Source organism: Christiangramia sp. (genome assembly GCF_029937855.1).
GTDB lineage: Bacteria > Bacteroidota > Bacteroidia > Flavobacteriales > Flavobacteriaceae > Christiangramia.
The window spans coordinates 1-57,671 of record NZ_JAPYPC010000022.1; the positions used below are offsets into that span (position 1 = coordinate 1).

Annotated in this window: 44 protein-coding genes and 2 pseudogenes (1 of these 46 running past the window's edge); 25 read left to right on the top strand and 21 right to left on the bottom strand. The window is 37.2% G+C overall.

From position 1 onward, the window contains the following. The 4 genes and pseudogenes from Q1K34_RS11955 to Q1K34_RS11970 form a co-directional block, all read left to right on the top strand. Positions 1 to 230: response regulator (locus tag Q1K34_RS11955; RefSeq protein WP_300439026.1), on the top strand; the 230-nt coding region annotated here is incomplete at its 5' end. A gap of 984 nt (positions 231 to 1,214) precedes the next feature. Further along, positions 1,215 to 1,575: pseudogene (locus tag Q1K34_RS11960) on the top strand (single-stranded DNA-binding protein). A 69-nt stretch (positions 1,576 to 1,644) separates the two neighbouring features. Next, complete coding sequence (locus tag Q1K34_RS11965; protein WP_300439029.1) at positions 1,645 to 2,094, top strand: JAB domain-containing protein; 450 nt, start codon at positions 1,645 to 1,647, stop codon at positions 2,092 to 2,094. Between the two features lie 435 nt (positions 2,095 to 2,529). Then, positions 2,530 to 2,904, top strand: coding sequence for a response regulator (locus tag Q1K34_RS11970; RefSeq protein ID WP_300439032.1), 375 nt, complete (start codon positions 2,530 to 2,532; stop codon positions 2,902 to 2,904). Here the strand turns inward: Q1K34_RS11970 and Q1K34_RS11975 are convergent. Continuing rightward, a complete protein-coding gene (locus Q1K34_RS11975; RefSeq protein ID WP_300439034.1) occupies positions 2,896 to 4,095 on the bottom strand; it encodes a GAF domain-containing protein in 1,200 nt (399 codons plus the stop codon). The two genes, Q1K34_RS11970 and Q1K34_RS11975, sit on opposite strands and share 9 nt — an antisense overlap. 631 nt (positions 4,096 to 4,726) lie before the next feature. Here Q1K34_RS11975 and Q1K34_RS11980 point away from each other — a divergent pair. Beyond that, a complete protein-coding gene (locus tag Q1K34_RS11980) occupies positions 4,727 to 6,244 on the top strand; it encodes an ATP-binding protein (RefSeq protein ID WP_300439037.1) in 1,518 nt (505 codons plus the stop codon). A gap of 373 nt (positions 6,245 to 6,617) precedes the next feature. Here the strand turns inward: Q1K34_RS11980 and Q1K34_RS11985 are convergent, their stop codons facing one another. Then, entirely contained in the window at positions 6,618 to 8,432 is a 1,815-nt protein-coding gene (locus Q1K34_RS11985) for a hypothetical protein (RefSeq protein WP_300439040.1), read from the bottom strand. Between the two features lie 84 nt (positions 8,433 to 8,516). Beyond that, entirely contained in the window at positions 8,517 to 8,681 is a 165-nt protein-coding gene (locus Q1K34_RS11990) for a hypothetical protein (protein WP_300439043.1), read from the bottom strand. 460 nt (positions 8,682 to 9,141) lie between these two features. Here Q1K34_RS11990 and Q1K34_RS11995 point away from each other — a divergent pair. The 5 genes and pseudogenes from Q1K34_RS11995 to Q1K34_RS12015 all read left to right on the top strand — a co-directional run bounded on the left by Q1K34_RS11995 (position 9,142) and on the right by Q1K34_RS12015 (position 13,523). Continuing rightward, a pseudogene (locus Q1K34_RS11995) lies at positions 9,142 to 9,502 on the top strand (single-stranded DNA-binding protein). Between the two features lie 75 nt (positions 9,503 to 9,577). After that, positions 9,578 to 10,027 carry a JAB domain-containing protein gene (locus tag Q1K34_RS12000; RefSeq protein WP_300439046.1) on the top strand — a complete coding sequence of 150 codons (450 nt, stop codon included), beginning with the start codon at positions 9,578 to 9,580 and terminating at the stop codon, positions 10,025 to 10,027. Positions 10,028 to 10,394: 367 nt separating this feature from the next. Continuing rightward, on the top strand, positions 10,395 to 10,931 hold the full coding sequence (locus tag Q1K34_RS12005; RefSeq protein WP_300439049.1) for a BfmA/BtgA family mobilization protein: 537 nt from the start codon (positions 10,395 to 10,397) through the stop codon (positions 10,929 to 10,931). Then, positions 10,915 to 11,934, top strand: a complete 1,020-nt coding sequence (mobB, locus tag Q1K34_RS12010; protein WP_300439051.1) for a MobB family relaxase — start codon at positions 10,915 to 10,917, stop codon at positions 11,932 to 11,934. The genes Q1K34_RS12005 and mobB overlap by 17 nt, the downstream gene beginning before the upstream one ends. 11 nt (positions 11,935 to 11,945) lie before the next feature. Then, positions 11,946 to 13,523: a type IV secretory system conjugative DNA transfer family protein gene (locus Q1K34_RS12015; RefSeq protein ID WP_300439054.1), complete on the top strand. Its 1,578-nt coding sequence runs from the start codon at positions 11,946 to 11,948 to the stop codon at positions 13,521 to 13,523. Between the two features lie 286 nt (positions 13,524 to 13,809). Here Q1K34_RS12015 and Q1K34_RS12020 read toward each other — a convergent pair whose 3' ends face one another. Further along, on the bottom strand, positions 13,810 to 16,512 hold the full coding sequence (locus tag Q1K34_RS12020) for a carboxypeptidase-like regulatory domain-containing protein (protein WP_300439057.1): 2,703 nt from the start codon (positions 16,510 to 16,512) through the stop codon (positions 13,810 to 13,812). Between the two features lie 56 nt (positions 16,513 to 16,568). Further along, positions 16,569 to 17,390, bottom strand: coding sequence for a GLPGLI family protein (locus Q1K34_RS12025; RefSeq protein WP_300439059.1), 822 nt, complete (start codon positions 17,388 to 17,390; stop codon positions 16,569 to 16,571). A gap of 122 nt (positions 17,391 to 17,512) precedes the next feature. Between Q1K34_RS12025 and Q1K34_RS12030 the strand changes: the two genes are divergently transcribed. The 3 genes from Q1K34_RS12030 (at position 17,513) to Q1K34_RS12040 (ending at position 21,306) form a co-directional block, all read left to right on the top strand. Further along, on the top strand, positions 17,513 to 19,015 hold the full coding sequence (locus Q1K34_RS12030; RefSeq protein WP_300439171.1) for a HAMP domain-containing sensor histidine kinase: 1,503 nt from the start codon (positions 17,513 to 17,515) through the stop codon (positions 19,013 to 19,015). Further along, a complete protein-coding gene (locus tag Q1K34_RS12035) occupies positions 19,008 to 19,694 on the top strand; it encodes a response regulator transcription factor (RefSeq protein WP_300439062.1) in 687 nt (228 codons plus the stop codon). The genes Q1K34_RS12030 and Q1K34_RS12035 overlap by 8 nt, the downstream gene beginning before the upstream one ends. A 232-nt stretch (positions 19,695 to 19,926) precedes the next feature. Beyond that, positions 19,927 to 21,306, top strand: coding sequence for an alpha-amylase (locus Q1K34_RS12040; protein WP_300439065.1), 1,380 nt, complete (start codon positions 19,927 to 19,929; stop codon positions 21,304 to 21,306). Positions 21,307 to 21,428: 122 nt separating this feature from the next. Here the strand turns inward: Q1K34_RS12040 and Q1K34_RS12045 are convergent, their stop codons facing one another. From Q1K34_RS12045 to Q1K34_RS12090, 10 genes are all read right to left on the bottom strand, one after another. Then, the gene (locus Q1K34_RS12045) at positions 21,429 to 22,229 is read right to left on the bottom strand and encodes a DUF4138 domain-containing protein (protein ID WP_300439068.1); all 801 of its coding nucleotides are present in this window, start codon (positions 22,227 to 22,229) and stop codon (positions 21,429 to 21,431) included. Next, positions 22,226 to 23,140: a conjugative transposon protein TraM gene (gene traM / locus Q1K34_RS12050; RefSeq protein ID WP_300439071.1), complete on the bottom strand. Its 915-nt coding sequence runs from the start codon at positions 23,138 to 23,140 to the stop codon at positions 22,226 to 22,228. The genes Q1K34_RS12045 and traM overlap by 4 nt, the downstream gene beginning before the upstream one ends. Next, entirely contained in the window at positions 23,124 to 23,741 is a 618-nt protein-coding gene (locus Q1K34_RS12055; protein ID WP_300439074.1) for a conjugal transfer protein TraK, read from the bottom strand. Before Q1K34_RS12055 ends, traM begins: the two co-directional genes overlap by 17 nt. Before the next feature lie 47 nt (positions 23,742 to 23,788). After that, positions 23,789 to 24,613, bottom strand: coding sequence for a hypothetical protein (locus Q1K34_RS12060; protein ID WP_300439077.1), 825 nt, complete (start codon positions 24,611 to 24,613; stop codon positions 23,789 to 23,791). A 5-nt stretch (positions 24,614 to 24,618) separates the two neighbouring features. Next, on the bottom strand, positions 24,619 to 25,188 hold the full coding sequence (locus Q1K34_RS12065; protein ID WP_300439080.1) for a conjugal transfer protein: 570 nt from the start codon (positions 25,186 to 25,188) through the stop codon (positions 24,619 to 24,621). Then, on the bottom strand, positions 25,185 to 27,593 hold the full coding sequence (locus Q1K34_RS12070) for a TraG family conjugative transposon ATPase (RefSeq protein WP_300439083.1): 2,409 nt from the start codon (positions 27,591 to 27,593) through the stop codon (positions 25,185 to 25,187). The genes Q1K34_RS12065 and Q1K34_RS12070 overlap by 4 nt, the downstream gene beginning before the upstream one ends. Then, the gene (locus Q1K34_RS12075) at positions 27,577 to 27,855 is read right to left on the bottom strand and encodes a hypothetical protein (protein ID WP_300439084.1); all 279 of its coding nucleotides are present in this window, start codon (positions 27,853 to 27,855) and stop codon (positions 27,577 to 27,579) included. Before Q1K34_RS12075 ends, Q1K34_RS12070 begins: the two co-directional genes overlap by 17 nt. Continuing rightward, on the bottom strand, positions 27,855 to 28,142 hold the full coding sequence (locus tag Q1K34_RS12080; RefSeq protein WP_300439086.1) for a hypothetical protein: 288 nt from the start codon (positions 28,140 to 28,142) through the stop codon (positions 27,855 to 27,857). The genes Q1K34_RS12075 and Q1K34_RS12080 overlap by 1 nt, the downstream gene beginning before the upstream one ends. A gap of 439 nt (positions 28,143 to 28,581) precedes the next feature. After that, positions 28,582 to 29,967 (bottom strand): PAS domain-containing sensor histidine kinase, encoded by a 1,386-nt coding sequence (locus Q1K34_RS12085; RefSeq protein ID WP_367183328.1) that lies wholly within the window; start codon positions 29,965 to 29,967, stop codon positions 28,582 to 28,584. Then, positions 29,915 to 31,261, bottom strand: a complete 1,347-nt coding sequence (locus Q1K34_RS12090; RefSeq protein ID WP_300439089.1) for a sigma-54 dependent transcriptional regulator — start codon at positions 31,259 to 31,261, stop codon at positions 29,915 to 29,917. Before Q1K34_RS12090 ends, Q1K34_RS12085 begins: the two co-directional genes overlap by 53 nt. 205 nt (positions 31,262 to 31,466) lie before the next feature. Here Q1K34_RS12090 and Q1K34_RS12095 point away from each other — a divergent pair, with 205 nt between their 5' ends. Genes Q1K34_RS12095 through Q1K34_RS12150 form a run of 12 tightly spaced genes read left to right on the top strand, consistent with a single transcriptional unit; the run spans position 31,467 to position 53,331 of the window. Next, the gene (locus Q1K34_RS12095) at positions 31,467 to 32,720 is read left to right on the top strand and encodes an HlyD family efflux transporter periplasmic adaptor subunit (RefSeq protein ID WP_300439092.1); all 1,254 of its coding nucleotides are present in this window, start codon (positions 31,467 to 31,469) and stop codon (positions 32,718 to 32,720) included. Positions 32,721 to 32,764: 44 nt separating this feature from the next. Beyond that, the gene (locus Q1K34_RS12100; protein ID WP_300439094.1) at positions 32,765 to 33,454 is read left to right on the top strand and encodes an ABC transporter ATP-binding protein; all 690 of its coding nucleotides are present in this window, start codon (positions 32,765 to 32,767) and stop codon (positions 33,452 to 33,454) included. Positions 33,455 to 33,485: 31 nt separating this feature from the next. After that, complete coding sequence (locus Q1K34_RS12105; RefSeq protein WP_300439097.1) at positions 33,486 to 35,867, top strand: ABC transporter permease; 2,382 nt, start codon at positions 33,486 to 33,488, stop codon at positions 35,865 to 35,867. A gap of 14 nt (positions 35,868 to 35,881) precedes the next feature. After that, positions 35,882 to 38,299 carry an ABC transporter permease gene (locus tag Q1K34_RS12110; protein WP_300439100.1) on the top strand — a complete coding sequence of 806 codons (2,418 nt, stop codon included), beginning with the start codon at positions 35,882 to 35,884 and terminating at the stop codon, positions 38,297 to 38,299. Between the two features lie 24 nt (positions 38,300 to 38,323). Beyond that, positions 38,324 to 40,708, top strand: coding sequence for an ABC transporter permease (locus Q1K34_RS12115; RefSeq protein WP_300439103.1), 2,385 nt, complete (start codon positions 38,324 to 38,326; stop codon positions 40,706 to 40,708). Positions 40,709 to 40,761: 53 nt separating this feature from the next. After that, entirely contained in the window at positions 40,762 to 43,137 is a 2,376-nt protein-coding gene (locus tag Q1K34_RS12120) for an ABC transporter permease (RefSeq protein ID WP_300439105.1), read from the top strand. A 22-nt stretch (positions 43,138 to 43,159) separates the two neighbouring features. Next, positions 43,160 to 45,598: an FtsX-like permease family protein gene (locus Q1K34_RS12125; RefSeq protein WP_300439108.1), complete on the top strand. Its 2,439-nt coding sequence runs from the start codon at positions 43,160 to 43,162 to the stop codon at positions 45,596 to 45,598. Between the two features lie 51 nt (positions 45,599 to 45,649). After that, the gene (locus Q1K34_RS12130; protein ID WP_300439111.1) at positions 45,650 to 48,055 is read left to right on the top strand and encodes an ABC transporter permease; all 2,406 of its coding nucleotides are present in this window, start codon (positions 45,650 to 45,652) and stop codon (positions 48,053 to 48,055) included. Positions 48,056 to 48,065: 10 nt separating this feature from the next. Then, positions 48,066 to 48,830: a head GIN domain-containing protein gene (locus Q1K34_RS12135; RefSeq protein ID WP_300439114.1), complete on the top strand. Its 765-nt coding sequence runs from the start codon at positions 48,066 to 48,068 to the stop codon at positions 48,828 to 48,830. A gap of 19 nt (positions 48,831 to 48,849) precedes the next feature. Further along, the gene (locus Q1K34_RS12140; RefSeq protein WP_300439117.1) at positions 48,850 to 51,234 is read left to right on the top strand and encodes an ABC transporter permease; all 2,385 of its coding nucleotides are present in this window, start codon (positions 48,850 to 48,852) and stop codon (positions 51,232 to 51,234) included. Positions 51,235 to 51,248: 14 nt separating this feature from the next. Beyond that, a complete protein-coding gene (locus tag Q1K34_RS12145) occupies positions 51,249 to 51,914 on the top strand; it encodes an ABC transporter ATP-binding protein (protein ID WP_300439120.1) in 666 nt (221 codons plus the stop codon). A gap of 10 nt (positions 51,915 to 51,924) precedes the next feature. Then, positions 51,925 to 53,331 carry a TolC family protein gene (locus Q1K34_RS12150; RefSeq protein WP_300439123.1) on the top strand — a complete coding sequence of 469 codons (1,407 nt, stop codon included), beginning with the start codon at positions 51,925 to 51,927 and terminating at the stop codon, positions 53,329 to 53,331. Here the strand turns inward: Q1K34_RS12150 and Q1K34_RS12155 are convergent. The 6 genes from Q1K34_RS12155 to Q1K34_RS12180 form a co-directional block, all read right to left on the bottom strand. Continuing rightward, complete coding sequence (locus Q1K34_RS12155) at positions 53,328 to 54,350, bottom strand: hypothetical protein (RefSeq protein WP_300439126.1); 1,023 nt, start codon at positions 54,348 to 54,350, stop codon at positions 53,328 to 53,330. The two genes, Q1K34_RS12150 and Q1K34_RS12155, sit on opposite strands and share 4 nt — an antisense overlap. 100 nt (positions 54,351 to 54,450) lie before the next feature. Continuing rightward, positions 54,451 to 55,107: an ATPase gene (locus Q1K34_RS12160; RefSeq protein ID WP_300439129.1), complete on the bottom strand. Its 657-nt coding sequence runs from the start codon at positions 55,105 to 55,107 to the stop codon at positions 54,451 to 54,453. Continuing rightward, positions 55,091 to 55,855 (bottom strand): hypothetical protein, encoded by a 765-nt coding sequence (locus Q1K34_RS12165; protein WP_300439132.1) that lies wholly within the window; start codon positions 55,853 to 55,855, stop codon positions 55,091 to 55,093. Before Q1K34_RS12165 ends, Q1K34_RS12160 begins: the two co-directional genes overlap by 17 nt. Positions 55,856 to 55,858: 3 nt before the next feature. Next, positions 55,859 to 56,140: a helix-turn-helix domain-containing protein gene (locus Q1K34_RS12170; protein ID WP_300439134.1), complete on the bottom strand. Its 282-nt coding sequence runs from the start codon at positions 56,138 to 56,140 to the stop codon at positions 55,859 to 55,861. Between the two features lie 867 nt (positions 56,141 to 57,007). Further along, positions 57,008 to 57,184, bottom strand: coding sequence for a hypothetical protein (locus Q1K34_RS12175; RefSeq protein WP_300439135.1), 177 nt, complete (start codon positions 57,182 to 57,184; stop codon positions 57,008 to 57,010). A gap of 270 nt (positions 57,185 to 57,454) precedes the next feature. Beyond that, positions 57,455 to 57,671: the end of an RteC domain-containing protein gene (locus Q1K34_RS12180; RefSeq protein WP_300439137.1), read on the bottom strand. Its footprint extends 617 nt past the window's final position; the window shows 217 of its 834 coding nt (coding positions 618–834); the start codon falls outside the window, past its right edge; its stop codon occupies positions 57,455 to 57,457.

Below are 57,671 nucleotides of genomic sequence, written 5' to 3' on the forward strand. Positions count from 1 at the left end.
TAATGGACAAATTATTGAACGGAATTGATGGGACAGATATCTGTGCCGAAATAAGGAATACCATTCCTATATCAGACACACCCATCCTTATGATGTCGGGCTGGGACGGCGCCAGAAATATCTGTATCGCTGCCGGAGCCACTAATTTTATCGCCAAACCATTTGAGGTGGATAATTTGCTAGAAAGTATTAAAACTACACTCGATAAAGCAAAGAGTTTTCAAGGTTAAAATAAGCCTTTATCCTAAACATGTCATAAAAGCTAGAACTATATTTATTAGTTCTCTGACTAATTTCAGTTGAAATAGGCATCTAATACAATATCTTACCCTTCTGGTTTTTGAATATTTCTTATCATGAAATTATTATTCCTTGTCATTTTTTTAAACAAATAATATTTCTTTCTCAATTATTCAATATCAAAAAAGGATAATTACCCACAAGTACCCATAAAATTATAAGAAGTGGATTCTATATACCATTCATTGTACTTATTCCTTAAACATTCCAATACCACTATGATACTGTTTTTGGAATAAGCCTGCTACAACCTAGGATAATTCATTTAAAATTAAAGAATAAAAGGCGTTTAATAAACTTATCTGAATATACTTGCCCAAGCTCTAAAATTTAATCCTTTTGTATTTAGCAGAACATTTTTTAGGGGCGCGGTTTTAAGAGTAATTGGTGGTTTTAATTTCCTTACTGGATCTTCCTCGAAAACCTTAATCATTTATTATTTGATTTTGAAGATATCTACATTCTACCAACGTGCATAGAAGACTCTACAGGAAATTTTTTTAATACCGTCAGAAGAAACTAGTGATTTAAAAACTTAATAGTTGTACCACATAGTTCTGAAAAACAAATTCCTTTAACTGATCAAAAAAATTATTCTTATTTACTACTTACGGATTATTTTCTGCCTCAGCCTTCCTGATCTACCCCTTAGCCGCTGCCATTGTTCCCTTTTCTTAATGCAAAATACCAGGAGATAGAAGTTAGAGGGACTGCATAAGCCAGTCGGCTACGCTTTCCTTTTTATAAGTATCAGCATCGAAAAGGAAACAGCATACGGCTCTGTAAGAAGTAAATCAAAATAGGACCGCTATGAGATCATTGAAAATAAATATCCCCGAAAGAAGTAAAAAAAATCGAAAGAAAAAGCTCCGGATATAAAAAGTAAATCAATTATTCATTTAAATATTTCAATTATGAAAACGCTTAGAAACAAAGTTCAGTTAATCGGCAATGTAGGGAACGCCCCAGAGATCAAAAACCTTGAAAATGCTAAGAAAGTAGCAAGCTTTTCAATGGCCACCAATGAATTTTATAAAAATGCTAATGGTGAGAAAATACAGGATACCCAATGGCATAATATCGTTGCTTGGGGTAAAACCGCAGAGATCATTGAAAACTATGTTGGAAAGGGAAAAGAAATCGCTATTGAAGGTAAACTTTCCTCCCGTTCCTATGAAACCAATGAAGGTGAAACGCTATGTAACCGAAGTTATAGCCAGTGAAATTCTTTTGCTGGGAGGTAATGCCGATAATGAAAATGACTCCAGGTCGTAAGGCTTAAAATCAAAGAGGGCGTACTTGCTAATGGTAGCGCCCTCTTACTAACCTTTAAATTGATTAAATATGAAAACTAAAGTTAATGAAATAGCAATAAAGTATCAGGGAAACTTTAAAATTTCCCAGGCTCATAAAATAACCTCTTCCATTTGTGCTGTAGAACTTTTATTTGATACATGGAATAAAGACCAGATTGGACTGCAGGAATGTTTTAAAATCATGCTGCTTAACAATGCCAATAAGGTAAAAGGAATTTTTCAAGTCTCTACCGGAGGAATTACCGGTACCCTAGTGGATCTTAGAATTGTGTTTGCTGTTATTCTTAAAAGTTTTACTACCTCTATAATACTTGCACATAACCATCCCAGCGGCACCCTTAGACCCAGTATTGCAGATAAAAGAATCACTGAAAAAATAAAAAATGCAGCTATTCCGTTTGACATCAAGGTTCTTGATCATCTTATAATTACGCCAGACGGCAACTATTTTAGTTTTGCTGATGAAGGAATTCTATGAGCTTTTTGTCTCAATGTTGGAAAGGTGATCTTTTTAAGGTCACCTTTTTTCTTTTATAATATTCTCAACAAAAATATAGAATTCATTAAAAATCGGCGGGGCGATATAAAGGAATAGCAAGTTTGATAGTATTATTTGTTCTCTTGTCTATTGTTAACCGAAGACCGGGAATATTGAAACCATTTTAAAGCCGTTTAATTTATTCTTAATGGTGAAACTAAGGTAGGGAAATCTGTAGCAGTTAGTGAAGGAATTAATTACCATATAGCAATTACTCTTATTCTACTTATGTATATTTAGGTGTATAAATCGGAGAGAAAACCGAGCGTTCATAAAAAGTTTTTAAAGGTACTTTTGGGAAGATAAGGTATATTTGGTATCTGGATTTTTTAATCATAGCAAATTTCATTGCATAGCAACAATTTTTTTACCTCAATGAATACACTAATTTTATTAATAGATGATGATAAAATAACAAATATTGTAAACAGGAAAATCATCCGAAAAAAAAAGGCTGATGTGATCATTAAAGATTTTCAGACTGCTAATCACGCTTTGGAATTTTTAATGCATAAAAAACCAGAAGATTTTAATGTCATTATATTTTTAGATATAAATATGCCGGAAATTTCTGGTTGGGAGTTTATTAGCCTTTTAGAGAAAAATATTAAATATAAATATGTATTGTACCTCCTTACCTCCTCAATTGACGAAAATGATAAATTAAGATCTGAAAAATTAGCTTCAGTCAGATCTTTCATATCTAAACCCCTAACAATTCAAAAATTGGATAAGTTGGATCTAATTTAAGGTCTTGTTAGCACTATAAAACGATTTTTCAATATCCCTTTCCTCAGCGTAAGTCTTATATAACTTATCGGTAAAGACATCCAATTCTTTGGAAACTGTTTGGATGTATCCGCTATATTCCCTTATTTCCTTTTCTTCCATTTTGTCTTTTTCTAATATGGAAGTAAGACTTAATAATGTTGCCACAGGCTTTCGTAAAACATGAGAAATATCAAAAGCTAATTGTTCCATCTTGTTTTGGTACGCTATTTCTTTTGTGTAATCCTGAATAAAGCCACACCAAATTACCGAATTATCATTTTGTTTCTCCGGTATTGCTTTGACCTTCCTCCATTCTATAGTCTTATTTTTATTTATAATGCGAAATTCATCTTCCCAAATTTGAAGATTATTAAAGGAACTTTGGATTTTTTTCTGCACTCTTGCCAGATCTTCTTCATGGATCAGGCTAAATATCAAATGGGGATCCGTGTATATCTGTTCTCTGGTTACTTCCGGATTTAATAGCTCTAGCCCCTTACTGATAAAATTAAATGACATTTCACCGTCTTCTGTCATTTTACACTGATAAATCATACCTGGAATTTCATCCGTCAATTTTATGAGGTTATCTGTATGAAATTGGATTTTCTGTTGTTGAAGGTGAATCTTCTTTTTATCATTTAGATGATCCATGGCTTTTTTAGCAAGGATCTTCAAAGCTTTCTTCTGGTTTTCAGATATCTTCCTTGGCTTAGTGTCAATTACACATAGAGTACCTAAAACATTTCCGTTAGGTGTTTCCAGAGGAGCTCCAGCATAAAAACGAATATGTGGATCTCCTTTAACTAATACGCTGTTTTTAAATCTTTCATCTTTTAAAGAGTCCGAAACAATAAGAACTTCTTTGGGTTGATGAAGGGTGTGTTGGCAGAAGGAATCTTTTCTCGATGTTTGAGAAAATGATAATCCACGATGTACTAAAAAATCCTGGGTATCATGCCCGATTAATGTTATTAGCGAAATTGGAACATCACAAATTAAAGAAGCTATTTCCGCTAATTCATCCAGCACTTTTTCTTTAGATGATCCCAATATATTATAAGATTGGAGCTCTTGAATTCTTTCTATTTCTTTCATAATCTCAGGGAAGAATTTTTTATGAGGGCTTTTGACACATATTGATCTAATAGTTTTATAAATAACATGCAATGAAAAGTTGGTTCAAAAAGATCCTTTATAATCTTTTTCTATTTGCCGAGTCCTATCGCATCTAGCCAAACAAATCTTTTGAGCTGCCATCCTTTTTTGGTGAGGCAAATCTGGTCTAGAAATCAGATTAAAGGGGTATAATTTTCATGAAATTTTAACAACCCGTTACTAAAAATTTGGAAGAGATATCCTTTTTTAATAAATCAAGGTTATAGAAATTACTGGTATTAAACATGCTATTGATTTTATATTAAATTTAAATCTTAATAAAATTACATATTATCGATAATATTCGCGTTTAATCGATTTAAAATGATATGTTAAAATTAAATTGTTACCTTATTTTATCGTTTTCCGTTAAATATAAAAGGCTTAGCATTAAACGATCTTAACATATTTTTTTATTTTTGAATAGGATCATGAGGTTGAAGAATAATTAAAAATTTAGTTTTCAGAGAGAAGTTTTTTTAACTTCTCTCTCTTATTTATAGGAACCATCAGGTCTTTATAAAAAATTCTTGAGATCATTTAATAAGATAATCATTCTGAATTCAGTTTCGATATCATTAAAGATTTCCTAAAAGTATGTTAAATTTGTACTTATGCCTTTTTTAAGGAGCATTCAATTCCTATGTCTAAATTATTTGATCATCTAAAATTCAAGCGGAAGAAAAGTTCTAAGAATCTTTCCAATGACAACGCAAAAAGATTATTGCAAACCGTATTTGATACCACAAACCAGGGAATTGCGGTTTTTAGAACTATTTATGATAATAATGGTTCTATCAAAGATTTCAGATTTATTAAAGTAAATAAGGTACTTAAGGAAATGTATCTGAATATGGATCCTTTAGGAAAAACCTATTTGGAAACGTCAAAATATGGAGTAGAATTGGGAATTTTCGATGCGCTGAAAACCGTCATGAAAACCGGTAATCCTATGGAAGAGGAATTTCATTTTCAAAAAGAAGGTTATAATAACTGGTTCAGAATGACAGTTAAATCACAGGACAATCTATTAATTGCCACCATTGAAGATATTACCGCAAGAAAGAGGGAATCTGAGCATCTTCAGGAAACCTTAAGATTTAAAAATCAATTAGAACAAACCTCTCTTGAAACGATACTTATTATTAACCTGGATTCCTATAATGTCCGGTATATTAATAAAGATATATTTCCTGACGCGGGAATGACTGTAGAAAGAATTCAAGGAACTCCATTAACAGAAATCGTCCCTTTTATACATCCTCAGGACCGGGAAAAAATAATTGATTTCCATAAAAATTTAGTTAAATCGGATGATCAGGATGTACTTGAAATTGAAGTACGCCTGAAATTAAGGGGAGCTTCCTGGGAATGGTTCAGTGTACGTGGAAAAATTTTTAAGCGGCGAGATGCTAATTGGGTGAGCGAATATGTTCTACTGGTGAGAAATATTACAGAGCAGAAAAATACACAATATGATTTATTAAAAGCAGAAAGACTTTCTATACAAGGGGAGGTTGCCAGGATTTTTGCTCATGAATTGCGCAATCCTTTGGCAAGTATTGGAATGGCTGCCGATATTTTAAACAAAAAATTCACTCCAGGTAAGGAAGAACAAGTAGGTAATTATATAGGTATTATTTCCAGAAGCACCAAAACTTTGAATAATTTAGTAAATAACCTATTAGATTCTTCCAATTATTCATTGTCTGAATTAAAGAGAGAAAATCTTGCTGAAATTCTAGATCAAACTCTTGAGAGAGCTTCAGATAGAATTTATTTAGCGGGTATAACCGTGAGAAAGAACTATGCTCCCAATTGTTATATCCTGGCAGATAAGGAAAAGCTCATCATCGCTCTACTCAATATTATTGTAAATGCCAGTGAGGCCACTACTCCCGAAAAGGGAATTATAGAAATAGAAATTAAACAAAATACTACAGATTGTATTCTAAGTATCCGGGATAATGGACATGGCTTAAAGCCAGATGAAATAAACCGCATATTTGATGCTTTTTATACCAATAAAAATACAGGAGTTGGTGTAGGCTTAACTTCCGTAAAGAATATACTCGAAGAACATGGTGCCCAAATAAATGTAGATAGTAAGCCTAAAGAGGGTACCTGCTTTAGAATAACTTTTCATACTGCTGATAGTTAAATCCTAGGATTACCATTTGGAATTTACTTAAAACAAAAGGTGAGCAAGAATTATTTCAGCCATAATCTTAGGAGGTTGCTTAGCAGAAGTTTCTGCTCGTGAAAATCGCCTTTTTATTCAGAGCCTTTTTTTATTTTTGGCATGTTATTTTTTCCTTCTATGGTTTGAAATCGATATTGCAAAATGCTGCTATTTCTGAGTTCAGTGCGCCGGCAAGACTCTTTTCTAAGATATTTCTGATGTGTTTATATTTTAATCCCAATGCGGGAATTCAGGCGTCTAAGCATCTTCCTGTATGTTGCTAACTCTTTGCACCCAGCATCATACTGGTTTCATCTCTTTTTATTTTTACCGAAAGTATTTTCGGTTTATTTCAGGACATTTGAACGGAATACCCGTTCAACCGGGACTGCAACAGTGAAACTTCGGCTTCGGCCAACTTAAGGAAATCCTGAAATTTTTGCTTTTCACAGATTATCCCTTCCTTCAGCAAAGCCCTGTAATACTCAATCCCGCTCATCAGGTTTTCACAAAACCCCTTCCATTCCCTGATCTTCCTTTTGCCTGGTGAATTTTCTTCTGCCAGCTGCTCTTTTATAAAATTCAGGTATAACTGAAGTTCTTTTACAAAAAAATGTGGCCTGTTTTTATTCGCCATGATATCCGTCCGTCCGTAAATGTGGTCGGTCATTTCTTTTAAACTTATCTTTCTATTGAAATTAACGATATTGGGGCCCGGGCAAACAGTGACCGAGTGCTGTTTTTTGAGGAACGGCACCTGATATTTGATCGATGCCGCGTTGCTCAATCCAACACACAGACATTCCTTGCTAATGATCTCATTCATTTTGTGGTCATGTTCTGCTGCCGGAAGGTTTAAACCCTCAAGCTCCGCTATTTTCCTTTTCTGGTATTTCCTAGAGGCGGTGCAAATTGGTTCTTTGGTGAACTCTGTATTGGAAATAAGGAACTTTTCGGTACAGGGGCTTCCGGGCACAGCATTTTTCAATCTATCCAACCTTTCGGTTTCGCCGGAGGTACCTTTCAGGTAATTGAAGCCTACTCCCAGAGGAGAAGATTTACTTCGTATCACATCTTTTTCGCCAGATTTGAGCAGTAATCCAAGAGTTTCATCATCAACCGTAGTGGCTTCGGGACACAATAAAAATGGGGTTCCCCAGCCCGTTCCGTCTATTCTGTAATGTCGGTGCAGCAAGTTATCTTCTTCAGCGGTACCAATCCCACCCTGAACCGTGATCTTTATTGGGTGTGGCCTGGAAAATACAGGTTTGCCCTTTTCTTTCAGGGCTACGGAATAGAGGCTGAAAAGACTTTCTGCCAATTCTTCCTTTTTCTCACTGAATTCTTTCAATATTGGCCCCATCAATAATCCCTGGGTTGCGAACACATGCCCGCCACAGTTCAATCCCGATTCTATTCTGAATTCACTGACCCAAATTCCTTTTTTAGCCAGGTATTTTCCCTGGATGAGGGCCGAACGATAATCACTTACTTTGATGATCACCTTTTTCCTAAATTCCCCCCATGCCGAAGCATCGAAGTCACTGAAATTTTCAAGGTAGTTATACAACCTGGGGTTCATTCCCGCTGAAAATATGATCCCCGAATTATCTAGGTTGCTTTGGGCGTAGGCTTTTAAAGAAATAAGGGCATCAGAGCCATTCTCCAGTGGCAAACCTTCATTATCAAGATTATTCTTGTCCACCTTGGTCATTACATTCACCTCTATGCCGCCGGGAACTATTAATTTCTTCAGGCTTTCTAGTAAGCTCTTCCTTTCCTGCTCATTTTCAGTTGAAAGTAATTTGAGGTATTTTACTTTTAACTTATTACCATCGGGCAACATTTCAAAATATTTGCAAAATTCAGAACCGGTTTCAAGAGCAGAAGCTTTTATTTTATCAATCTTCGAATGCACCAGTTTCTGCACAAGATTTAAATAGTCTGTGATCCGCCGGGCGCGATAATCTGGCTCATTTACTGAAATTGGAATATATTCCTCTTTATTTTCTGTGTAATAATGCTTCCGCATCATTTCGATCAGGTTGTCTTCAATAATGGAGATGGCTGATGTGATACCGTAGCAGGCAACCTTTACCGGTGAATCTATAGAATATGCGAGCCCCATTACCGGAATATGGAAACTATGTGGTGAGGTTATTTGCATTTTTTAGAATTTTAATCCTCAAAGATGCACTATTGAATTTCTAAGAAACATGATGAATATCATATTAACCAGGATGTTTAAAATTTAAAAATCCTTCCGCTTTGCCATTCGGTTGATGATGGCTACGGGGATAATTACCCAAAGCGAAAGAATTACCGAGGAAAGGATAATTCCAAAACTGGTGCCGAAGAATTTCTGAAACACGGCAACAGTATAGCCCAAAAGTGTGGAAATATCCAGCTTCAGCAAAATCAACAGATGGGGAAAGGTCTACGGGGTTCAGCATTATGGCGGTCAGCGAATATTGCAAATAGTGATTTCCTCATCGATGCCACCAAAGGAAGCTTTTATTCAATTTTTGCTACTGCTTTGGACGGGGTATCTCTTCGGGATTTTTGTTGACTCACCATACAACTAGTCCCTCTCATTCTCTTTTTTATAATGCGAAAAAACAACATCCGATCCTGGACAGCGGCATAAAGCCGCTTCGGCTTTGCCTGCTCTTTTTATACGCTTTACCAGGCCCATCTGTTGTGAGTATAATAAGCATCAAAAAAGGTAATGTGAGGGCTCTATAAGAAGTAAGTCAAAATCTATAATCATGGAATCGATACAAACACAAAAAATAGCAATAGCACAAAAAAAATCAAAAAAGGAAAATGCTCTGGATATAAAAAGTAAATCAATTATTCATTTAAATATTTCAATTATGAAAACGCTTAGAAACAAAGTTCAGTTAATCGGCAATGTAGGGAACGCCCCAGAGATCAAAAACCTTGAAAATGCTAAGAAAGTAGCAAGCTTTTCAATGGCCACCAATGAATTTTATAAAAATGCTAATGGTGAGAAAATACAGGATACCCAATGGCATAATATCGTTGCTTGGGGTAAAACCGCAGAGATCATTGAAAACTATGTTGGAAAGGGAAAAGAAATCGCTATTGAAGGTAAACTTTCCTCCCGTTCCTATGAAACCAATGAAGGTGAAACGCTATGTAACCGAAGTTATAGCCAGTGAAATTCTTTTGCTGGGAGGTAATGCCGTTAATGAAAATGACTCCAGGTCGTAAGGCTTAAAATCAAAGAGGGCGTACTTGCTCATGGTAGCGCCCTCTTTTCATTACTAACCTTTAAATTGATAAAATATGAAAACTAAAGTTAATGAAATCGCGATAAAATATCAGGGAAACTTTAAAATTTCTCAGGCTCCTAAAATAACCTCTTCCCTCTGTGCTACAACACTTTTATTTGAAACATGGAATAAAGACCAGATTGGACTGCAGGAATGTTTTAAAATCATGCTGCTTAACAATGCGAATAAGGTGAAAGGAATTTTTCAAGTCTCTACCGGAGGAATTACCGGTACCTTAGTGGATCTTAGAATTGTGTTTGCTGTTATTCTTAAAAGTCTTACTACATCCATAATACTGGCGCATAACCATCCCAGCGGCACCCTTAGACCCAGTATTGCAGATAAAAGAATCACCGAGAAAATAAAAAATGCAGCGATTCTATTTGATATAAAAGTCCTTGATCATTTAATATTAACCCCTGACGGCAACTATTTTAGTTTTGCCGATGAAGGCATTCTATGAGCTTTTTTTGTCCCAATGTTGGAAAGGTGGTCTTTTTAAGGTCACCTTTTTTCTTTTATAATATTCTCAACAAAATTTAGAATTCATTGAATTTTAAAAAATTCTTTGTCGTCTGGTATCTTAAAATCAGTTTTCAATTCTTTTAAACCAACACCTTCAAATTAACTTCTAAAAAAATCGGCGGGGCCGATAAAAAGGAAGAGCAAGAGGGTAACCCGCGATGCGAGGTTACGGTCGATTTTTCAATGGAGATACAGTCAAATGACCGCTTTTGATTGCAGAAAAAATAGAATGAATAAAAGAGTTGAAAGTTTTTTATGAAAAAATCTCCTCAGCCCAGTAAAACCGGTAAATTTTTTATGAAAAAATGGATTTAGGATATGAAAATGAACCTTTCCAGGGGTTAAGAATTAAAGCATCCGTCGCCGAAAAATTCAGGCAGTATGCCAGGAAGTTATCGAAATCACAATCGATGACCTTACTACTTATGCTCGACTTTTTTGAAATTAATGCTATTTCACCCAAAGAAAAAATAGGTCCTAAAATACAAACGCTCGAATCTTTTATCAAAAAACGGATCAATGCCCTGGTTGCTATTATCCGTGATATAGAACAACAGCAAACCGTGCCCACCAAAGCCATGTTGGAAGCCCTCTTTGAAGGGCTTCCTGTGCAAACTCGTAAAAAGGTCATTCCCTCATTCGAAGAAGCTTTTAAGAACCTGGAAAGAACCCCGGCCTCGCTTCCAAAGATCTCTTCCGAAACGGATCATAAGGATATCCGGAATATCCTAAGAAAAGTAGAAACAGTCAAACCGCCCTTTGGCAAAGCGTATTATAAACTTACCCTTGATCCTGAAGAGGTCAAGCGTCTAAAAACCAAGTACCATGTATATCACGATTAGCCCCCAGAAATTAGGTGCTCAGTATTCTTCCAGCGTAGCCGATTTTGTTGACTACCTGGAAAAAGAAAATACAGATCGCCTGCCTCAGCAAAAAGAACTATTCTTTAACCAAACCCAGGATTCCATTCCTCGGAAGGAAGTGATCCGGGAGATCGATGGCAATACGGCCAAACTCAAATCCACCGAACCTCGCTACTATTCCCTTACAATTAATCCCTCCCAGCGGGAGCTACAACACATCAAAAATAATCCGGCTAAACTAAAAGCATATATCCGGGAAACCATGAAAGACTATGCCGCTTGTTTTAACCGGGAAATCAATGGCAGACCGGTTCAAGTATCGGATATTAAATACTACGCGAAAATCGAATATACTCGGACCTATAAAGAAACTGACAAGGAAATCCGGGAAAATTCCCCCTACTCCAATAGAATTGCTAAACTGCAAAACGATATCCGAAAAGTAGATCGTGGAGAGGTTTCTGGTTCCATTAAAGGTTTAGAAAAAGAGATCAGCCGTCTTCAAAGGGAAGCACGCCACAAGCTGGACGGGCAGATAATCGAACAGGGCATGCAAAAACAGGGAAGTCAGATGCATGTTCATTTGATCGTTAGCCGGAAGGATATGTCCAATTCCGTAAGTATTTCACCAGGGAGTAAATACAAAGCCTCTGAAGTGGTCTTCCGTGGCAAAGAAATCAAACGTGGATTTGACCGGGATAAATTCTTTGAAAAAACGGAAATGCGATTTGATAAACAGTTCGGTTATAAGCGCAATTTCGTGGAAGCCTATACCTCCCGGAAAACGCTGATTAAATCTCCGAAACAATATTATTCCAACCTGCTAAAACTACCAACTTCCGAACGGAAACTGGCCATGCAACTGATCAAAACCGCCGGGGTCGCCCTGCCCAAAATCCCGGATGCAAAAGTCCGTTTTGCAATCAAACAGCTTCAAAAAGCCATTGAAATCGGTATGAAATCCAGCTCCATAGGCTATTAAAATAGATAATTATGATACTACATCTTCTATTCGCTTCCAGTTTTATTTCCCTGGGTTTCTGGGGAATTGCCAGGTTATACCGTTTTGGTCATATTATGAACCTCTTGCTCATTGCATTGCTCGCCTATATCGTGTACCTCGATACCTGTTACAACTGGATTACAAGTGCACTAATAATACTACCGCTGGTACTCATAAGTACTTTAATATATGCAGTCACTGGCACTGGCACCCATGAAAAAATCCCTAAAAAATACCGGGTTAAATTCTCTCTTAATTCCGGCAGCCTACAGATTCAAAATCTAAGGCGCGGAGTCTCTATTACAGGCGCTGCCGGTAGCGGTAAAACCGAAAGTGTAGTTTTTAACTTTATCAGGCACCTGTATAAATATGAATTTTGCGGGATTATCCATGATTATAAGAATTTTGAGCTTACCGAACTGGCTTACCCATTCTATAAAAAATCAGGGATTCCTTTTTCTATTATTTCGTTCGATCCCGTCTATCAAAAAGTTAATCCTATAGCACCTCATTATCTACCTGATGAGGAAAGCGTAAATGAAGTTGCCCGGGTACTTATGGAGAACTTACTGGAGCAAAAGGATCAATACGCCTCCGGCTCTACCCGGTTTTTTAATGATGCCGTGGAAGGTATTCTGAGTGGGCTCATCTGGAAACTGCGCACCTATCATCCCAAATATTGTACCCTGCCGCATCTTATTGCTTTGTATCAACTAATGACTAGTGAGCAGCTTATTTCTTTCCTAAGCTCTGATTTTACTTCCCGGGCGATGGCAGATGCCTTTATCAGCGGGGCCGATTCGGAGCGGCAGACAGCCGCGGTAAAAGGCACCCTGGCCAACGCTTTTAAAAAGATCAGTACCCGGAAAATATTCTTTTGCCTCTCCGGGAATGAAATAGCCCTGGACATCAATAATCCTGAAAACCCGGGGGTGATTTCTCTTGTTAATAATCCCAAACTGGATTCAGCTTACTCTCCTATCATTGCTACCATCATGCATACCGTAATTAAACAGATGAGTGTCCGCAACCGCCAAAGTGCTTTTATCCTTATGGAGGAAGCTCCGACCATTCGCCTTCTCAATATGCACCGGGTGCCGGCCACCCTGCGTAGCTATGACATTACTACCTTATACATCATGCAGGATAAGATTCAGAATGACCTGCTTTATGGGGATAAGGCCAGTAAGGCTATCTTAAGTAATCTCTCTTATCAGTTCTTCGGAAAAGCAAATGATCCTGCCACCGCGAAATACTATGAGCAGTTTTTTGAACTGGTAAAACGAGATCAAATCAGTATTAGTAAAGGAGGAAACCTGAATTTTGATACTCGAATTACCAAAACCAAACGGGAAGTTTCCAAACTACGTGCTGATCTATTTTTTAGGTTAAAACCGGGGGAATTTGTAGCCTATGCAGACGGAAAGGAAAAATTAGTGAAATTTAAAAGAGAAAAGCTACATAAAGAACTTCCTGTCAAATTTGAAGGACATTCTGAGAAAGATATCGAGGAAAATTTTAAACGCATCTATACGGATGCACAAAACCTTATCCAGCAAATATTTTAATCGCTACTTTGCCCCGGAGTTTATTCGTGCATATTTCAATTTTGTATCAGAATTGAAATAATTATTATTTGAAATTATTTGCTTTTTCAAGCTTTAAATACTGTTCTTATATATTTAATCTTATCCAAGTCCAAGCAAATCGTAAGGTAAAATATTATAGATGTGGATAAAGGCACTTTATGCATTTTTTCTACTGTACTTTCCTCCTCTTCAAATTTACTATGGAACTTATTTTTAAAGTTTTATAGTCCGTGGTAAGGGGTGGGGCGATTATATAATATATAATTTAGAGGTTATATTTTATCGAAAGCATTAAAATCCGTGGCTGAATGCTATAGCTGCTCGTGATACTAAAATTTTCATTAAAACTATCCCGATTGATTTCCTGTACATTAAGTAGGTTGGAGGTATTCAAACTAAACTCATAGGCACTTCCCTGCTTTTGATAATATAACCTGGCATTTAAAAAAGAATATTTGTTCGCGACCGTGCCCTCCGAATCATAATAATTAAAATAACTATAATCTGCCGTGAAAGTAAAATCATTCAGGAAATTATATTCTATATTGGCAAATGGCCTGTGGGTTAAAAATATGCTTTCTCTATCTCCATTTTTATATGCATTTCTTGAAAAATTATAGCCAATATTAAAATTTGGGGCAGATTTAAAATTTGTTCCCAAACTCAATTCATGATTTTGAGAAAAATTTCTGGTCTCCTTATTTAGATCATTTACCACTGTATTTAGAGTATTAAATGAGATACTGCTTTCCACATCCACGTTCAATTTTCTAAACTTTTTCTGAAAACTTCCATTTGCAGATAAACTTTCATCAATAAAATCGCTATTGATTACAGAAGTCACCTGATTTATATTTTCTAAAAAAGTATTGTTTCTTATTGCATCTATCCTTTTACTGTAGCTTAAGTTACCATACAAACTGGTAAAATTAAACATACTGAGATTTGAATAATTCAAATTAAAGTTATGAAAAATCCCATTTTCCACCTCCCTGTTTCCCCTGAACAACCTGTTATAATTATTGAAAATAAAGCCTTCCGCCACCTTATTAATATCGGCGAAATCGGCGATTTTATCGTAGGTGAAAACTAAACTCTCACTCGCCCGAAATTGAGCTTTCGCATGAAAATTGGGTAAAAGCATATTGTTGTTATTTTTATATCTGCCTTGTAGGTCGCTTAGCGCAGTGTGAAAAGTATGGAGGGTAAAACCTGGGGTGAAGGTGAAAATCCCTGTTTTCAGTTTATACTTTACTCCAAGGAAAATATCGGAAAAGCTATATTTTATATTATTTATAAAATCCTGATCTTCTATATAATTGGTGCTCTCTTCATCTGTAATTTCAAAAATAGATGAATTGAATTCTTGTTTGCTATAGGTACTTCCAAGATTGATATTAATATTACTTAAATCATTTATTATATGGTAATAATCAATTTTAGCATCCAATTTATTGGTTCGTATCAATCTGTTTTGATTAATGTTAAAGCTCGCTTGATCTTCGGTCAAAGGCAGAATGGACTTAAAAGGTTGTAACCCTAAAATCGCATTATAAAAAGGGTCTTCATCCTGATATAAATGTTGAAAATAACCCGCAAAGATATTAGCGGTGTTAAGGGTATAATACGTATTGATATTTTGATTTATGGAAATCGGTGAATTTCTTTTATTTTCTAGAATGGGATTTTTTACGCTTTCATTCTCATTGGAAAATTCAGATATGGTCTCTCCATTTTCTTGTTGTTGAATATTTTTCAGGAAAAAATCATAATCAAGTTGAAAGTTGTTACCGGGTTTATAAACAGTGCTGAATTTGAATAATCCTAACCGGTTTTGTTGATCGTTTATATTAGAAACCGATTCGGTTGCCCCGGTTTGTATATACTTCTTAATAGCATTTTGTATAAATTGGGTTTTATTATCACTGTAGATGGAAAATGCGCTAAAACTAATTTTTTCTGACAATTGGTGCGTGGCATTTGCTGCACCAAAATAGCTTTGTAATTCGTTGGCACGATCGTTTTGGGCCATTAAAAAGCCCAGCCCGCTATCACTGATGTTAAATGAAGTTCCCTCACCCTTATTAAAATTTCTAAATCCTCCAGTAAATCTGAAGTAATCCATAAATGTAAAAGGTACATCCCCTGTATTGTTGCTTTTTCCAATTAAATTCACACTGGTTTCCGGACTGTAATAAAACAACTTGGAACTGCCCAGGTATCTTGTTTTCTCACCGTAACCTACACCGCCTTCAAAATCGCCAAACCAAAAGTTCTCTTTTCCTTCTTTTAATTTAATATTGATGGCAATATTGTCTCCGTCATTTCCCAGACCCCGCATTTGATCCACTTCATTGAAATTTTTCAGAACTTCTACTTTGCTTAAGGCATCGGCAGGAATATTTTCGGTAGCCAGCTTAGAGTCACCGTCAAAAAAATCTTTCCCGTCTATCATTACTTTGGAAACATTTTTACCTTCCACTTTAATACTCCCATTATCATCTATCTGTATTCCGGGTAGCTTTTTAAGTACATCTCCCAGTTTTCTCTCATTGCCGGTTGTAAAAGAATCAGTATTATAAACAATGGTATCTCCCCGAACTACTACCGGCATTTCATATACAAGTTCAACATCATCTAATTGATTTTCATCCGGGTGCAAAATAATTTCCAATACATCCAGTGTAAGATTTTTTGTCAAATCAACTTCAATCGAAACCGGTTTCATACCCAGGTAAGTGACATTGAATAAATAAATAATTTCTGTTGGCAGGGAGATAGAAAATTCCCCTTTATAATTGGTTATGGCATAATCCTGCATACTACCATTTGAGCTTTGTGTAGCTATGATATTGGCCATTTCCAGGCCGTTGCCCAAACTGTCTTTTACAGTCCCCGAAATTTTTACGTTTTGAGCGTTTAAGAAAGTACATAGGAGTAGTGATGAAAACAACAGAAGTTTTTTCATATGATCATTAATATAAGGTTGAAAATCTGAGTTTCTGGTTAGCTTTAAAAAGTAGGTTATTGGCCACTGGAAGTTTTAACCGAAATTATTTTATGTCCATCCTTTGTTCGACCGGAATTTCGTTCTATCCATTCCTTATTTTTTTCCTCCTGAATAGTATTAAATTCCTCTTTCTTCACCACCTTTCCTTTTGAAGGCACTTCTATACTGAATTCTTCTGAAGGATTTATAACAATTTCAGTACATAATAAGGACATTTTATCCTCCTGCACCTCCAGAATTAAACCGGGCAGGCCCCAATAGCCTGCAGGCCCGATGCTAACGGGAATTTCTGGCGTGTACCAGGCGGTGGTGGTTACCTGCTTTTTAGTTTCCTCCATTCCATCTTCTTCGGTATTAAATTTTTGTACTGTCACCTCTCGTGTATGAGTCGCTTTATAAGCTGTATAGCTGCCTATCTTTTTTGTCTCCCTTTCCAGGGTCCAATCCAGAGGTTTTAGGGAATCTTTAATCAAAAAAAGTTTCCCCATAAATTCCGTTTGATTTATATATTTTTTGTCGGCTATATTCCTATACACAATATCATTCCCTCCGGTTATTTTAATTTTAATGCCATTAGATTGAGTTGAAGGAGCATCCAGTTTTTCGTTTTCGGTGTAAATTGATTCTATTCCGTCAAACTTTAGGGTGTAGTCCTTCTGAAATTGACGATTTAATTGCTCCTGAATACTTTTATTTATTTCATTACTTACTTTACTGCTATCCATTTTGATTTCTACATTGCGTTTGGACTTATAAACTGCAATGCCCTGAAATTTTTGACAGAAAATAAATTGGGTGCTAAAAAAAGCAACAAGGATAAAAATGATTGTTTTCATGATGTTAGTTATTATTATTTATAGTTTCAAAGTTGGTAAAAGCAAGGCTTGGATTAGGTTAACTAAGGTTAACGAGTGTTAAGCGTTTTGGAAAAAAGCTTTAAAATATCCTACTTTTGAGTATGCATAACCGCAATTATAAAGCAATACTCTATTTTATAGGGTTGGTGATCTTAGTCACACTTTCCATACAACTTTATTGGAACTACAAAAATTTCCAATCTGGAAAACAACAGTTGATCAATGAAGTACAAACAAGCCTGGACAATGCCATTGATGCTTATTATGTTGATCTTGCCGATAGAAATACGGTAGGATTAACTTTAAATGATGGTGGGGATATTACAAAAAGTAGCCGGTTGGATAGCTTATATAAATTTTTGGACAAATCAAAAACAGATTTAATAAGCAGCCTGGATAGCTTAGATCCTAAAAAATTGGAGGGGCTTAAAATATTCAAAAGCTCCACATTTAACGATACTTCCTATCCAGATTTAAAAAAGTTCACCTTTTCTAGCAAGAATAAAGCTGCTCAGGATAGTCTTTTCGGATCCGTGAAAAAATTAAGATTTCCTAAAGACAGTATTTTTAAATTAGCGTCTAAAGTAATTATATCTATCACCACCGATACCTTACAAATCTCCGATCTAAATAATTTTATAGATGAACAGTTACAACAAAAAAATATAGAAACCGGCTATGGCTATGTTTTCGAAAATAACAGCGGTGACGTCCAGGAACATAATCTCCAAATTAGGGATAATGCAAGTCTTAGCACCACTTCTAAATCAGCTTATTTACCGAAAAAAAGTTCATTTAAATTTTATTTTAACCCCAATACAGGACTTATATTAAAACGTAATATGATGGGTTTACTGCTCTCGGCAATCTTAATGTGTTGCGTAGTAGGTTGTTTATTATTTATGCTCAAAGTTATAAATCGACAAAAGCAATTGGCAGAGATAAAAAATGATTTAATCGGCAATATCACCCATGAGTTTAAAACCCCTATTGCTACCATAAAAGCTGCTTTGGAAGGTATAACCAATTTTAATAAAAATAACGATCCGGTAAAAACCAGGAATTACCTCGAAATTTCCAATGCCCAACTGGGGAAACTACAGATGATGGTAGAAAAATTATTGGAAACCGCCACGTTAGACGGGGATCAACTAAAACTGAAAAAAGAAGAAGTTTCTGTCGATGTATTAGTAAAAGAATTAGTAATGAAACATCAAAGGTTAGCATCAAACAAGAATTTTTATTTGAAGCAGAACCTAAAGAAAACCTGGATACTGGCAGACCCGTTTCATCTGGAAAATGCTTTGAACAATATTCTGGACAATGCTGTAAAATATGGAGGAGATGAGATCAATATTCAACTACAGGATTTTTCTGGAAATATTAAAATTACCATTGAAGATTCTGGAAAAATGCTAACTAAAGAACAGGCTGATAAGGTTTTTGAAAAATTTTACAGGGTTCCGCATGGAAATATGCACGATATAAAAGGCTTTGGAATTGGTCTTTATTATACCTTAAAAGTTATAGAAAAACATCACGGACAAATCCATCTTGAGATTAAACCGAATACTAAATTCACAATTTTCCTGCCTCATGAATAAAAAAATTCAGGTTCTGCTAGCAGAAGATGAACCTTCCTTGGCTCAAATTGTCAAAGAAAGTTTAGAGACCCGGGACTTTCAGGTGATCTGGGCAGACAACGGTCTACTTGCCCTTGAAAAATTTCATCAGCAACAACCGGAAATATTGGTTCTAGATGTGATGATGCCGAAAAAAGACGGATTTACTCTGGCCAAAGAAATCAGAAAAATTAATGACACCATTCCAATTATATTTCTCACTGCTAAATCTCAAACCGAAGACGTGGTAGAAGGCTTTAGTATCGGAGGCAATGACTACCTGAAGAAGCCTTTTAGTATGGAGGAATTGATAGTTAGAATGAATAATCTTCTAAATCGGAAAAAACAACAACTCGAACATGCAATTATTGAAATTGGAGATTATAAATTCGATTTTCCTAAACAAACGCTGCAATATAAAGAAGAGGAGAAAAAATTATTGACCCATCGTGAAGCTCATCTCCTTTTCCACCTCAGTAAGAATAAAAATAAATTACTGGATAGATCTCTAATATTAAATAAACTATGGGGTAATGATGATTTCTTTAGTGCTAGAAGTATGGATGTTTTTATATCAAAACTTCGAAAAAAGCTGGCAAGGGATAAAACCATTCAAATAGTAAATGTTCGCAGTTATGGATATAAGATAATTTATGACTAAAATTTATGTATGATATATTAATAGAAAAAAGGTAGGAGCGCAGTGATTGGTCTAAAGTAAAGAGCTATAACCTGTCCTAAAAAAAATATTATACAAGAATATCAAATTAAAATTACACACTCAAACCAAGAACTTATCAACACTAAAACGTTTTCGTATATGGTATTCTTACTTTATTCGGTTTAAATATGTGAAGTTTTCATAATTTATAAAAAACCTAAATCTATATATTATGAAATTTACAAATTACTTATTGGCACTGGGACTACTATTGGGACTGTTCAGTTCCTGTGAAAAAGCAGAAGTTCCTGGCGAAATTCCGGCAGATGAAATACATTCCGCTATGCCTAAAGAAAAGCACGGAAACTTTTCAAAGGCTCCAATAGGAAGTAAAGTTATGATGCAGGCTTTTTATTGGGATGTTCCGGCCGGGGGCACCTGGTGGGAAACGATTTCCTCAAAAATTCCTTCCTGGAAGAACGCTGGAATCGATGCAATCTGGCTCCCTCCGGCATCAAAAGCACAAAACGGCCCTTTTTCTATGGGATATGATCCTTTTGATTATTATGATTTTGGAGATTATGACCAGATGGGATCTGTTGAAACCAGGTTCGGATCCAGAAATGAATTGGAATCCCTGATTAGTACCGCGCATAATAATAATATTAGCGTCATAGCGGATATTGTATTGAATCATAATAGTGGAGGTGCACTCGAAGACAATCCATTTACCGGAACCTCGACATATACAGATTACGATCCGGCCTCCGGCCTATTTTACAGATCCGCAACAGATTTTCATCCAAACGATTATCATAACAATGATTCAGGAGCTTTTGGTGGTTTTGCGGATTTATGTCATGACAAAGCATACGTGCAGGACTGGCTATGGAATAAAACCAATTCAGTAGCTAAGTACTATAAAAATACTATGGGATTTGACGGGTGGCGATTTGACTATGTAAAAGGCTTTGCCCCCTGGGTGGTGAATGTCTGGACTAATGAAGTTGGTGGTTTTGCCATAGGAGAATTATGGGATGGAAATGCTTCAGTTTTAGAAGCATGGGTAGATCAATCAGGTGCATCTGCATTTGACTTTGCCTGCTATTACCGTATGAAAGATGCATTCGAAGGAAATGATCTGACAAAGCTTCAGGGGGATATGTTATGGAAAAGAAGGCCTACAAAGGCAGTAACTTTTGTAGCCAATCATGATACTGATGAAATTTACAACGGTAAATTACTCGCCTACGCCTACATACTCACTCATGAGGGTTATCCCACTGTCTTTTACAGCGATTACGAAGAATGGCTTGATAAGAATAAACTTAACAACTTAATATGGATTCATAACAATAAAGCGGGAGGCTCAACCTCAATATTGCATGCAGATCAGGATGAATATGTGGCTAGACGAAATGGTAATCCGGGTCTGATAGTTTATATAAATAATAGTAGTTCCAGGAAGGAAAGATGGGTATCTACTAATTGGAATTCTAGTAGAATAAAAGATTTTACCGGAAATTCCGGTTGGGAACCGATAACTCAAGCTGATGGTTGGGTTAAAATAGAAGTGCCGGCTAAAAGCTATTCGATTTGGTCTACCAAATAATTTTAAATCAAAATGAAGAAGTGTATCCTCCTGGGGTTACACTTCTCTTTACTTCATTTCCCTACATTCAAAACCAATATTACCTTAAACGCCTGGCAAGTCTATGGTACTGGGAACTAATACTACAGCATTAATTTTAAATATCTATTGCCTTTTGTCTCAGTCAGCCCTATTTTTAGCTTTTCATTAGAGCCAATGGTAAATTTAGGGTAGGTTATTACAAAATGAAGCTTTTCTGCTTTATGTATTTTTTCCGGAAGCCTGTAGCTATATATTGGTTGAATTATTAATTTTTGAAATGAACTTTTCCTGTTTTTCCTTCCCTGTACTTTATAAAGCTCCACGGTATTAATTTCATAATCAATATTAGAGTTATTTTCAATAGCATATTTTACAAAAACATGATCTCCGTAATGATTGATGGATTTCACTTCCAGTCTTAACCCATATTTTCGTTTCACCTTTATTCTTCCTATGGAAGCCTTAAGGTAATATTTTGAGAGGTTTTTAAAATAACTTTCATTCTTTAAAGCGTAGGTAGACTTACCAAATTCTTTTTCAATGACCGTTTTCCCCTTTAAAGATTTCGGAGGATTTATCTGCTCTTTTGCTGAAATAAAATAATTAAACCTGGAAAGTGTATCCTGATACTTCAGGATATAGGAATAGACACCGCCATCCTCTGTGCGGATTAACAAATTACTATCCAGCCCCGGTTTGCCCTGGAGTAGGCCAAGGCTGTCTGGTGCCGCCACGTTATAGCTAAACACAAAATCCTCCGAACCTGTTACCGCCTGCTCAATTGGTGCGGGCATAATAAAGGCTACGTTCTGATTTTGATTACAATAGATAGTTGCTATTTGCTCCTGCGCAAAACTTATCGCCGTGAAGCATAATACATATCCTAAAATAATTCTTTTCATAATACTGGTTTTAAATAAAGTTGATACTGGTGAAGCACCTTCACCTTTACATTGCGGTTGCTACGCTGGAAAATACTCTTAAGACCGCTAACCTGTGGAACACCTGAAATATTAATATCCTGGATCAGATCATCGATCACTTCCGTGGTCGCCTGACTACGAAAACTGTTTTCGATATAGATACCTTCCTGACCATCTGAAATATCATACGCTTTTAATGCGGTTTTTAAATCTTCAGTGGGATGTATGTTTAGTAAGAGCCGGTTCGCCTTAAAACTGCAGTTCGCATATATAATGCTGTTTTTGGTTAGGGTATCTGATTCATGGATAAAATCCTCGGTAAATCGTAGCTCAAGACGTTGATCTTTTCGCACTACCTGGTTCCCATTTACTTCGGCCCGTATTAATAACTTTCCCGTTGGTGATTGTTGAACATTTTTTTGCTGAGAAGCCAAGAAAAATGAGCGGTGGCCATGACCTATACTAAATACTGGATCTTTTGGCGATATCACAACCAAGGGTGTTTTCACCGTATCCTTCTCCAGGATACTCTTAAACGATTCCAGGTGATAATCTTCTGGCTCCGGACCACTGGCCAAAATACTATCCATTAATTTTATTTTCTCTTTCTCTTCCAGGTAAGGATCATAAAGGCCATCCTTATCGATCAACTTTTCATCATATATACTCGGAGCGATGCCGGATCTTGTTTCTTTTAAATTATCCACCGCCTCCTTCCGGCTCTCATAATCTTTTTGACTCTCCTCCAATAGCGGTACTTTAGGCTGCTCCAGGGTTTCGGTTTCTTCGGAATCCTCACTGAATAACATAAATCCGTAGATCCCGATAAACGTGATTATTAATAGCACCACGATACCGAATACAAATTTTTTCTTATCTAGGTTCATCATTTAATTTTTTTAAACTGTTTTCGAAATAATTAGTAATTAATAATCCATGGGGATTCCTGGGGAAATGACGATCTACCCGGATTAGTTCGCCGCTGGTAACTAATTCATACCGGTCGATAATACTGCCCCGGTTGATCTCAAAATGAACTTTTGTTTTAAAGGCATACGGAGCTTTGGTCATATCAATTTTTGAATCCAGCCTGGTAACTTTTTGCACCAGGGCATATTGCAATAGCCGGTTGTAAACGCCATCCTCCCTTTTCTGCCGATATACTTCATCTACCGACTGGTTGCCCAGCCATAAGGCTTTCTCCAGGTTGGACTCATAATTGCTGGTGTTGAGATCATAAAAATATCGGTGGAACAAATCCAGGTGAGAAAGGCTTTCCACTACCAGGTGTTCCTTTTTATCAGTTAATTTCAATGGTATAACCATTCCATTGCTATCTATCGCAAAAGCTTTATCTAGCATCTCCTGGTATACCTTTCGTACCTGGTATATGGAGATCATACTGCTGGAAAAAGCAATAATGATGACTGATAATACAATAAAGCGGTTTAACCGGAGTACGTTGTAAATATGTGTATAAGGTGTTTTCATATGTTCTAATCGTTAGGTTTATTAAATTTTAAATATCCTCTCTCGGGTTAAGCTGTGAATAATCGAAATGTAAAATTGATCGCTCTATGGTATAATTTGAACTTGAGTAGCAAAATAAAGGCTACGGATCCCAACTGAATCACCGGGGCCAGAATACTGCCGTCCACATCCTCACCTACCAGGTTAGGCCAGAAATTAACATTTATGGCTTCATATAACTGGTTTATAAAAATATTGACTAGGAAAAATGCCGGAACGATCATATAAACGGCAGCGTATAGCTTAAAAAACCGGTAACCCATCTCCCTGAATTTCTCAAATACGGCTAAACTAATCACCAGGGGAAACAACACCTGCATCAGACCCAGGATGAAAAACCGTTCCGCAAGGAACAAGGGATAAATAAAAAGATCCATGATCCATAAGAACAAGCTGAGGATAAAGGCAATCATCTTCATCGGGTAAAATGGGGTGACCAGATACTCATACAACATAGCCAGAGCTTTGCTCCCGGCTTCAATCAGGCTGATATCCTTTTCGACTTCCATATCTTGTAGCTGTAAAGGAACCAGGGCTGGTGCAGTATTACGGAACTGGTTTTCGATGCCCACCAGGATACCATCAAAAACTGCCAGTATTTCCGTAGAAAACACAACCAGCAATACCACCATAAAATTCTTTATTAGCCCTCCCGGGCTTAAGCCCCAGGTATATCCCTCACTACTTACCGCCCCCTCGTGGTATTTTTTAATAATGTTTACCAGGAACAATAAAACTGCCAGGCCTTTCATACCCGCGATTGTGTACTGCGAGAAATCGGTTTCCTTGATCGTATTGAATACGGCATCAATATATTCCAGTCCCAGATCCATTGCTCTTAATATTGGGTCTCACGACTGTTAATGGCCTCGGTGGCTTTGCGAAAATCAATAATGAGCTGATAGCGTCTTTTTTTGAGCTCGATCTCACTGGCCATCTCCCGAGAGCGCATACGCTGCGCCTCTAGAATTTCCAGGCGTTCAGCATCGGTCATATTCAGGTAATTATTGGTGAGTAGCTCTTGCATAAAGCCTAGATCTTCCAGGGCACGAGCTACAAGACTGTTGAAAGAGTCACTTATCCGATCCACTTCATCTGGACGGATATAGGGAGAATTAAGAATATCTCGCAGATCATTCTCCACTGTTTCATAGAGTCGTTGATTATTTTCAATGATTTCCCGTACGGCTTTTAACTGCTTGATGATAGAACTAACCTTTTCGATCCGTTCTTTTTGTTCTTTTAAAAAATTTGCCGCTTTTAAAAGTTGAGAGGTCTGTTTGGCCGATTCGATCAATTGCTGACCAAGAGCCAGGAAATTGGTATTGTCGTATACCGGCATTCCCTGTGCTTTCAAATTGGTAGTACCTGCCATTGCAAGTGCCACCACGAGTATTAGTTTTTTCATGATTTATTGTTTATAAAATGAGTAATTGCTTTTTCCATGGACTTATGCTGTTCATAGAGCGCCATGAGAGTGTCACTTTCTTTTCCGTCGGTGAGATAAGCGGCGTAAACTTCCGGGGATACCTCTAACCTAAAAATGTTGCTTTCTCTGCCGATCTTGATAAACATCTCTGTATATTTCCGCTCTCCTTTTAGATTATTACGAATAGAATTCAATTGGTTAAGATCATGGGCTGACAGGTTTAACCGGCGGTGTAATGCGCCATAACCTTTTTCATTATGCAGGCTATAGATCACCTGAGTGTTTTCCAGAATACTGGCAGCCGTAGAATTATCGGGGAGCTGGTTGATGGATTGTAATATGATGCCGATAGCACCATTTTGTTTTCGGATGGCCTGGTAATAAAACTCTACACTCTCCAATACATTCTCAAACTTCAGTTGTTTGGCGAATTCATCGAACAGTATAATGCCCCGCTCCGATCTGTTCTTCCAGATCGTACGTTGAATGGCAGATTTAATAAGCTTAAGCATAACCGAAAGGATTTCCTTATTATCCTTTACCTCGTCCAACTCGAAGATGATCATTCGTTTGTCCTCCAGTCTATAGGTCTGGTCTTCCTTGTTTTCAAAAAGGAAACTGTAAATTCCACCAGCCCGATACTCGGACATGATATGCAGGAAATGACCCGGATCGAAATATTCTTTTGCAATTGCCAGAGCGTCGGTAAGGTACTCCTGTAATCCTTCTACATATTGGCAAAAGCTTTCCAGGCAATGGGGCCGTTTTTCATCCTGGTAGTAACTGAAAATTATTTTTTTCAGGGCAACCTGCCGCTCCCTGGCGACCTGGAGGCCCGAAGAAGAGAGCTCCAGTAGAAACCCGGTTAGGTCCTCCACCTGCTGCGGGCCCAGGTCATCTGGATGTTGAATATAAAATGGATTAATACCTAAACTTTTGCCCGGCTCATAGCGTAAGATGACATGCTTATCCGGGTAAAGTTTAGCAAATTTGGAATAGGAACCTCCAAGGTCAATGATGACCAGTCTGGTTCCTTCTTCAAAAAACTGGCGAAGGATATTATTGGCCAAAAAAGATTTTCCTTCCCCGGTGGGTGCAAAAATTGCAAAATTACGTGCCTTTATCCTTTTCTTCCCCTCATCCCATACATCCTTCTTCACCGGAATATTGAAAAGCCGGTCATTAAAAAGGATGCCCTCGCTATCGGAGCGATAACTCGTATTGTTGATCCACAGGCAAAGGGCGTGTTTAAGATCGGTGACATACAGATCGTCCTCAGGGAATTCTGTGGAAAAACCGAAAAAGCCCGATAGGAAATACCTGTGCAGGGAAGATCCTGCTGGTTGGTAAGGGATGATATCCAGTTCTTTTAATGCGCCCTTTATACTGCTCAGTGTATTGGATAATTTGTACTGATCCTGCCCCCAACACAACACACTGGTCTGTCCTCTGATGATCCGGGCCTGGTCATCACGACTCACCGTGTCCAGGATAGCTTCGATCTTCTCCAGGATGATCTTATTCTGGGTCCCGAAGTTGATACTCTTTAGCAGTTCTTCCCGCTTTTTATTAAGGGTTCCCAGCCATCGGTTTCGATCATCAAGATAGATCAGTTGATTCACCACATGATCGGTTTGTAGATCCAGCCCTACTCCATCGATAAAACCCTGATGGAAACTGATATCATCGGAAGTGAACCTTGGGTTAATTTTACTGGTATATACGCTATCACCAAAGCACAATTCATTGTTAATGGATAGGATCCCATATAATTTATCGCCAATGGAAAGATCCTTTCCATTCATAATCACGTCGGTATCCGATCCCTCGTTAAACCCATTGAAATAAGCATTGGTAAGACATGTTACCTCAGAATTATTTAATGGCTGCAACCGGAAATTTCCAGAGTTTCCCAAAAAATTTACCGCATCCTTTACCCCCTGCTCAAAAACACCGGCGGCATGATTCAGCTGCCTGGGTATATTTTTAGGAACACCGGTGAATGGATTTCCAGCAGAAGCCTTATTAAAATTTTTATTTTTTGGCCAGCTGAAAAACAGGTAGGATTCATGAGAAAGCATTTCCCTCCCTTCAAAATAGGTTTTGGTAGATCTAGCCAGGAAGGTTTCGCTAGGCAAGTCCTTGGCATTGTAACCTCCCTTTCGATAAATATCCTGCTTATGCACTACAGTACCCGCAGGTAATGTCTTCAATGCCTGAAACCAGGTAGCATGGAGCTTTTCAAAATCCTTTTCAGATAAGGAATAAATCTCAGGAAGCTCCAGCCGATAAGCCATGCAAATATTTCCATTAGCCAAAAAGACCAGGTTTCCTTCCTGGTGAATTATTGGATATTTTGTGCGTAGATTAATCTTTGTAGCCATCGATACCTAATTGTTTATTGGAGAGTAATTCAATTCTTGAACTTACCGTGGAGAATAAAACCCTGGTCTTTGCTCGGAGCAGGAAAATATAAAGCCCCATGTTCCAACCGATAAGCAGAATGATCATGACCAGGTTAAATGAAAAGATGATCAGCAGTAGAGAGGCGATCACAGAGGTCATCTGGACTGCAAAACTCCCTACGGCTAATCCAAAGATCAATGCCTTTTTTCGAATATCGCGATATATAGTAAAGCGCTTCATTAGACAACAATCCCCATTAAATAAGTGAATATCCCAACCACTGCACCGGCGATAAGTACAAAGACCAGCACCCGGGTGATCCCTTTTTTCAGATCAGCATTCTCTCCAAAAAAATGACCGGCATTAAATAGGAAACCGATTAAAAAGATAACCCCCAGAATGATCGGAAAAACCGACCTTATGGTATCAGAAATATCTGCTACTGATTGTTCTATCCCGCCTATCTGTGCGAAGAGCGGGAAGAACGTAAGGGACAAAAAAAGACTCAGGTAGTGTTTGTTTTTCATGGCTGACGGTTTTTGATTAAAAAGTTTTTCTAATCTATAACCGACTAACCAACAAACACTTAAAACATATTACTATTAACAGGAGGCAAGCTTTACTTTTATGGAGTCTACATTAAAACTTTAAATAATTTGCGAATTGAAAAATCAAAAATCACCAATTCATAGCAATTGGATTTATTTGGATTTGTTTCAGGTATTCAGTGGGAAATGTAGTAACAGAAAGTCTATAAATGGACAAAGGGAACAACAATGATCGCATTGAAGTTCCCTTTGATTATCATAATTTCTGACTAGCATTACCTACTCAGTCAACGGGTATATTCTCAGCTCAACTAAATGAAGCACCCCGTATATGATGTTATAAATATAAATAAGATTTAGATAAAAAAGGGGTTTGAATTGAGCTTTATAAATAGTTTAACCATAGCGTTAAAACTATTTAAAAGTTTAAGCTAATTGTTGCTCCCCCATCCAAATTATTGTTGGCTTGAATCTTTCCTCCATGTAATGTCATAATTTGTTTGGATAAGCTCAAGCCTATTCCACTTCCCTCCTTTTTTGTAGTAAAAAACGGCACAAAAGCTGCCTCTTTTATTTCTTCAGAAATACCGATGCCATTATCTTTAACTCTAATAAATAAACGACCATCCATTTTCTTTCCGGCAGAAACCTGCACTTCAGGATGCTTTTGTTCGATACTCGCTTCTATGCCATTTAATATTAGATTAATAAGCACCTGCTCCATAAGATAAGAATCCATCTCAATTTCCAGTCCTTCATCTAAAAGATGGAAGGATAATTTGGCATTCGTATTCTTAAGCTGACTTTGCATTAAATGCTTCAGATCATTAAATAATTCCTTAAGCTTAACCGTCTCTAAATTAAGACTTGTTACTTTATTAAGACTCCGATAGGTTTTGGCAAATTTCAATAAACCTTCACTTCGTTTTTCAATACTGGAGAGTCCGGCATTAAGATCATCTACATCCAGCTTATTTATAGAAGGTTTTTCACGATGCATTTGTACCTGTAACTTAAGTGTATTGGCAAGCGAAGAAATTGGCGCTATTGAATTCATGATCTCATGCGTCATGACACTAAGTAATTTTTTCCAGGCTTCAGATTCTGTTTTATTCAGGGTTTCTTCAATATTATGCACTACCACAAGCTTAAAACTTTTCTCTTCTATACTGAAAATACTATTTGAAAGCAACACCTTAATCGTTTCCCTTTTTACATTAAGATCTACTGTGGTAGGCTTGGAATAAAACTTATTAAACAAAATTTCATATACCTGCGAATTTCTGCTTGAAACAAATTGAATGTTCTTAAAAGAAGGAAAATCAAGTGTATCCTGAAAGGATTCATTAGACCATAGTACCTTTCCACTCTCCGTTTCATAGGCAAGAATTCCTATATCTACCAGTTCGAGTATTTTTTGAAGATAGAGATACTGGGTCTCTTTCTCAGAATTTATCTCTCGAACTACCTGGTTTACGGTATTGAAGCCTTCATAAAATCGTTGAATATCTTTGGTTTTGTTTGCTGTTAAATATCTCCTGGAAAAATCCCTGTATTTTACAGATTCGAAAAAATCATCAATTACTTCAAACCTTTTGCTCAGGAACCTGAAAAATTCATAAACTATAGTAATGAGCACTAACAGAATGATGCTTGTGACTAGATACCAATTCTCAAAAACGCACCATATGCCAACACCAAGGAAAAAAACCAAGATCAAAATCCGAAGGAGGATACCGGTATGATAGGTCTTAAAGGTCATATTTATCCAATCTCCGGTATAATGCGGCCCGGGTAATTCCAAGTTCTTTGGCCGATTTTGAAATATTTCCTTTATTCTTGTCGATCACCGTAAGAATAGTATTTTTTTCAACTGTTTCCAATCGCATATCATGAATTTCTTCAGACTGCAACCGGCTTTCAATAGGAGAAAAAGATAGATCGGTACCTCTAAGCAAATTTGTATCTGCCATGATCACCGCTCGTTCAATAACAAATTGTAATTCCCGTACATTCCCTGGAAATTGATGTTCCTTCAGCTTCTTTAAAAAGCCTGGATCTAATTTAAAAGGGCCTTTATTGTATTTTTCTGAATATAACTCCAGGAAATGATGGGTAAGAAGCGTGATATCTGTACCCCTTTCTCGAAGCGGAGGGATGATAAGATCTACCGTATTGATACGATAAACAAGATCTTTTCTGAATTTGCTTTCATCGGATAGTTCTAAAATATCCAGATTCGTCGCGCAGATAAGCCGGATATCAACAGGGATATTTTCATTAGATCCCAGCGGTGTAATATGTCTGTTTTGCAAGACAGTTAGCAACCTGGCCTGTTGCCTTAAACTAATATTCCCTATTTCATCTAGAAACAAAGTACCTCCGTTTGCGGCTTCAAAACGACCTTTCCTATCCTCTCGGGCATCTGTAAATGCGCCTTTCTTATATCCAAAAAGCTCACTTTCAAATAAGGAAGACGTGAGGGCACCAACGTCAACTTTAACGAACGGTTTGTTTTTGCGATTGGAATTTTCATGGATTGCTTTCGCCACAAGATCCTTCCCGGTACCATTTTCTCCTAAGATCAGGATATTTGCATCGGTAGGGGCCACCTTTTCAATTTTTGAAAATACCTGCTGAATCTCTTCGCTTTCACCAATAATCTTAGTGCCTTCAAAACGCGGCTTTGCAGATTTTGATCCATTCTTTCTTTTAACCTGCACCATCTCGCGGATGGATTCTATCACTTTTTGGTTCTGCCAGGGTTTTACTATAAAATCTGATGCCCCCTCTTTTAAAGACCTTATAGCAAGATCTATATCACCATAGGCGGTGATGAGGATTACATCGGTATCTGGAACAATATTTTTTATTTTATTAAGCCAGAAAATACCTTCATTCCCGGTATTCACCAGGCCATTGAAATTCATATCCAGAATGACCACATCAAATTTCTTTGTTGAAATTAAGGAAATTAGATTTCCAGGGTTCTTTTCCGTTGCAATTTCAGCAACAAAAGGTTTCAGTAATAAACGTAAAGCAGTGAGCACATCTGCATCGTCATCTATTGCAAGTATTTTAGCATCTTTGAGCTGCATGACACAATATTACGATTTTCTTTAAAGGCTGGTCAAGTTTCAAATGCAGAAATAATTCGATTTATAAAATTGTATTGTAATCGAACAGCAAGTGTATCAAAACCGAACACTCACCGCACATCATTACAATGTAAAACATTGAATACCATTCATTTATAACTGTGGCACTATATTGCCTTTTAACTAACCGGAAATAAAAATTTACATGGATATACCTTTAGAAAAGAAACGATTCACACCTAAGAGAATAGCAATTATTGCCGGAATTGTCATTATTGCAAGCCTCATAATTTTTGTTCTATTCTCCTCTACTGGCAACTCCAAACTCAATGTTGAAAAAGAACGGATCACTATAAGTGAAGTTCAAAAAGGCAATTTCCAGGAGAATATCCCAGTAAATGGTGTCGTGCTTCCTATTAAAACAATCTATCTTGATGCAATGGAAGGTGGTCGTGTGGAAGAGCGTTTTGTCGAAGATGGTGCGATGATGGAAAAAGGAGAGCCCATTATAAGATTATCCAACACAGATCTTGAACTAAGTCTGGTAAACCAGGAAACGCAAGTATATAATTTACTTACACAGATACAGAGGACTCAAAACGCATCAAGACAAAATACAATTAATAGGCTGAACCAGTTGACCGATGTAAAAAATAGTTTAAAGGAAGCCAAACGGATATACGAATTGAATTCTAAATTATACAAAAAAGGGGCAATTGGGAGACAGGATTACGAGGAATCAAAAAATAATTATAATTATCAGCAGGAACGCCTGGATCTTACTCAGAAAGTCCTGGAACAGGATTCGATTTCTTCTAAATTGGAAACCGGACAGGCTCAGGAATCTTATAATAGAACCAAAAAAGCCTTGGAGTTGATGCGCAGAAAAGTGGGTGACCTGGTTGTAAAAGCACCGGTTGATGGGCAGCTTACCGCATTGGATGCGGAAATCGGCCAGTCAAAATCAAAAGGTGAACGACTGGGCCAGATAGATGTAGTATCCGGTTATAAAGTTCGTGCCGAAATCGATGAGCATTATATTTCAAGGATTTTCAACGGGCAGCGTGGAACTTTTAATTTTAACGGTAAAGAATATGATTTGGAAATCAAAAAAGTCTTTACCCAGGTTTCAAATGGGCGGTTTCAGGTGGACATGCATTTTGTGGAAGAAGTGCCGGAAAATATACGGCGTGGGCAGAGTCTCCAGATTAAACTGGCACTAAGCCAGGAAAAAGAAGCCATTTTGGTTTCCAAGGGAGGATTTTTTCAGCAAACCGGTGGAAACTGGATTTTTAAAATAAATGAGGACGAGGAAACTGCATATAAAACCTCGATTCGTTTAGGTAGCCAGAACACTGAATATTATGAAGTTTTAGAAGGAATCAATCCCGGGGACCGGGTAATTACGTCGAGTTATTCAAATTTTGGAGATATTGACGAACTTGTCATCAACGAATAAAACATCATCACTCATTCATCAAAAAACGGACAAATACTTTTAAAATGATAAAGATCACCAACTTAGAAAAATACTATAAAACCGAAGAAGTACAAACCATTGCGCTTAATAAGCTTTCTTTTGAAGTAAAAGAAGGAGAATTTGCGGCTATTATGGGACCATCCGGGTGTGGAAAATCAACCTTATTAAATATTCTTGGAATGCTGGATGATCCTGATGGCGGAAGTTATCTTTTCAACGGAACTGAAGTCGCTGGCTTTAATGAGCGCCAGAGAGCGAAACTTAGAAAGCACAATATTGGTTTTGTTTTCCAGAGTTTCAACCTTATTGATGAACTGAGTGTTTTTGAAAATGTAGAGCTTCCGCTTATCTATACCGGGGTAAAACCCGCTGAACGAAAAGAGCGTGTACATGAGGTGTTGGAAAAAATGCAGATTATGCATCGCAGAAAACATTTTCCGCAGCAGTTATCGGGAGGACAGCAACAGCGAGTTGCTGTAGCCAGAGCCGTGGTAAATAACCCAAAGATCATCCTTGCCGATGAACCTACGGGTAACCTGGACAGCAGCAACGGGAATGAAGTCATGGACCTACTTACAGAACTCAACGAAGCGGGAACTACCATCATCATGGTAACCCACAGCGAACACGACGCCAAATTCAGCCACCGAATCATCAGGATGCTGGATGGGCAAAAAGTAACAGAGAATTTGCTGGCTGAATTTAAAAGTTAACGAAGGTCATTCATCAATCAAAAACGATCAAATGTTCAAAAACTATTTTAAAATAGCGTGGCGGAGTATCTGGAAAAACAGTCTTTACAGCAGTCTTAACATCATAGGTCTTAGTTTTGGTCTTGCAAGCGTCATGACGCTCATCTTTGTAATCTATGCTTATTACGATGCAGATGCTGTATTGAAAAATAAGGAACAGCTCTATTATCTGCAGAGTGTCTCCACGGATGGGGAAACTTATATGCAAACCACTTATCCACTTCTTGGGGAAATTGTAAAAAACTCTCCGGAAATTGAGGCAGCTACTCACATTCAGGGATGGAATTCACCCAAATTCAGCTTTCAGGATAAAAAATTATGGGGAAATACAAGGTATGTAGACACCAGTTTTTTTCAGGTTTTTACACTTCCTTTGAAATATGGTGATCCTGAAACTGCACTAGACGAAAAATTTTCGGTAGTAATTTCCGAAGATAAATCGCAGCAGCTATTTGGTGATTCCAACCCTATGGGAAAGACTATACAGGCAGATGACAGCATCAACCTCACGGTTACCGGTGTTCTGGAGCCTTTATCAAATTACGCTTCTATTGATGCCGATATTCTTCTAAATACTTCCCTTTTAATGGATCAACCGGGGTTTAGTGAAAATGCAAACTGGTATAATTCTTTTGCGGAAAACTATATAAAGCTCAAAAAAGATAGCGATATTCCAAAACTTGAGAACAGAATCAAAGATCTCGTTTTCCTGAATTATGCCGAGCCTTCCGATCTAAAAATGATTCAGGCACAAAGCTTTTCAAATTTACGAGAGGCAAATAATCCGATGGTGGGAACCATACTAACCGGCGCCTTTGCCACTGCCTTTTTTGTATTATTGATCGTATTGGTAAATCTCCTAAACTTGAATACTTCCATCATATACAGCAGGACGAAAGAAATTGCCATTAGAAAAATAACCGGGGGCCGAAAAAGAGATCTCCTTATACGCTTTTGTATAGAAAATGGCCTTATCGTATTTATCTCTATGATAATGGGCCTGCTTCTTTTTAAGATTATACTGCTTCCCGGCCTTAATGAAATTATAGGAAACCAATTTGGTACTGTCCATTTCGATTTTATAAATGATCTTGATGTCCTGTTAATTTTTATAGGCTTAGGAATCGTAATAAGTCTCATAGCTGGAATACTGCCATCTTTAAAATTTGTTTCCATTCCCGTGGCAACTGCCATAAAAGGAAAACTGAACTTTTCAGGTAAAAACTTATTCGTTAGAAACACCTTCATCACAATACAGTTTGCGCTGGCGATCATTTTTATTTGTATGGCTTTGGTGCTAAATCGCCAGATTGATTTCATGAAAAATTCACCCCTGGGCTTCAATGAAAACAACGTAAGCCTCATTCCTCTCAATTTGGAGATACATGATCAGAAAACTGCAGGTGCCCATTTTAATTCAATTTTGAATAAGTTAAGGATGAATCCTTATGTAAAGGGTATTTCAACCACATCCATGATTCCTTCAGCCTATCACTATAACTATAATACTTATTACGAGCCTGAAACGGGGCAGGAGGTCAAACTACGGCATACCGGTGCAGATGTAGGTTACGTTGAAACCTATCAAATTTCATTAGCCGAAGGTGAAAATTTCAGAAATGAAAATTATGATAAGGAGTCACCCTCGATTATGATCAATCAGAAAGCTATGGAAGCTTTGGGTTGGAAATCTATAAAAAATAAATATTTAAAGGAAAAAAATGGCGATGCAATTTACAATGTTGTGGGGGTTATGGAGGATTTTCATTATCAAGACATGCAACGTAAAATCGAACCGCTGCTCCATTGGAATACGAACGAACCGAGGCTTGAAGGGAATAGTTACCTAAGCATAAGAATAGATCCCGCTCACAAGACAGCAATTCTTAATGATCTAAAAAATGAGATCAAAAACGCATTTCCGGAAAGCGAAATTGAAAGCTTTGATATCAAGGAAAAATTAAGCGCCCAGTACACCCTGATCGAAGGTATTTTGAAAACTGTAAATTATGTGGCTTTTCTCGCAATAATCATTTCCTGCCTGGGAATGTTCGGACTTATTTCCCTTATCGCAAAGAAACGTGTGAAGGAAATTGGAATACGAAAAACTCTAGGAGCTAGTGCAAAAAAGATCGTATTCCTGCTTTCAAAAGATTTCATCAAACTGGTGCTTATCTCAGCTCTACTGGCATTACCACTTACCTGGTTATTAATGACTGTCTGGTTACAAGATTTTGCCTATCGTATTGATCTTCACTGGTGGATTTTCGCGGCCGGTGGGATAATCGCACTTGCTATTACATCTGCCACCGTTGGCTTTCAAGCCATTAAAGCAGCATTAGCTAACCCTGTAAAATCTTTAAGAACAGAATAATCAAATCCTTCATCATGATCAGGAACTATTTAAAAATAGCTTTACGAAATCTCTGGAAAGAAAAAACCTTTACCGGACTGAATGTTATTGGTCTTACAGTAGCCTTTGGAGTAGCATTCCTGTTATGCGCTTATGCACTTTTTGAACTTTCCTATGATCAATTCCACGAAAACAAGGATTCTATTTATCAGGTGTATACCAACCAGGAAACACCACAAGGGACCGAATCCAGCGATTCCAATCCGGTCCCTTTTGCAGCAGCCTTACAATCTGAAGTTCCAGGGGTTAAAAAAATTTCGCGGTATACCAGCGGTGGCCCTGCGGTAAGATATAATGATAAAACTTTTAGAATTAGTGCTGTTTGGGTGGATCCAGATTTTTTTGATATGTTCACATTTCCCGTTATTCAGGGGAAAAGCGAAAACCCTCTTTCCGAAAAGACCTCTATGGCCCTTACAGAGGAAACCGCAGCCCGCCTCTTCGGCGATGAGAATCCACTGGGTAAAACACTGGAGCTTCAACAAAATGGGGAACAGGTTCCTGTTACAGTTACAGCCGTTCTGGAAAATTATCCTGCTTCCAGTTCCATAGGTTTCGAAGCAGTCTTTAACTTTAAAAACCTACCAAACAGAGTATATGCAGATAATATAGATCGGTGGGACAAGCACAATCATAACGTGTACCTACAGCTTGATAATAGTATTTCTATTGAACAGTTTGAAAATTCAACCAAAACTTTTTCTGAATTACATTTCGCCAATGACATAAACAATGCAAAAAGGGATGGTGCGCAGGCCAATCCTGATGGAAATTATCGACAAATAAAGTTACTTCCTGTACCCGACCGCAGTTTTGTGAGCATTGAGAAAGGGGTATTGAGCGTAAGCAAAACTTTGCAATACCTGATTTTGGCAATTGCCTTGCTGATTTTATTTATTGCCAGTGTGAATTTTATAAATATGAGCATTGCCAAAGGTGCCAACCGTTTACGCGAAATAGGAATGCGTAAGACCCTGGGTGCGGGCAAAAGTCAATTATTCTTGCAATTTTGGGGAGAAAGTCTCATAATATTTATGATTTCAATAGTACTGGGTGCTTTACTTGCTTCGGCCTTGTTAAAACCATTTCAGGATTTATTCAGGACCGAAGCTTCATTGCAGGTCATACTCCATCCAGGTAACATTTTAGTCCTTTCTCTAAGCCTTTTACTTATTACATTCATCGCTGGCGGTTATCCTGCTTTGTTAATGAGCAAACTGGGAATATTGCAAGCCTTAAAAGGCAAAATGAAGGCGACCGGCAAAAATAAGGTTCGAGACGTATTAATAATTATACAGTTTAGTATAGCAATTGTGTTGATCAGTGGAACGCTTGTTCTCTGGAATCAGTTGGAATTTATGCGGTCTAAGGAGCTTGGGTTTAATAAAGAGCAGGTTATTTCTTTACCTATAAGCAGTTCGAAAAGTGATAAGCAAATTCTACAACTCCTTCGCGATGAACTGCAAACCAATCCAAATATTCTTAGTGTTTCGGCCTCGAATAATATTTTGGGTATGGGTAAAGATAGGACTTCGATGACCAGTGTGATGGGATTCGAATACCAGGGCCGCGAGGTAAAAACAAATATACTCGCAGTAGATTATGATTATACAGAGACATTGAATATAAATGTTTTAGAGGGCCGAACATTCAGCCGGAATTATGCAGCTGATAGTTTATCTGTTGTTATCAATGAGTCTATGGCAAAACAATTTACTGAAGAAAATCCGCTCGAAATTAATCTTAATATAGATGACAAGCTATTCAAAGTTATAGGCGTAATAGAAGATTTCCATTTTCAAGATCTTAATAAAGAAATTGAGCCCCTCAGCCTTTTCATGAATCAAAGCAGTGCATTGCGATATGCCTATATAAAAGTCAAACCAGGAAACCTTTCCGGAGCCTACGACGAGATAAAATCGACATGGAATAAAATTGAACCTGAACGGGAATTTTTAGGTTCTTTCCTGGATGAAAATATTGACCGTACCCTCATGAAAGAACGTACGATGACCACTATGATAAGCAGTGGTTCCATCCTCGCGATTATGTTAAGCTGTATAGGCCTTTTTGCTATATCATTACTGGTCGTATCACAAAGACGTAAAGAAATTGGAATTAGAAAAGTCGTCGGTGCCAGTGTGGGTAAGATCACCCTGATGCTAACCTCAGATTTTCTAAAACTCGTTGGGATTGCATTTTTGATCGCTACCCCAATTGCCTGGTATTTCAGTAGGGAATGGCTACAAAATTATCCCTATCGGATCGATCTGAATATCTGGATCTTCCTTTTCGCGGGTATCATCGCTATAGGAATTGCCATTTTCACCATCAGTTTCAGGACGATCAAGGCAGCCATTCAGAACCCGGTTAAAAGTTTAAGAACTGAATAATCCAGACCTAAAAACATATAAAAAATGTTTAGAAATAATTTTAAAATAGCGTTGAGAAGCCTGAAAAAAAATAAGGCATATACTGCTATCAATATCCTGGGGCTGGCGGCCGGAATGGCGAGTTTCATTATTGTTCTTCTAGCTCTTAATTATGAACTGAGTTATGATACCTGGGATCCAGAACTCCGGCAAGTTCATAAAGTGTCCATGCGTGTAAAAGATGAAATTTTTGAAGCAACCCCTGCACCATTAGCCTCTTTTCTCAATGAGAAATATCCCAAAGTGGAAGCAGCTACTTCCCTTCAGGGAACTGGTGAATACGAAATACTTATAAGTGCAAATGAAAAAAGTATTTATCAAAAAGGATTTACCTCAGCAGACTCTCTCTTTTTACAGGTTTTTCCTTATCATCTAAGTCAGGGAAACAGGACTACGGCATTCAATGCTCCAAATGCTGTTTTAATCAGTGAGGAACTTTCGCAGAAACTCTTTGGGGATGCAAATCCCATGGGAGAGACCATTAAGGTTTTTAATGTCATGGAAGGTGTGATCACAGGCGTCATGGAATTACCGGAAACACCCTCTCATCGTAATATGCATCTCGTAATGCGAGACCCATACGAACAACAGAACTTTTTCTGGAATAATCATTCTTATGAGACTTATATCAAACTTCACCAACAAATTCCTGAACTTGAACTAGAAAAAGACCTCAATAGGATCTATTTTGAAGAGCGAATATTGCAAGATGAAAATTTAAAGGAAGCTTATAAAAAATCGGATAACAAAACTATCCTATTTACTGATTCGGTTCCCGATATTCAAAATTTTTCGAAATACGGTTCCAGTAATATTAAAACAATTTCTATACTTTTTATCCTGGCAGTTCTCCTCCTTCTAATAGGGGCAATTAATTTCAGTAATCTTACGGTAGCCAAATCTCTAGGAAGAACCCAGGAAATTGGAGTTAGAAAGGTCCTGGGATCAGGACGAAAAAACCTGATTTTTCAGTTTATGAGTGAAACGTCCTTACAATGTGCTATTAGTTTAATCATAGCACTAAGTGTTGTTTTGATAAGTTTACCCTATATCAATAGTTCCCTTAATCTTCAGTTAAGCTTTTGGGCACAAAATTCCTGGTCTTTATTCCTCCAGATTGGTCTTTGCCTTTTTATCCTTGTTTTACTTTCGGGCATATATCCATCTTTTTATCTCTCTGGGTTTAAAATTGTGAATGTTCTAAAAGGAAATATTTCTTTTGGAAATAAGGAATGGAGTTTTAGAAATATACTGGTGATATTTCAATTTATGGTAACGGTCTTTTTTGTTATTGTCATTTTGGGAGTAAACAAACAGCTCCATTTTATTCAAAACAAAGATAAAGGATTTACCGGGGAGCAGGTCATGCGTATTGAGGCTACACAACCTACCCGGGAGGAGGGCTTTCAGCAAGCACGAAACGCACTACTTTCCATACCCGGGGTTAGTAGTATCTCAAAAACAACTACAGTACCCGGCGATAAAATAGCAGATTCTTCTACCTATAATTTTGACTATAAAGGTGAGAAAATAAGAATGGGATCGGTAAAGGTAAGCACCGATTATTTTAAAACTTTGGAAGTTCCATTACTTGCGGGACGATATTTTAATGAATCTTTTGCAGATCAAAATACCCGTAACGCAATTATTAATGAAACTGCAGCAAGAAAATTATCTTCTAACCCTATTGGAGAAACCATTTCGTTTGGCGGATGTGATGAAGGAACTGTCAAGATAGTGGGAATAGTAAATGATATAAACGTACACGGTTTCCAGTCTAATGTGAAACCCGCTGTCTATACTATTGAAAATAAAGCCTGCATGTACCAGTCTGGTGGAGCTATCCTGGTAAAACTCAAATCAGATAATATTAATTCATCCATAACCGAAATACAAGAGGAATGGAAACTAATTGAACCTGATTTCCCTCTGCGATATTCCTTTCTGGATGCAAATTTTGAAAAGTTATTTAGTTCTTATTTAAGGCTGGAAAAGATCATTAGCTTTTTTGGTGGCATTGCCATCTTAATTTCAATCATGGGCCTATTTGCCTTAACCGCTTTTATGATTAGGCAGCGAAATAAAGAAATAGGGATACGAAAAGTTTTAGGGGCAAATATTAAAGATCTTACTGCGCTTTTAGGCAGAGATTTTTTAATCCTGGTATTTATAGCAAGCTTAATAGCCATTCCCATAGGATATTGGGCGCTTAACGAGTGGCTTCAGGATTTTGCTTATAGAACCACGATTCAATGGTGGATTTTTGTGACAGCGGCATCTACTGTATTTTTAATTGCACTTTCCATCGTGAGCTTCCAAACTGTAAAAACCGCTTTACAAAATCCTGTGAAAAGTCTCAGAACGGAATAAACAAACCAAACCTTAAGTTTTTAAAACTTGTAAGGTTTAATATCACCGAAATAATGTTTAGAAATTACTTAAAAATAGCGTGGAGGAACATTAGAAAAAATAAGCTTTTCAGCTTTATTAATATCGGTGGCCTGTCACTTGGCCTTACAGCCTGTATCCTTATTATGTTCTATGTTTCTCATGAACGTAGCTATGACATATTCCATGCAGATTCAGATAGAATATTTCAATTAGAAGGAAAAGCAAAATTTGGAGATCAAACCATTTATATGCAGAACTTTAATCAGGTAGTTGCAGATGCCATGGTTGAAAACTCTCCTTCCGTTGAATCAGGCCTCCGAATAAATTCGGAATATAAACCGGTAGTAGTAAAACCCATGGAAAGAAAATCTCAGAGTTTTTCTGAGCCAAATTTCTTTTATACCGATGAGAATTTCTTCAATTTCTTTTCTTTCAATCTTCTTCAGGGAAATAAAGAAATTGTTTTAGCGAAGCCATTCAGCTTGGTCATTTCCGAAGACATAGCAAAGAAATATTTTGGACAAAGCGATCCCATAGGGCAAAAACTCGAAATTATAAAGGATAGTACTTATCAGTTTCAGATAACCGGAATAGCCGAAAACAGCCCCTCGAATTCCAGCATTCATTATGATTTTATCACTTCTATTGCTACCATGGAAAAAATGAAAGAGAATGAACGCGATTTCAGCTCTCAAATTTTTCAGGGTGGGTCTTTTGCAACTTTTCTAAAACTTGACACTAGCGAAAACATACAATCAGTTATTGGAACTGCTCAAAAACTCAGTACAAATGCTAATAATAAATCAAAAGATGAGTATTCTCTGGAGCCATTAGAAGATAAACATTTAAAGTCTGGAAATGATAACGGCATAAAATATCTGGATGTATTTCCCCTTATCGCCCTGTTTATTTTATTACTTGCACTAATTAATTATATGAGTATTACCACTGCGCGCGCTAATTCCAGGGCAAAAGAAATAGCTGTGAGAAAAGTAAATGGTGCAGATAAAAAAAATATAGCGTTTCAGTTTTATGTGGAATCTGCTTTATACGTTAGCGTGTCATTTATAATAGCAGGAATATTAAGTTATATTTTTGAAAGACCATTTTTTAATTTACTGAATATTGATATTGACGGTGTCTTCTTTTTCCATCCAATATTTCTGATTATCCTTGGTACAATCTATCTTGTAAGTATACTATTAGCCGGTATATATCCTTCCATTGTAATGTCTTCCTTTAACCCAATAGAAAACTTTAGAAAAAAATCTCCTGGAAAATTTGGTGGAAACTTAATTAGAAAAATTTGCACAACGGCTCAGTTTACTATAGCCGTAGTTTTAATTATCGGCGGTATTATAATAAAACAACAAATGGATTATTTAAAAACCTTAAATACCGGCTTGGATCGTTCCGAAATTTTAATGGTGCCTCTACAAAAAAGCATGGGAAATAATTCTCGTGCATTTAGAAATGAGATTGAAAAAATTCCTGGAATAAAAAGTACTGCTATTTCAAAAAATCAAATTTATGATGGATATGATATATTTTTCGCTTCTGCTGAAAATACAGAGTCATTAGCCCTTCCTCTAATGCAGGTAGATGATAATTTCCTGGAGGTTCTTGAAGTAAAATGGCAATTAACGCCGGTAAATAAAGAATTGATAACCGCTGAGAAAAAAATAATAATAAATGAATCAGCAATTGAAAAATTTAGCCTTAGCCCAGATCCCAGAGGGGAGTTTATAGAATTGGCGGGAAGCCCTCAAGAAATTGTGGGCGTAGTGAATGACTTTAATTATGCTTCCCTTGAAGACCCTATAGATGCCCTGGGACTTAAAATATCAAAACGAAACCAATTTTCAGGGACAGGCTGCCTATATATAAAATATAGCAACACCGTAAACCTGCCGGGTCTTATTTCCAAAATATCTGATAGTTATACTAGATACGATTCGGAAACACCATTAGAATATCAATTTATGGACGATAAATTCAATGCCCTCTTTAAATCTGAAGAGCGCTTAGCAACAATGTTTGGTTTTTTTATCATATTGACTATAATAATTGCTGGACTAGGACTTTTAGGGCTTGCAGCTTTTTCGGCGCAACAAAGAGTTAAAGAGATTGGAGTTCGAAAAGTTTTAGGGGCCAGTGTATTCCAGATAACCAGGTTATTATCAAAAGATTTCATCAAACTTACAGCATTAGCAGTTTTAATTGCATCACCAGTGGCTTGGTTTCTAGCAACTAAATGGCTTGAGGATTTTGCCTACCAAACGAAAATTGAATGGCCGGTATTTGTATTTTCAGGATTATTTGCGGTATCTCTAACCTTATTTATTGTGTGCTTTCAGGCACTAAAAACAGCCATGCAAAACCCGGTTAAAAGCCTTAAGACAGAGTAAATCATCCATCAAAAACTTCATCATGATCAGAAATTATTTCAAAATTGCGTGGCGGCATATCTGGAAACATAAAATATTCTCATTGATCAATATCATTAGCCTTGCCATAGGTTTAAGTGCCTCCTTTGTAATAGGGATGATGGTGTACTATGATTTTACCTTTGACAAATTTCATCCCGATGGTGATCGTACATACAGAGTTACTACTCAATTTAATGATCCTGAAGGTGGCCGTGTTAGTGCTGGGATTCCGTTTCCATTAGTTGATGTGGTTAAAAATGATGTTACAGGATTAGAAACAGCCGCTTTTTTCCACCAATTCCAATCAGTTAATGTAAAACCTACGGGAACTGAGGAGCTATTCAAACAACAGGATTTTGTGGTATTTGCTGACCAAGGCTATTTTGAATTACTCGAATACCAATGGCTTGCTGGCTCCCCCCAAAAAACATTATCTAAGCCCAATGAGGTTGTACTTACAGAAGATAGAGCAAGACTCTATTTCCCTAATTTATCCCCATCCCAAGTAATGGGAAAAACATTAAATTATAATGACTCTATACCTGCAGTCGTTACTGGAGTAATAGCAGATTTTAAAGAACGTAGTGATATAATCTTTCAAGAGTTCCTATCACTACATACGGCTCCTCAAACCAATATTGCCCATCAAATATCAGGTAATAACTGGTATGGTGTTTACAATACATCGCAACTCTGGGTCAAACTTGAGAAGAAAACTTTATTAAATAACTTCCAGGCTCAATTGGATGATATCGCAGAAAAACATCAAATGAAAGAAGATGTGAAATCAGGATCAACCCGTGAATTTCACATTCAACCTTTAACGAATCTGCACTTTAATAACGAATTAGGTATTTACGATCCAGAAACGGCTGTAGCAGATAAGAAAGTTCTCTTCATGTTAGGATTGGTAGCACTGTTTTTATTGCTATTAGGATGTGCTAATTTCATCAATCTTAATACCGCACAAGCCTCAAAAAGAGCCAAAGAAATAGGCATTAGAAAAACACTGGGAAGTTCCAAAGGCCAGTTAATCTTTCAATTTTTGGGAGAGACATTTTTGCTGACAATTTTTGCTGGGATTGTATCGGTCCTTTTATCTTTTTGGCTTTTAAGAATCTTTGATGATTTTATAGCCGAAGGCATTGATATATCCCTATTGATGAACCCAGTCATCTTGTTCTTGATAGGATTATTACTCGTTATAGTAACCATTACGGCAGGATTTTATCCAGGAATTATTTTGTCAAAATTTAAGCCCGTGCGTGTGTTAAAAGGAAAAAATACAGAAGCTGGCAGTAAAAACGAACTTAGAAAATTCCTTACCATATTCCAGTTTACCATCGCTTTTGTCTTTATTATCTCTACAATTTTAGTTGGTAAACAGATTAGTTTCTTGATCAATAAGGATATGGGTTTTAAAACTGAATCTGTTGCTTTTATGGAGACACCTTATTATCTTTCTAGTTCAGACAAACAAGAACTTCTCGCCCAAAAGCTTGCAAATCTATCCGCGCTTAAAAAAGTAAGTTTAGGCGGTCAGTCGCCAGCTTCTTTTGATCAATCTACTACTTTTTTTATCTCCAATCATGATGGGATAGAAAGAAAAACAAGTGTACGCATGCTTTTTGGCGATACAGAATACCTCGATCTGTATGAAATCCCAATACTTGCTGGTAGAACACCCTTAAATGACACTATTAAAGAAATAGTCATTAATACAAAAGCCCTTGAAAAAATGGGATTCACAAACCCAAGTAAAGCTTTAAACCAAACGGTGACCTCTGGCGGCGTTCCCTATTCCATTACAGGAGTGATGGCTGATTTCAATCAAGGCTCCCTCAAACAAGAGATTGAACCCATGGCATTTGTCGGCGGTATGTGGCACTCTAGTTTTGAGGTCATTCATTTTAGCTTTTCTACTGAAAATTACGAGGACTTAAGCACCACGTTGGCACAAGTAGAAAACACGTATAAAGAGGTTTACCCTGAAGAAACGGTTGATCTAAAATTTATGGATGAAACTATCCTTACCTTTTATAAAAAAGAACAAAGCATGTCAAAACTCATTACTTGGGCTATGGCTCTTTCGGTTTTGATAAGTTGTCTGGGACTTCTAGGATTAGTAATTCACACCACAGAACGCCGTACGAAGGAAATAGGAATTCGCAAGGTGCTAGGCGCATCTATTAGGCAGATCAACATCATTTTGTGCAAGGACTTTTTGATCTTAATCGTAATAGCTTTTGTTATTGCAGCCCCCATTACATATTGGTTACTTAATGATTGGCTACAGGATTTTGCCAATAGAACGGAACTGAGCTGGTGGATCTTTGCCGGTGGTGGTTTTTTTATGATTGTTTTAGCTCTGGCTGTAATGAGTGTAAAAACAATAAGTACAGCATTACAAAAACCCGTTAAAAACCTAAGAACTGAATAAACAAAACAACCTCACAGGTTTGGAAACTTGTGAGGTTTAAAAACATTTATCATGATCCGAAATTATCTTAAAACCGGCTCGCGGAATATCATCAAGAACAAAGGTACATTTGCAGTAAATATTATCGGGCTAGCACTTGGAATAGCGTCAGTGATCATGATTATGCTGTATGTATTGGATGAACTAAGTTATGATCGTTTCAACGAAAAGGCAGATCAGATAGTTCGGGTGGTTTTTAAAGCTGAAGTGAACGGAGAACAAATGAACGAAGCCGTAGTGATGGCTCCTGTCGCGCAAACCTTGAAAAATGATCTACCGGAAGTGACTCAAGCAACCCGGCTGGCAAAATCCTATAACAATCGTCTGGAACATAAGGGTATTTATTACGGCCAAAGCGAATTGGGATATGTTGACCCTAATTTCTTTGATGTATTTACACTGCCTATCATCAATGGAAACAAAAATACCCCGCTCGATGAACCCAATTCTGTGGTTATTTCTGAATCTTTAGCTAAAAATATCTTTGGTAATACCGAGCCCATAGGAAAAACGATCACAGTTTCAAACCGGGATGAGCAATTATACGTTTCCGGGGTAATGAAAGATATTCCGAAGAATTCTCATTTTCACTTTGACTTGCTGGTTTCCACACTTGGATATGATCAGGCACAAAAGACGAGCTGGATGGAATCAGATTTTTTTACATACCTGGTCTTAAAGGAAGGTGCCGAAGTTGCTGAAGTAGAAGCAAAATTACCCGCAATCACTAAGAAATACATGGGACCGCAAATGATGGAGGCTATTGGAATGTCTTACGAAGAATTTCAAAAGGATAATGATATAGGACTTTTTCTTCAACCTTTAACTGATATTCACCTGCATTCAGATTTTTCTGATGCAACCACCCTTGAACAAGGTGGTGATATCAAATATGTTTATATTTTTAGTGCTATTGCTATTTTTATGCTGGTCATCGCATGTATTAATTTTATGAACCTGGCTACGGCCTCTGCATCCAAACGGTCAAAAGAAGTAGGCATTCGAAAAGTACTTGGATCTAATAAAAATCAGCTTATTTATCAGTTTTTAGCGGAAGCTTTTATCTCAACGATTATCGCCGCTGTCCTGGCAAGTGTTCTTTTCGCTTTGTCCATCCCATTTTTTAATCAGCTCGCAGGAAAAACCATCGAATTTTCTACCATATTAAACCCGGCATACCTCCTCTCCCTTTTAGGTTTAATCTTTCTGATTACTATACTGGCAGGCGCTTATCCTGCATTTTACCTATCTTCTTTTAATCCGCTAAATGCCTTAAAGTCGAAATTTTCAGGAAACGGTTCAGGAATACGTAGCGGACTTGTAGTCTTTCAGTTTGTGATTTCTGCAGGGCTTATTCTGGCGACTTTAGTAGTGAGGGAACAAATGAACTATATTCAAAATAAGGATCTCGGATACGAAAAAGATCAGCTCCTGGTAATCAAGGACACCTATCTTTTGGAGAATAATGAAGATAATTTTATCCAAGAGATCGAAAATGATCCCCGTGTAGCTAGTGTTACCCATTCTGCATTCGTACCGGCCGGGGAAAGTGATAATGAAGTAGGAGGAACTTTCCAAAACGGTGAATTTTTACGCCGAATGTATTTCTATAATGTTGACGAGAATTATATCCCAACCTTGGGAATGGAATTATTGCAGGGGCGAAATTTTTCAAAAGAATTTGGTGATGAAAGTGATAAGGTGATTATTAACGAAAAAGCTGCTGAAATCCTTGGCTTTGGAAAAGATGCCGTGGGCAAAACCTTTCAGAGAGATACCCGGGAAGGTTTGAAAGACATCACTGTAATGGGGGTAATTAAAAATTTCAACTGGAAATCATTGCACCAGGAAATAGAACCGCTCATTCTGAAAAAGAATCCATACGGCGGAGTCATCTTAAGATCAAAATCAGCCAATATGTCGGGGATTATTGAAAAGCTGAATTCTACTTGGAATCAATATAATCCAAGGGAAGTTTTGAACTATAGTGTGCTGGACGACTCATTTCAACATACCTATTTAAAAGAACGTAAAATGGGAACCATTCTTACACTCTTCGCGATTCTCACCATTATCGTTGCCTGTCTTGGATTATTTGGCCTGGTAACTTTTACTGCAGAACAGCGATTTAAAGAGATTGGTATTAGAAAAGTTCTGGGATCTTCTGCAACACAAATTGTAGCACTTTTATCAAAAGACTTCCTAAAATTGGTGGCTGTCTCTTTCTTGATCGCTTTCCCGCTATGTTTCTATTTAATGAACAGGTGGTTACAGGATTTCGCCTACCGGATCAATATTCAATGGTATTTATTTGTGTTGGCTGCCGTGATCACATTAGGAATCGCCTTTCTCACCATTGGAATAAAGAGTTTTAGGGCGGCCAGCATCAATCCTATTAAAAGTTTAAAAACCGAATAAATATAGTAATATGAAAAAGTCAGTTTTAATTAAAAGCAAATTATTGATCGTTTTATTGATAAACGTTTTCAGTTTCAATTTAAGCAATGCTCAATCTGAAACAGTTGAAGTTTCCAGCTTTTCTGAAGTTACGATAAGTCCTTATATCGAAGTGGTCTTCAAAGAATCTGATGAAGAATCTGTGGTAATCGAATATTCCCGGATTGAGCGCAACAAGATCAATATAGAAAATGATGGAAAGGAACTGCATATTTACCTGGAAGATGCTAAGATCGTTTCAAAAGAAGAAGAGGTTGAGATAAATGGTCGTGAAATGGATCGCTCTATTTATAAAGGTACAGAAGTACGCATTACGGTAAATTATAAGCAGCTAGAAGAAGTTGAAATTCGCAGTGAAGAACAAATCACATTCGAAAATCCAATCAATACTGAAGACTTTGACCTGGACATATATGGCTCTACCAAAGTCTTTTTTGAAAGTATCACTGCTAAAGATTTTAAGGTTGCCATTTATGGAGAAAGCTATCTGGAGGTAAAAGGTGGAAATGTAGGGTTTCAACACTACCGTTGTTACGGAAAAAGCGAGATACATACGATTGATCTTCTTTCTAAAGAGACCAAAATTGCTGCATATGGAAACAACCATATCATCGTAAATGTTTCTGAAAAACTAAAAGTTTCTGCATTTGGCGAAGCGAGAATTCAATATAAAGGGAACGCCAAAGTGAATAACGGACTCAAAATAGGAGAAACCGTCATTCAAAAAATCGATTAAATCATCGAAATATTCATCTATGTTTAAAAATTTCATCAAAATATCCTGGCGAAGAATTAAAGCCGACAAAACATTTTCATTCATCAATATTCTTGGGCTGGCTATAGGCCTTACCATTACGCTTCTTTTGTTCCTTTTTGTTATGCAGGAACGCAGTTTTGACCAGATGTATGTGAATAAAGAGCGTATCTACCGGGTAATCTTCCATACAACCGATAAGCGAGACAATGAGATCTGGGCAACTGTACCCGCCGCATTGAAACCGGCCGCTTCTGAAGAAATTCCGGAAGTTGAAAGATCTGCCAGACTTTGGGATCATGATTTCGGAAAAACAGCCTCTATTGAAGCTAATCAAGAACAATTTACCGAGCCTAAATTGTATTATGCCGATCGTGAATTCTTTGATATTTTTCAACTGGAATTTATTCATGGTAGCGCACAGAATCAACTGGAAAAACCAAATAGCATCGTCCTTTCAGAGTCAACTGCTAAAAAATATTTCGGTAATGCTAATCCCATTGGGGAGATCATTAGTATCGATAACAAAAAGAAAATGGAAGTGACCGGAGTTTATAAGGATTTCCCCTCAAATTCCAGCCTGGATGGAAATATGATCGCTTCTTTTAGTTCGGTAGGTTTTTATAATGATCCCACGTGGGGAAATGCCAGTTTCGAAACTTATTTTTTATTAACTGAAAATGCTGATGTAGCTTCTGTTCGTAATAAATTACAGGATGTGGTAGACACCAATGTTCCAAAGGAAGATCAATGGTACACCCTGGGATTACAACCTTTAGAAAGAATGCATCTCTTTTCTTCGAATATAAAAAGTGCTTATTCTTCTAAAATCGGGAGTATCGAAGAGGTAAGGAATTTTAGCCTGCTGGCAATTTTAATTCTGCTTATTGCATGTATTAATTATATGAACCTGGCCACCGCAAGATCTCAAAAAAGCACGAAAGATGTGGGCATCAATAAAACCCTGGGAGCTCCCAGCAAGTTACTTATCCTACGATTTTTTACGGAAACCGGGTTTGTTACCTTGCTCGCTATTATCCTATCTATCATCCTGACGGTCACAACGATTCCACTTTTTGAAAATATTGTGGGTACAGAACTTTCCCTTCACTTTCTATGGTCATTCCAATTCATAGCGGCGATCATCGGGATTTGGATTATTACCACTTTTATAGCGGGTTCTTTTCCTGCCTTTCACCTTTCAAAATTCTCCCCCATGGAGGTTATTAGGTCTGGAAAGGATAAAGAGAGTTTTACCGCGCTGCTAAGAAAAGGACTGGTAGTTGTTCAGTTTTCAGCTTCTATTATTTTGATCATCAGTGCTATTGTAATCTACAATCAGCTGGAGTTTATACGGAATAAAAACCTTGGTTATAACCCCGAAAACACCCTGGCTGTATCTATTGCTGCGGTGAATTCTGAAAATGAGCAGGAAACATTAATTAAAGAATTTGAAGTGCTGCCTGAAGTTTCTTCTGCTACTATGACCCAGGGATATCCGGGCATTTCAGTAAGTGGTCGTTCGCTCTATAAAAATATGAATTCAGATGAGGCGATGTCCCTGCAAACCAATCGTGCGACAGGAGGTGTTGTTGAAACTTTACAGCTAAAATTACTCGCTGGAAAAGATCTTCCAGAAAATAAACAGGAAGGAGATTCGATCGTAGACGTGGTACTAAATAAAAAAGCGGTGGAATTTCTGGGAATAAGTCCGCAGGAAGCCATAGGCAAAAATCTTATTGCGCAACTTGGACCTAACGCTTACGTAATAGGAGTAGTAGATGATTTCAATTTTTCCTCCCTGCGGTCTCCAATTGGCGGCTATGCTTTTAATAATGGTTTTGAACCTCTAAGGTATATGCTCGTTCGTTTTAAAACCGAAGATCTTCCCGAAACTTTAGATAGTTTTAAAAATCGATTTAACCAGGTAGTTCCGTCTTCTGCATTCGATTATAATTTCCTGGACAAGAATGTAGAAAAAATGTACGAAAGGGATCAGCGTACCGCCTCCATCGCCCTGACCTTTGCCGGACTGGCAATTTTTGTAGCCTGCCTTGGTTTATTTGGACTTGCTGCCTTTATGGCTGAACAGCGCACTAAGGAAATAGGAGTTCGAAAAGTACTGGGTGCAAGTGTAGCTGGTATCACCAGGTTACTCACTAAAGACTTTATCAAACTGGTTTTAATTGCGCTGATCATTGGTTTTCCTATGGCCTATTGGCTTGTTAACAAATGGCTTCAGGAGTTTGTATACCGTATAGAAATCAATTATCAAATTTTCTTATATGCCGGGATCATAGCAATTTTTATTGCACTGGCCACGGTTAGTTTTCAGGCGATAAAAGCCGCAATTTCAAATCCTGTAAATTCATTACGCAACGAATAAATAAATTTTAAAAAATGCTAAAATTAGAACACATTTATAAATGGGTTTCAGCCGGCGGGAGAAGAATTTTTCTACTGAACGACCTAAGTCTGAAGGTTGAAAAAGGAGAGTTTCTTTCTGTGATGGGTCCTTCTGGATCTGGAAAATCAACTTTATTGAACATAATTGCCATGCTGGACGAATTCCAGGAAGGAGAATATTATTTCGAAGAGGAGGCTATTCATCAATTGAAATCGAAAAAGCGAACAGAGATTTTTAACCAAAATATTGGCTTTATTTTCCAGGCATATCATTTACTGGATGATCTCACTGTCTATGAAAATATTGAAACTCCCCTACTTTATAAAAATGTAAAGAGTTCAGAAAGGAAGGCCCTCGTGGGAGATATTCTGGATCGTTTTAACATTGTAGGTAAGAAGGATCTTTTCCCACATCAGCTAAGTGGGGGACAGCAGCAACTGGTAGGAATAGCCAGGGCGCTAATAATAAAGCCAAAACTCATTCTTGCCGATGAACCTACCGGAAATTTAAATTCTAAGCAAAGCGACGAGATCATGCAACTATTTCAAGATCTAAATAAAGAAGGGGTTACGATCATCCAGGCAACCCATTCTGAAAGTAATGCCAAATATGGTTCCAGAACTATACACCTATTAGACGGAAGCGTCTCCAAAAAATAAACTTATCATTTTGAAAAAATTCATCATTCTATTTATTATCATCACCCACGGAATCTATGCTCAGAATTCTTCTGAAAAAGCATTATCACTAGAAGAATGTATTCAGATCGCATTGGAAAATAATATTGATCTGGAAAGATCTAAACTGCGATCAGAAACAGAGGAACTCAATTTCCGTGGAACCAAATCTGATGTTCTACCTGCCATAAACGCTAGTTATAGTTACGCAGTAACTAAAGGGCGGAGTATTGATCCCTTCACCAATGATGTAATAGATCAACAATTTAATTATAGTAATGCCGGTTTGCGATTGAATACACAAATTTTTAATGGATTTGAATTAAGGAATAGTATCCAGCGGGACCGTTTCAATATGCAAGCCGCAGAGGCGGAAAAAGAAGCCGTCAGGCAGCAATTGGTACTGGACGTTACACTTGCATATTTTCAGATTTTAAATAATCGAGACCTCCTCAGGATTACAAAGTTAAGACTAAAAAGTACCGAACAGCAAATGGAAAGGATCAAAAGCCTGTATGATGAAGGAGAAGGGAATCCTGCTGATTATAGTGATATCAAAGGACAACTAGGTAGCGATATGTCCGCTGTAATAGCTACAGAAAATCAACTAAAGCAGTCAAAACTCAATCTCGCCCTACTAATAAATTTAGATTCTAAAATTAACATCGAGGAGTTCCACGTATTGCCAGAAATGCAGGAATATGCTTTATCTGCGGAAGAAATTTATTCCGAGTCACTGGAAAATCTGGAAGTTTTTGAGGGACAGCGATTACGAATAAATGCTGCAGAAGAAGATGTAGCGGTAGCGCGATCTTTATTTTCCCCGCAAATTTCCCTTTTTGCCCAGCTTAACACTAATTATTCAAGCCTGGCCAGCTTATTAAATGAAACCGGAACCCAGATCGTAGAAACCGGACAGTTTATTAGTATTGACGGTATTAATTATGCCGTTCAGACCAACCAGAGCCAGTTCTCCCAGCAGGATATCCCTTATTTCGATCAGCTCAATAATAACCTCAGCAGTGTTGCAGGCATTAGTGTGGATATCCCGATTTTCAATGGATTCAGAGCAAAGAGACAGGTAGCCTTAAAGAAGATCCAGCTGGATGATGAGCGACTTCAATTGGAAAATACAAAGAATGAATATTTACAAGCGATTAAACAGGCGCTTTCTGATATGAATACGGCTTACGAGGATTATTTTTTACTCCAGGAACAGGTTGCAGCTTATGAAGAATCCTACGAGATAAACGAAATCAGGTTTCAAAACGGTGTTTCTAATCTTGTTGCATACATCATAAGCAAAAATAATCTGGATCGTTCAAGAATCAATCTTGCAAATGCTAAATACGAATATTTAATTCGTACAAAGATTCTTGATTATTACCGGGGGCTTTAATTTACTTCAATCCATAGTAGTGGATGTTCACTTGCCTGCTGTCTTTTTTCCTTTAATGTTGGATACACCACCCATTGCGAGGGAAAACCTGCCCAAATGCCCCTGCGATTAATTCCGGCACTTTGCACACGCTTAAACAATTTCGGAGACATAAGTATGTAATCTTGTTGTCGCATATTAATACCTTTTCGATAAGCACCCAATCGATGGTATTCGGTTTTAGATTTATCCATAGGGCTCTGAAAATTGGGATGGCGACAAAGATCTTTTAAATCGGTTTCCTGTAAAATAGGGGCCAGCGAATAGCAATAGGCAGGGGCATGAAAAGTGCCCATTACCAAGATATTTTCAATTCCTCTTTTACGAACAGCTTGGTATAATTCGGTGATTCTTTTACTTTGTTTCAAACGTTGTTCATCTGCCTTCTCCTTATCCTCATTAGCATCCTGCAATTGAGCAGACAAAATCCACAACCGCTCCTTTCCCGGCAAAATGATTTCATATGAAAGGCAATTCCGTTTGAAAATCAACTCTCCATATTCATCCTTATCTTCGGTAAACAGGCAAAGATTTTCTATTTTGTATCCTTTTTTTAGCAAAAGCCCCTGCTCTACTCCTTTGAGATCATTTCCCGGCACGACCACAATACTCTGATAATTTAAATTCGGGTATTCCGGCAATATCCTTTTATTTAGACGCATCAAACTCTCCCTATCTTCAATTTCCTGTAACAGAAGTATATCAGCCCTTGTCTCTGCAAGCAGTCGAGCTTTATGAACAATGGACATTGGATCAAGAGCTCTGTTCATCAGCTCCACCCATCCATTCCACCTATTTGCCGATGTGGCTTTTTCTGAAACCGGATACTCATAACCTCGCGCATACACCGAAGCTCCTCGGCTACGTAAAAGGGCATATCTGTTATTGTCCATTTTATCAAAACTTAGAAGGAATGAGAGTTCCTGCATACGATCCAGATCACTAGTATTTTTAAAACGTTTGTTTACTAATCGATCCATCTCCGAGATCCAATTCAGTACACACCGGTTTGTCGGTTTCTCCAGCAGACTTCGGTGCCGGAAAAATAAATTCTGAATATTTAAAAATGCTATTTTCATACTATTTTCTTTTATCAATGCTATCGGGTTCAAAAGCCACTAAATTGAAAAGTTGCCGCATTCGGCTCCGCACCCTTGAGCCGTACTTTTCTTCCAGTTCTTCAGCATTTAGATTTGTGGTAACATGGGTTTTTACTTTATGTTCTAGAAACAATTCGTACCGGGAAAGCATAATCTCACCTATCACATTACAATCCTTGCCATAATATTTTCCTAAAGGTTCTACCCCCATGTCATCAAAACACAGAAAACTGTTACTCCCATAATCTTCAATGATTTTATATCCGATATGATTAAATCCGAAAACAATATTCCTACAGGGAATTACCTCATAGCTCCTTTGGTGCGGCACCAGGTAGCGGAGTAGCTTCATCAGGCTGGTTTTACCACAACCTACAGGACCGCTTAACAGCAAGCCTTTATCCGGATTAAGCTTATATTTTCCGCAGTTCTTGGGATCACGGATGAAATAATTACAGAGCCGATGTATTAAGCCATGGTCTTCCGGGTAAATTCTGAACTGCTGTCCGAATAATAACTTGCCTTTCGCCTCCAGATATATCAGTATTTTTTTGAAATCATAGATCATTTCTTCACCGTTATAATTTCCCAGGCTGTATTCCATACCGCCTTCCTTGATTTTAGAGGGGTTGATCATATCTCTTGATTTTTTTGGTTTTTAGATTATCTTGATATCCAACATCCTCCTCAACTGGTTTTTTAAAAGCACGTCCCATCCAGGATATAGCTATAGCTTGCCAGTCCCGAATTTTCTGTCCGTTGCTCGTCTTCCAGTGCTGATCCTGGTAATACTCAAAAAATCTTTTTCCTTCATCAGCAGAAAAACCTTTTTCTTTAAAAAACTTTACAACAGCCTCCTTGCCATTTGGCAGTTTATTATTGTTTACCTGTTTATTACTGTTTAAGGGAGATACTGGAACTGGTTCAGTACTTGTCTCCTCCTGGCCCACTACTTGTCCATTACTCATATCATGCTTATCCTCTACTTGATCGCTACTTGTACCAGTCTTGTTTTTAACTCCTCCAATACTAGTATTAAACTCGTCTTCTAACTGTTCCAATCTTGGATCATAGTCTGCCCCATTGGGCAGGGTAGTTTTAAAAACGACCATGCTCACTTTACTGCTCTTATATGGGTTCTTGGTAGGGAAATAATGAATGTAACCCCACTCATTGAGCTGAACCAGACAGCCATGATAACTGCTTTTTGAAGCTATTTTTGAAACCCGCATGATATCGTTACGATTTATAAAAAATTCACTGGCGAACCGGCTAAAATTCCATTCCTGGAACAAGGCCATATATAAGCTGATATGGGTGGCATTGAGACGGTCATCATCATAGAATTTTTCGTAGACTGCGTTAAGTAGTTTGATATAATTCATCTTCTAAAAATTATTGTTGATCTTGTTATTGGTAAGTATCTCTTGAATATCCAAGGCATCGTAGTAGATAATCCCGCCCATCTTAGTAAATGGTAAAGTTCCATTCACCCGAAAATTCTGGAGAGTACCGGGTGAGATTTTAAGCATTTCCATAACTTCGGTGGACTTTAGCCATTTTTTGGCTATGACTCCTTTTTGCTGCTTTTTGAACAATTCTTTAATTTCTGAAAGCAATTCTTTTTTGAAGGCTTTCAGGTCTTCGGTGGTAATAATACTTGCTGGCATAATAAAACGTTTTTAAAAATCCCACCACAGGTGATACATTTTAAAGCAGTGGGATTTAAGTTGAATTGATTTTCGTTTTACAAATTTGCCATGGATTGGGGGTATTCTTTCCCAATACGGATCGGACTACGAAGAATTTTAACAATATAAAATTTGAAGGCAGATACTATGAAATAACATAGTAATCAACAGAGAAACCACGAAGAATTATCATTCAAAGGAAGGAGAACAGTATAATTGAAAAATCGTAGTCAGGTACGTATACCGAAAAAATAAGTTTTAGGAAAATTTGAAAAGAATAAGAAAGCAAGAATATAATAATTTTTTAAATCTGTTTAACAGATTACTATAATAATTTTACTGTGGAATTTTTTACTTTTATTTTGTAATACTTTGGATTATTATAAAATAAATCGATCTTATATACCTACCTTAGAGCGATATATTATTTTTCTTCCTTTTAATTCCTAGCAAAAAATCGCCCCCCGGCTTTTTTATTTTTCGAAGTCAGTTATTGAAAATAATTCACCATAAAATAAGCTTTATAACTATTAATTATAAGCCTACTATTTCTTATCTTACTAAATTTTTTGGGAATGTTGATGATGTTTTAGGAGGTGGATTTGCAATTATCGCTGTTATAGTGTTGATTTTATTTTATAAAACCTTCAAATAATGACTTCTTGCTTTTATTCCTATAAAATGAAATAATATTCATCGCTGGATTATTTCCTTCGCTATCTCCTAGGCCTGTAATAATTTATATGGGTACGATAATAAAAACGCTTAAATTCACTTTTTCTGAAAATGGCATTTCTCAATTATTGGTCAACCCCATACTATGTTTTAAGAATTGTAACACCTTCTTTAAAAATCTATACAGGATTCCTTTTTCTCTTTCCGGCTTTTAAGAATTTCTAATTCTTTCATCTCCCTATCGATAGTTTCCTGATAGGTTTTATTCTGCTTTAGCATTTTCCACCATAGAATAACTGCTATGATAACTACAATCGTCCCCACTATATAATATATCCATAATATCATGCCAATCCATTTTATTTCATCAAGGTGGATACCTCTTAAAGTTTCTTATTTTTTTCTTAAATATTCCAAGAGAACCTATTTTATGTTAAAAACAGAATAGTAAAAATAACCTAACCTGGGCATAAGTTTTAACTATATAAAACTAGTAATTAACACTTTACACAACTATAATTGAAAATCATAAGTCGTATATTCTCTAATCCTTCTTCGCATTTTCCTTCTATATAAAAAAATATATTCTAAGTTAGAACACCTCTAGAAGGTCAATAATTAAACCTCATCATCACGAAGCATTTTCTGTTCCAACTGTTGGGATAACTCGTTAAGATATTTAAGACGATTGCCTTTGCGAGCTTTGATTTCAGAATAAGTTTTATAAATATTATCGAGTTTGATATTGAAAAAATCCTCGAAAGAAGTGCCAATAGTTTGAAGATCTATAGCTCCATGGTTAAGGTCTCCAGTTGCATAAATGGCATAGATAAGT

Coding starts and splice junctions, on each gene's coding strand:
- Q1K34_RS11965 (WP_300439029.1), top strand. CDS start 1,645: ATGAAAACTAAAGTTAATGAAATAGCAATAAAGTATCAGGGAAACTTT.
- Q1K34_RS11970 (WP_300439032.1), top strand. CDS start 2,530: ATGAATACACTAATTTTATTAATAGATGATGATAAAATAACAAATATT.
- Q1K34_RS11980 (WP_300439037.1), top strand. CDS start 4,727: ATGTCTAAATTATTTGATCATCTAAAATTCAAGCGGAAGAAAAGTTCT.
- Q1K34_RS11985 (WP_300439040.1), bottom strand. CDS start 8,432: ATGCAAATAACCTCACCACATAGTTTCCATATTCCGGTAATGGGGCTC.
- Q1K34_RS12000 (WP_300439046.1), top strand. CDS start 9,578: ATGAAAACTAAAGTTAATGAAATCGCGATAAAATATCAGGGAAACTTT.
- Q1K34_RS12005 (WP_300439049.1), top strand. CDS start 10,395: ATGGATTTAGGATATGAAAATGAACCTTTCCAGGGGTTAAGAATTAAA.
- mobB (WP_300439051.1), top strand. CDS start 10,915: ATGTATATCACGATTAGCCCCCAGAAATTAGGTGCTCAGTATTCTTCC.
- Q1K34_RS12015 (WP_300439054.1), top strand. CDS start 11,946: ATGATACTACATCTTCTATTCGCTTCCAGTTTTATTTCCCTGGGTTTC.
- Q1K34_RS12020 (WP_300439057.1), bottom strand. CDS start 16,512: ATGAAAAAACTTCTGTTGTTTTCATCACTACTCCTATGTACTTTCTTA.
- Q1K34_RS12025 (WP_300439059.1), bottom strand. CDS start 17,390: ATGAAAACAATCATTTTTATCCTTGTTGCTTTTTTTAGCACCCAATTT.
- Q1K34_RS12030 (WP_300439171.1), top strand. CDS start 17,513: ATGCATAACCGCAATTATAAAGCAATACTCTATTTTATAGGGTTGGTG.
- Q1K34_RS12035 (WP_300439062.1), top strand. CDS start 19,008: ATGAATAAAAAAATTCAGGTTCTGCTAGCAGAAGATGAACCTTCCTTG.
- Q1K34_RS12040 (WP_300439065.1), top strand. CDS start 19,927: ATGAAATTTACAAATTACTTATTGGCACTGGGACTACTATTGGGACTG.
- Q1K34_RS12045 (WP_300439068.1), bottom strand. CDS start 22,229: ATGAAAAGAATTATTTTAGGATATGTATTATGCTTCACGGCGATAAGT.
- traM (WP_300439071.1), bottom strand. CDS start 23,140: ATGATGAACCTAGATAAGAAAAAATTTGTATTCGGTATCGTGGTGCTA.
- Q1K34_RS12055 (WP_300439074.1), bottom strand. CDS start 23,741: ATGAAAACACCTTATACACATATTTACAACGTACTCCGGTTAAACCGC.
- Q1K34_RS12060 (WP_300439077.1), bottom strand. CDS start 24,613: ATGGATCTGGGACTGGAATATATTGATGCCGTATTCAATACGATCAAG.
- Q1K34_RS12065 (WP_300439080.1), bottom strand. CDS start 25,188: ATGAAAAAACTAATACTCGTGGTGGCACTTGCAATGGCAGGTACTACC.
- Q1K34_RS12070 (WP_300439083.1), bottom strand. CDS start 27,593: ATGGCTACAAAGATTAATCTACGCACAAAATATCCAATAATTCACCAG.
- Q1K34_RS12075 (WP_300439084.1), bottom strand. CDS start 27,855: ATGAAGCGCTTTACTATATATCGCGATATTCGAAAAAAGGCATTGATC.
- Q1K34_RS12080 (WP_300439086.1), bottom strand. CDS start 28,142: ATGAAAAACAAACACTACCTGAGTCTTTTTTTGTCCCTTACGTTCTTC.
- Q1K34_RS12090 (WP_300439089.1), bottom strand. CDS start 31,261: ATGCAGCTCAAAGATGCTAAAATACTTGCAATAGATGACGATGCAGAT.
- Q1K34_RS12095 (WP_300439092.1), top strand. CDS start 31,467: ATGGATATACCTTTAGAAAAGAAACGATTCACACCTAAGAGAATAGCA.
- Q1K34_RS12100 (WP_300439094.1), top strand. CDS start 32,765: ATGATAAAGATCACCAACTTAGAAAAATACTATAAAACCGAAGAAGTA.
- Q1K34_RS12105 (WP_300439097.1), top strand. CDS start 33,486: ATGTTCAAAAACTATTTTAAAATAGCGTGGCGGAGTATCTGGAAAAAC.
- Q1K34_RS12110 (WP_300439100.1), top strand. CDS start 35,882: ATGATCAGGAACTATTTAAAAATAGCTTTACGAAATCTCTGGAAAGAA.
- Q1K34_RS12115 (WP_300439103.1), top strand. CDS start 38,324: ATGTTTAGAAATAATTTTAAAATAGCGTTGAGAAGCCTGAAAAAAAAT.
- Q1K34_RS12120 (WP_300439105.1), top strand. CDS start 40,762: ATGTTTAGAAATTACTTAAAAATAGCGTGGAGGAACATTAGAAAAAAT.
- Q1K34_RS12125 (WP_300439108.1), top strand. CDS start 43,160: ATGATCAGAAATTATTTCAAAATTGCGTGGCGGCATATCTGGAAACAT.
- Q1K34_RS12130 (WP_300439111.1), top strand. CDS start 45,650: ATGATCCGAAATTATCTTAAAACCGGCTCGCGGAATATCATCAAGAAC.
- Q1K34_RS12135 (WP_300439114.1), top strand. CDS start 48,066: ATGAAAAAGTCAGTTTTAATTAAAAGCAAATTATTGATCGTTTTATTG.
- Q1K34_RS12140 (WP_300439117.1), top strand. CDS start 48,850: ATGTTTAAAAATTTCATCAAAATATCCTGGCGAAGAATTAAAGCCGAC.
- Q1K34_RS12145 (WP_300439120.1), top strand. CDS start 51,249: ATGCTAAAATTAGAACACATTTATAAATGGGTTTCAGCCGGCGGGAGA.
- Q1K34_RS12155 (WP_300439126.1), bottom strand. CDS start 54,350: ATGGATCGATTAGTAAACAAACGTTTTAAAAATACTAGTGATCTGGAT.
- Q1K34_RS12160 (WP_300439129.1), bottom strand. CDS start 55,107: ATGATCAACCCCTCTAAAATCAAGGAAGGCGGTATGGAATACAGCCTG.
- Q1K34_RS12165 (WP_300439132.1), bottom strand. CDS start 55,855: ATGAATTATATCAAACTACTTAACGCAGTCTACGAAAAATTCTATGAT.
- Q1K34_RS12170 (WP_300439134.1), bottom strand. CDS start 56,140: ATGCCAGCAAGTATTATTACCACCGAAGACCTGAAAGCCTTCAAAAAA.
- Q1K34_RS12175 (WP_300439135.1), bottom strand. CDS start 57,184: ATGATATTATGGATATATTATATAGTGGGGACGATTGTAGTTATCATA.